Source organism: Nocardioides lentus, assembly GCF_039529515.1.
In the GTDB taxonomy this organism is placed as follows: Bacteria; Actinomycetota; Actinomycetes; order Propionibacteriales; family Nocardioidaceae; genus Nocardioides; species Nocardioides lentus.
Window position 1 is genome coordinate 550,856 of the sequence record NZ_BAAAMY010000002.1, and the last position, 56,703, is coordinate 607,558.

A 56,703-nucleotide genomic window follows, 5' to 3' on the forward strand; every position below is an offset into this window, starting at 1 on the left:
CTGTACGCCGGGTCCGCCGCCATCGGGGTCGGCCTCCTGGTCGTCCTCGTCCTGCTGCTGCCGCGCCCCGAGCGCCTCGGCCCGGCGGAGCGGGTCGCGGCCTACACCGAGCGGACGGTCGGGCTGGGCGGACGGCGCGACGTCGCGGCCCCCACCCCACGGGTGCGGTTCGGCGCCGCCACGGGCGCGGCCGAGCGTGTGCTCGTCGACGCGGGCGGGCTGGAGCAGCGCATCGCGGCCCGCCTGGAGACGGCCGGGAGCGCCCTGAAGCCCGCGGAGTGGCTGGTCGTGCACGTCGGCGTGGCCCTGCTGACCACCCTGCTCGGCGCCCTGCTCACCGGCAGCGCCGCCCTGGGCCTGCTGTTCCTGGCGCTGGGAGTCGTCGGCCCCTGGGTCGTGCTCGGCGTCCGGGCCTCGCGCCGCCGCAAGCGGTTCAACGAGGCGCTCCCCGACACCCTGCAGCTCATCTCGGGGTCGCTGTCGGCGGGCCTGTCGCTGGCGCAGTCGGTCGACACCATCGTCCGCGAGGGCGTCGAGCCGATGGTCTCGGAGTTCCGGCGGGCCATCGTGGAGACCCGCCTCGGCGTCGACCTCGAGGACGCGCTCGAGGGCGTGGCGACCCGGCTGCGGAGCAAGGACTTCGGCTGGGTCGTCATGGCCGTCCGGATCCAGCGGGAGGTCGGCGGCAACCTGGCCGAGCTGCTCGACACCGTCGCCGCGACCATGCGCGAGCGGCAGTACCTGCGCCGCCAGGTCAGCTCGCTGTCGGCCGAGGGCCGGCTGTCGTGCTACGTCCTGGGCGCCCTGCCGCCCGCCTTCCTCGGCTACCTCTGCCTGTCCAACTGGGACTACGTCGGCCCGATGTTCACCGAGCCGATGGGCTGGGTGATGCTCGCGGGGGCCGGCCTGCTGCTCGGCGTCGGCATCGTGTGGATGGCGGCGATGGTCCGGATGGAGGTCTGAGCGGTGGCGCTCCTCGTGCTGGGACTGGTCCTGATCGTGCTCGCGCTGCTGCTCGCCGCCGCCGCGCTGGGGCCGACCTCCGGGGTCGACCGCTCCCTGGCGCTGCTCGAGTCGGTCGGCGGGCCACCGCGGGCGCTCGCCGACGACGCCGACCCGCCGTTCTCGGAGCGCGTGGCCGCCCCGCTGCGGGCCCGCACGCTGGCCCTGGGGCGCCGGCTCGTCGGGGCCGGCGGGCCGGCGCGGCTGCGCCACAAGCTCGACCGCGCCGGCAGCCCCGGGGGCTGGGACCCCGACCGCGTGGCCTCCGCCAAGGTGATCGCGGCGGCCGTCGGGCTGCTCGTCGCGCTGGCCGTGGCCGCCGTGCTCGGCCTGCGGCCCGTCGTCCTGCTCCTCGTGGTCGCCGCCGGGGCGGTCGTCGGCTTCCTCGGTCCCGACCTGTGGCTCTACCAGCGCGCCTACGACCGCGAGGAGCGGATCCGCAAGGAGCTGGCCGACGCCGTCGACCTGCTCACCATCTCCGTCGAGTCCGGGCTCGGCTTCGACGCCGCCCTGCAGCAGGTCGCGGCCAACACCGAGGGGCCGCTCGCCGACGAGTTCGCCCGGGCGCTGCACGAGATGCAGATCGGGATGGGGCGCGGCCCGGCGCTGCGCGCCCTCGGCGAGCGCTCGGACCAGGCCGACCTGAAGTCGTTCGTCTCCGCGCTCGTGCAGGCCGACTCGTTCGGCATCCCGATCGGCAAGGTCCTGCGGGTGCAGACGGCCGAGATGCGGGTCAAGCGACGTCAGCACGCCGAGGAGAAGGCCCAGCAGCTGCCCGTGAAGATCACGGTGCCGCTGATCTTCTGTATCCTGCCGTGTCTGTTCGTCGCCGTGCTCGGACCCGCGGCCATCTCGATCGTGCAGGGGGGACTGTGAGTGGCTGGCTCGCCCCCACCGCGGAGGCCCTGAGCACCTCGGCCCGCGTCTTCGTCCTGCTGACCCTCAGCGGTCTCGCCCTCTACGAGCGCGACAGCGTCGCGCTCGTCGCGCTGCTCGCCGTCGGGGCGGTCTGGATCGTCACCCGCTCCCCGCTCGTGCGCCGGCTGCCCACGCCGGGCGGCGCGCTGCTGGAGGCCGGCCTCGTGGGCCTGGTCTGCGGCGCCGCGATGACCGACTCGGTCCTGCCGCTGCCCCTGCTCGCGGTGCTGCCCTTCGTCTGCGGCCTCACCCGCGGCGCCCGCGGGGTGGTCGAGACCCTGGTCCTGCAGACCGCCGTCGCCGTCGCGACCGGGGTCGCGCTGGGCGGGGCCCTGCACTCCGAGGCCGTCGTCGAGCTCGTGACCTGGGTCGTGCTCGGCCTGGGCCTCGGGATGATGGCGGTGTTCGTGCGCTCCGGCGAGGAGGCCGAGACCGACGGCCAGGCGCCGTACCGCGACGCCCGGCACCTGATCCGCCAGCTCCTCGAGCTCTCCGACGACCTGCGCGGCGGCCTGGACCCGGTCTCGATCGGCTACCGGCTGCTGGTGCGCACCCGCGACGTCATCCCGACCACCCGACTGGCACTGCACGTGCCGGCCGGCGACGGCCTGATCGTCCTGGCCGGCAAGCCCGGCAACCCGCGGGCCGCGGCGCAGGCGGCCGACGAGGACGCCGCCGCCCTCGCGGCCGCGGTGTGGGAGGACGGCGTCGCCCGCGTCCAGGGCTACGACTTCGCGTTCCGCGTCGCCACCGACGCCGGCATGGTCGGCGTCATCACCGGCTCGGTCTCCGAGCGCGTCGACCCCGACCCGTTCGAGCTGCACCGCACGCTGCGCGAGCTGCTCGCCCGCCTGCAGCCGCTGGCGCTCCAGCTCGACGCGGCGCTGCTGTTCGCCGAGGTGCGCGACGCCGCGACCCTCGACGAGCGCCGCCGCCTCGGGCGGGAGATGCACGACGGGGTGGCCCAGGACATCGCGTCCATGGGGTACATGGTCGACATGATGCTCGAGGCCCCCTCCTCCCCCGAGCAGCAGGCCGACCTCGAGCTGCTGCGCTCGACGATGACGCGGGTGCTCTCGGAGGTCCGACGCTCCGTGCAGACGCTGCGCGCCGACGTCGACACCAGCCCCAGCCTCGGCGCCGCCATCGGCGACATCAGCCGCAACCTGACCGACGTGTCGGGGGTGCCGATCCGGATCCGCATCGAGGAGGGCACCACCCGGCTGTGGCCCTCGGTCGAGGCCGAGCTGGTGCGGATCACCCAGGAGGCCCTGCAGAACGCCGTCCGCCACGCCCACGCCGAGGTGGTCGAGGTCAGCTGCCGCGTGCAGCCGCCGGGCTTCGACATCACCGTCCGCGACGACGGCCTCGGCATCCGCTCGGTGCGCCCCGACTCCCACGGCCTGCAGATCATGCGGGAGCGGGCCGCGCTGATCGGCGCCGAGCTCGACATCCGCGACGCGCCCGGTGGTGGCACAGTGGTCTCCGTCCGGCACCGCACCCCCCACGAGGACGAGGCCTACGCCGACCCCCACCCCGAGGTCGGCCCGGCGCCGTCGGAGAGCATCGCGACCCGCCACGTCACGGCGGGCTCGCGGCGCGACCAGCCGACGGACTGAGGAGACGACCATGCCCCCCGGCGCCGCCGCGACCCGCGTCCTGCTGGTCGACGACCACGAGCTGATCCGCCACGGCCTCGCGAGCGCGTTCGGCCGCGACCCCCAGATGGAGATCGTGGCCCAGGCCGGCGACGTCGGCCAGGCGCTCGGCGCCTGGGAGGAGCACCGCCCCGACGTCATCGTCACCGACCTCCAGCTGCCCGACGGCACCGGTCTCGACGTCGTGCGCTCCGTGCGCAAGCAGAGCCGCGACGTCGGGCTCGTCGTCCTGACGATGCACTCGGGCGACGACCAGATCTTCGCCGCCATGGAGGCCGGGGCCTCGGGGTTCGTCGGCAAGGACGCCCCCTCCGGCGAGGTCGTCGGCGCCGCCCGTCACGCGGCCTCGTCGCCGCGCAGCTTCGTCTGCGCCGGCCTCGCCCAGGCCATGCTGCGCCGGGTCTCCGGGGAGTCCACCCGTCTGACCACCCGCGAGCACGAGGTCCTGGTGATGCTCGCGGACGGGGCCGGCACCTCGGTGATCGCCCGTCGGCTCCACATGAGCGAGTCGACGGCGAAGTCGCACATCACGAAGATCTACCAGAAGCTCGGCGCCACCAACCGGGCCCAGGCCCTGGTGACCGCGATGCGCATCGGGCTGCTGTCGAGCATCCAGCCCGCCGCCCGCTCCTGACCGCCCGGCGGTCCCCACGACCGGTCGTGGCCGGCCGCCGGACGCTCGCTGTCGCGGCCCGGCCGGAGGTACACGGACCCCATCTGACCTGGTGAAACACCGTGCTGTCCGGCGAATCCTCAAAATTCCGACAAGAAGTTCCTCAAGGTAGTCACAAGGAACTAGACGGTGTCGAGCGAAGTCCCGATGTGGGCGGGGGTGGCCCGATCGCACCATGGAGCCATCGGACGACCGAGTGCTTTCGGGAGCTCGAGAACCCTGCCGACACCCCTCCTGAACAGGACCACCACCATGATCCAGTACCTCCAGCTCCTCCTCGACGCCCGCTTCCCCGAGCGTGACCAGCGTGGCGCCTCCGCCGTCGAGTACGGCCTGCTCGTCGCCGGCATCGCGGCCGTCATCGTCGCCCTCGTGTTCCTGCTCGGCGACACCATCACCGGCGCCTTCCAGAACACCTGCGACACCATCGAGACCGAGACGACCGGCACCGCAGCGACCTGCTGATCCGATCGTCAGACGGCCGTCGGGGGCTCCGAGCCCCCGGCGGCCGTCGCTGCATGTCCCTCGATGCATATCCCTCGCTGCATGTTCCCCGGCGGGCGGGGCTCACTCCCCGCAGTCGAGCCCGCGGGCGAGGCCGATCCGCTGCAGCGAGGTCGGGTGGGTGCCGAACACGGCCTGGCTCCAGGCCGCCGGCTCCGGGTCCGCGAGCGACCGCACGGCCAGCGAGCGCTGCAGCGCCACGAACGCGTCCGGGTCGCGGGTCACGCACAGGGCGTCGACGTCCGCGCGGGTCTCGATCTGCCGGCTGAGGGTCGAGGTCACCGGGGTCGCGAGCAGCATCCCGACGGCGAGCAGCGCCAGCACCCGCGGCACCAGCACCGCCTCGTCGGTCGCGGTGGGCCCCGGGTGCCCGTCGAGGTCCCGCCCCTCGTCCGCCCGGACCGGGCCCGGGGCACGGCGTCGGCGCCCGGGCAGCAGCAGCCCGAGCAGCCCGACGCCCGCCACGGCGCCCGCGGCGCCGAGCGAGGAGCCCACCAGGACGTCGTCGTGGCGGGCGTGCGCGAGCTCGTGGGCGACCACGGACACCACCTGGTCCGGCGGCACGCCCTCCACGAGCGTGTCGTAGACGACGACCCGGCGGGTGCCGCCGAGACCGGAGACGTACGCGTTCAGGGTCGTCGTACGACGCGACGCGTCCGAGACCAGCACGTCGTCGACGTCGATCCCCTCCGCGGCCGCCACGGCGAGGATCTCGGTGCGCAGCTCCCCGGCCGGCAGGGACACGAACGTGTTGCGCAACGGCTCCACGAGCACCGGGTAGGCCCAGGAGCCGGCCATCACCAGCGCGGCCACGAGCCCGCCGGCGACCGCGGGCCAGGACCGCGGCAGGCGTCGTCGGACGCCGAGGAGGACCAGCAGGCCCAGCGCCGTGCCGACCGTCTGGACGCCCAGGGAGACCAGCACGTCGACGCCCCAGGCACCCCAGCCCTGCTCGGTCAGCCCGTAGTCCAGCGCACGCACCCGCGAGACGACCGAGAACGGCAGCGTCGCCAGCCGACCCACGACCAGCACCAGGAGGGTCGCGACCGGCACCTGCACCCACCAGGGTCCCCGCAGCCGGCCCACGAGCGCGCGGCCGGCGCGGGTGAGGCCGAGGAGGAGGGCGACCAGCAGCGACACCCCGAGCGACGCCCGGCTCACGACCCGGGCCACCGAGGCGTAGGCCTCGGAACGCGCCAGCTGCTCGGCGTCGAACACGCTGTCCGGCGCCGCCGCGGGCGGGGTGGCGCCCGGCACCGGGTCCCACGGGACCGTCACGGCCGCCAGCGCGACCAGCACGACGAGGCCCAGCGCCAGGGTCGCCAGCGCGGCCGGTCGGTGCGCCGCCCTCACGCCGCCGCCCCGGCCAGCCCCACGAGACGCTCGCGCCAGCGCCGGGTGAGCTCGGCGAGCCCGATCCCGGCCTCCCGACGCATCGCGCTCGCCAGGTCCTCGCCGGCGTCGACGCGCTCGTAGAGCCGCCGGAGACCGTCGGGCCCGGCGGCGTCACGGAGCTCCAGGCAGGCCAGCCACGCGGCCTCGTACGTCGCGCCGGCGTGGGTGCCGGCGGTGTCGAAGTCCCGGGCCCCGGGCAACCGGGTCGGTGGCCCGTCCCGACGGACCCGTGCGGCCGCCTGCGCGGCGGCGACCGGTTCGGGGACGTCGAGGGCCCCGAGGGCCACGACGTCGGCGAACCCCTCCACGAGCCACACCGGCGCGGGGCTGCCCGGCGCCCGGGTGGCGACGTGGGCGGCCTCGTGGGTCATCACGAGCCGGGCGCCGCGACGTCCCAGGCTGCCGAAGACCTCCGGGTTGACGTAGACGTGGGTGGCGGCCCGTCGTTCCGGGGTGCCGTCCGGGGAGGCACTGAGCGCCGCGGCGCCGGCGACGTCGGCGACCGGCGCACCCAGCACCGCGGCCAGGCCGTCCACGTCGCGCGGCACCTCCACGACGAGCCGCCGGTCCCAGCCGGGCAGCTCGGCGGCGACCGCCGGCACCGCCGCGCGGGCCAGCGCGTCGTACCGGGCGCCGCCGGCCCCCGCGACGACCACCAGGGTCGCCTCCGTCCGGCGCACGGTGACGGGCCCGGTCAGCCAGACGGGGACCCGCACCCGGCCCCGCACCTGCTGGTCCTGGCCCGGGAGCGGCACCGCGGGCGAGCCCGCGTCGCCCCCGAACCCGGTCACCGCCACCCGGTCGCCCTCCCGCAGGAGGTCGACCGGCACCTCCACGCGCAGGTCGGTGCGGTCGAACCCGGCGAAGCGCCAGGTCAGCTCGACGGCCGCGGTCCAGGCCCCCGGCTCGCGGCCGGCTGCGTCGCTCTCGGCGTCGAGGCCCGCCTCGCCGGGCGCCAGCTCGTCGACGTAGCGCAGCGCGAGGCCCTCGACGCGCAGGGCCGCGGCGTTGCGGGCGACGTCGGCGAGCAGCGTGCGGGCGGCGGGGTCGTCAGCGGGCGCGAGGGCCCGGGCGGCCCCGGGGTCACCGGCCCGCAGGGCGACGGCGAGGTCGGCGAGCGTCCTCGACGCGGCACCGGGGGCGGGGCCGGACGCGGCTCGGCCCTCCCCGAGGGAGGACAGGTCGGTGGAGTACGTCCGCTGCGTCAGCCACCAGGCCGCGCCCCCGGCGACCAGCGCCAGCACGACCGCCGCGACGAGCAGCGCCCGGACGCGGGGTCGGGAGACGAAGGAGCCGGCCACCCCAGAAGGATGACCGGCTCCCCCAAGGGACCAGTGGGCGGGCTCAGCCCGGGCGCACCGCGCCCGAGACGGGCATCGAGGTGACCCCCGCGACGGCGACGCCGGTGCCCGGGTTGGCGGCGTGGACGATCTGGCCGCCGCCGATGTAGAGCGCCACGTGGCTGACGGGGCTGTAGTAGAAGACCAGGTCGCCGGGCTGCAGGTCGCTCATGGACACCGGGGTGCCGCCGCCGGCCATCTGGGCGCCCGAGGAGCGGGGCAGCGCCACGCCGGCCTGGGCCCAGGCCATCGAGGTGAGGCCGGAGCAGTCGAAGGCGTCGGGGCCGGAGGCGCCGTACACGTAGGCGTCGCCGACCTGGGCGAGCGCGTAGTCGACGGCCGCCTGCGCGCGACCCGACGCGGGCACCGACGCGGGGACCTCGGCGGGCGACGCCGTGCCCTCCGCCGCGGCGGCCTCGAGCTGGGCGCGCTCCTCGGCCTCGAGGTCGTCGAGGATGTCCTGGGCCTCGGCGGCCTTCTCCTCGACGGTCTCCTTCTCCTCGCGCAGTCGCTCCTCGACCGCGACGAGCTCGTCGGCGCGGTCGGCGGTGGCGGTCTCGCGGAGGCCGAGGGCGGCGAGCGCGGTGGAGTAGTCGTCGAACAGGTCGTCCTGGACCTCGTTCCACGCGGTCATCGTGGACAGGTCGGACAGGAACGCACCCGGGTCGTCGGAGACGGCGAGCTCCCCGACGGTGCCGACCCCGGCGCTGCCGGTGTACTGGCTGACGATCGAGTCCTCGACCTGGGCCTGGGCGCCGTCCACCTGCTCGGCCTGGGTCTCCTGGTCGGTGCGGAGACCGCGCAGCTCGCGGCGGAGGTCCTTCAGGACGATCTTCGCGTCGTGGTGGCGCTCCTGGGCCTGCTCGGCCTCGTGCCAGAGGTCGTCGACCCGCTGGGAGACCTCGTCGATGTCGTCGACACCGGGCTCGTCGGGGTCCGCCGAGGCGGGGCCCACGAGACCGAGTCCGAGGACGGCGGCGGAGAGGGAGACGACGGTGACGGTGCGCAGGCGGGGGCGAAGCACGAGGGGGCGGTTCTCCTTGAGTCGTACGCCTACCGGGTGAGCTGACGGGTTCGGGCACGACCTGCCCTACTCCTGCTCCTCGGCGCGGGGGCGCCGGTCTCGCAGGTGATGCACCCCAGGTGTGTGGTTCCCCGGCTCCGGACCTCGGTCTCCCGCGGCCCGGACTCGACGCGGTGCCCGTGCGGATCCGGTCTGATCCACGCCCTCGGGCACCTGCGCGAAGAAGGCTAACCGCGACCCCCGGCCCCGGCCAACACCGGGGACGGGCGCGTCCACCCAGTGGAAGGTCCTCCCTGCCGCCCTCCCTGCCGCCCTCCCTGCGCGCTGCCTGCGTCGTCCGTGCCGCCGCCCCACGGCGCTGGTCAGGCCGACTCGACCTCCGGGCCGGCGACCGGGCGCACCAGCCGCAGGGGCGGCACGAGCCCGCCCTGCGCGAGCACGTGCATCGCGGCGGTCTGGTCGTCGTCCAGCTCCATCTCCGGCGGGAGGCCCAGCAGGGCGGTGACCACGCAGTCGTGGCAGTGCAGACCGCGCACCAGGCAGGTGCCGCAGTCGATCCGTGTCGTCATGTCCCGGACGCTCGCAGGGGCCACCGACAACGACTCCCGGGCCGGGCGCCCGGCGTGTCGCGGCGTGTCGCGGCGTGTCGCGGCGTGTCGCGCCGTGACGCGCCGTGACGCGGGCCGGCTCAGGCGAGCAGCGCCAGCAGCGCCGGGGAGCCGACGGCGCGCGCACCGTGGCGGGCGGCGTGCCGGGCGACCTCCTGGTCGCTGGACACCACGACGACCATCCGTCCGGTGGGCTCGGCCTCGACCAGCTCGGCGACGACGTCGTCGGCGATGACCCCGGGCGGGCTGAACAGGACCCGGACGCCCCGCGGGGTCGGGGGCGCGGTCGGCGGGCGGGCGACGGAGGCCGCGGCGTCGAAGACCACCGTGGTCTCGGCCCCGGTGCGGGCCACGAGGGGTCCGAGGGCGCGCGTCAGCCGCGTGCGCTGGTCCTCCAGCGACACCTCGGGCCAGGCCGTCTTCGACACGTTGTAGCCGTCGACGAGCAGCCGCGCCCGCGGCACGGCGAGGTACTGCTCGAGCGCGGCCGGCCCGTCCCGGCCGGTGACGGCCGACGCGTCGACCGCCCGCTCCGCGATCCGCTGCTCCAGCCGGTCGCCCGGGGCGCCCTCGGCGCTGGGCAGCAGCAGCTCGCGCCGCAGGCCCGCGGCGGCCTCGGCGACGCTGTCGAGCAGCACCCGCACCCGCAGGCCGGCCTCGTCGCGGTCCTCGCGGCCCGTGCGCCGCAGGGCGGCGTTGGCCGCCTCGAGCTCGGACACCCGGGTCCGGAGCCGACGTCGCTCGGCGTCGCCCTCGCCGGCGACGTGGCGGGCCTCGCGACGGGCGTCCTCGAGCTCGGCGACGGCACCCTCGAGCTCCCGGCGCGCCTCGCGCTCCCGCGCCCGGGCCTCGCCGAGACGTCGCCGCAGGGTCGTGACCTCCTCGCGCAGCTCGTCGAGCTGACGCCGTCGCTCCCCGCGCACCTGGGCCAGCTGGTCCTCGGCGCGCGAGGCGCGGTCCTCGGCCTGCGCGACGAGGCGGGTCTCCCGGACGGCCGCCTGCTCGCCGGCGCGCGCGTCCAGCCTGGTGGCCGCGTCGGCCACCGTGCGCTCCCACCCCTCGGGCCGGGCGAGCCAGGCGCGCGCCGCCGCGTCGAGCGGGTCCTCCGCGGTGCCGCCGGGGGCGCCGGTGCCGCCGGTCTCGCCCGCGTCCAGCCGGTCCGCCACCAGCTCGCCGACCCGCGCCCGGGTGGCGGCGTCGTCGGCCAGGACGGCGACGATCTGTCCCCCGCCGACCCGGGCACGGCGGGCCGGCGCGAAGTCGGCGATCCGACGCAGCCGCGCGGGCACCGTCTCGAGGCGTGGCAGCACGTCGGCGGCCAGCGCGGCCACCCGGTCGCGGACCGCCGGCGGCAGCTCGGGGGCCTCGGACATGGATCGAGTCTAGGAGCCGCGGGCGCGCCGCACGCCCGTTGTCGGCGGCGACGCCTAGCGTCCGCGGCGATGGACACCCGCACCCTCTCCGGACCCGCCGCCGCGACGCGGTGGGAGGACCAGCGCAGCTTCGACGAGCTCGGCCGGGCGCTGCGCGACGAGACGTTCTGCGTGGTCGACCTCGAGACCACCGGCGGATCCGCCACCGGGGGGTCGATGATCACCGAGATCGGCGCGGTGAAGGTCCGCGGCGGCGAGGTGCTCGGCGAGTTCCAGACGCTGGTCGACCCGGGCTCGGCGATCCCGCCGTTCATCGCGGTGCTCACCGGGATCACCGACGCGATGGTCCGGGACGCGCCCTCGATCGAGGCGGCGCTCCCGGCGTTCCTCGACTTCGCCCGGGGCTGCGTGCTGGTCGCGCACAACGCGCCGTTCGACGTCGGGTTCCTGCGCCACTTCACCGAGCAGCAGCAGCGCCCCTGGCCGCGCTTCGAGGTGCTGGACACCGCGCTCGTGGCCCGTCGCGTCGTGACGAAGGACGAGGCCCCCAACTGCAAGCTCGCCACGCTGGCGCGGGTGTTCCGCTCCGGCACGACGCCCGACCACCGCGCCCTGTCCGACGCTCGCGCGACCGTCGACGTCCTCCACGGGCTGATCGCCCGGCTCGGCGCGCAGGGCGTGCACACCCTCGAGGAGCTGCGGACCTTCAGCTCGCGGGTCAGCCCGGCGCAGCGCAAGAAGCGACACCTGGCCGAGCGGCTGCCCCACGCACCCGGGGTCTACCTCTTCCACGACGAGCGCGACCGGGTGCTCTACATCGGCACCTCCCGCGACCTCCGCACCCGTGTCCGCTCCTACTTCACGGCCTCCGAGACCCGGTCGCGGATGGGCGAGATGGTCGGCCTGGCCGCCGGCGTGCGCGGGATCGCCTGCGCGACGCCGCTCGAGGCGCAGGTGCGCGAGCTGCGCCTGATCGCCCAGCACAAGCCGCGCTACAACCGCCGCTCCCGGTTCCCGGAGAAGGTGCACTTCCTCAAGCTCACCCGGGAGCCGTGGCCGCGGCTGTCGCTGGTGCGGGCGGTGGCCGACGACGACGCCGACTACCTCGGCCCGTTCGGGTCGAGGAAGGTCGCCGAGCGGTGCCTGGCCGCCCTCCACGAGACGTTCCCGATCCGCCAGTGCGGCGGCCGGCTGGCCCGGCGCCCCTCCGGCACGGCGTGCGTGCTCGCCGAGATGGGGCGGTGCCTCTCGCCCTGCGACGGCTCCGTGGACCTCGAGACCTACGGCGCCGTGGTCCAGCGGCTGCGGGAGTCGCTGCGCCACCACCCGGAGGACGTCGTCGCGACCATCAACGCCCGGATGGACGCGCTGGCCGCCGACGAGCGGTTCGAGGAGGCCGGTGTCGCGCGCGACCGCCTCGCCGCCTTCGTGCGGGCCGCGGCCCGCACCCAGCGGCTCGGGACCCTCGCCCGCTGCGCCGAGGTCGTGGCGGCCCGCAGGGAGGACGACGGCCGATGGGCCGTCCACGTGGTCCGCCACGGCCGGCTCGCCGCCGCCGGGGTCATCCCGCCGGGCCACGACGCCCACCAGTGGGTGGCGACGCTGCGGGCGAGCGCGGAGACGGTGACCCCGGGACCGGGCCCGGTGCCGGCCGCCACCGCCGAGGAGAGCGAGAAGGTGCTGCGGTGGCTCGAGTCCGACGGGGTCCGCCTGGTCAGCGTCGAGGGCGAGTGGACCTGTCCGACCGCCGGAGCCGGTCGTCACCTCGCGCTCTACGACGCCGCGTCACGCTCCCGGGTCGACCTGGTCCCCTTCGACCAGCGCCGCGACCTGCGACCGGTCCGTGGCCCCGAGCGCACGTGACGCGGCCCGGGGGCCCGGCGCCGCTACGGTGAGCGCATGATCACCGCCATCGTGTTCGTCAGCGCGGACGTCGCCCGGATCCCCGAGGTGGCCGAGGAGATCGCGGCCCTCGACGGCGTGAGCGAGGTCTACTCGGTGACGGGTCAGATCGACCTCATCGCGCTGATCCGGGTCAGCGAGCACGAGCAGGTCGCCGCCGTCGTGGCCGACCGTCTCAACAAGGTCGACGGCGTGCGGTCCACCGAGACCCACATCGCCTTCCGCACCCACTCGCGCCACGACCTCGAGGCGGCGTTCTCGCTCGGTCTCGACTGAGGTCGCGACGAGGCCTCGCCCGTTCGGGCCCACCTCGTGGCCCGAACGGACCAGATGTCCCGGTTCTCCTGCCACGACGCCCGCGCCTCCCTACGGTGACGGCACCCCGGCGCCGGTGCCGGGGGTGACGCGGGGGTAGGGCATGCGGGGCAGGACTCGACGGACGGCGGCGCTCGCGACCGCGCTGACCCTGGTGGTCGCGGCGCTGGGCCTGCTGGGGACCACGGGCCCGGCCGCCGGGTCCGCCGCGTCACCGGCGGCACCGACCGGGCTCACGGCCGACGGCGGCGTCCCCCGCCTCGCCTGGGACCGCGTCCCGGGCGCGAGCGGCTACGAGGTCGAGGTCTCGACGAGCCCCAGCTTCTCCCCCCGGACCTGGTCGCGGTCCACCACGGTGAACGCCCAGGTGGTCCCCGAGGTCGCCCTGCCCGCGGGCGAGCTGTCGTGGCGGGTCCGCGCCAAGCAGGGCAGCACCCTCGGCGACTGGGCGACGGGCACCGTCACCGTCGGCGAGCCGGACGTCCCGTCGCTGCTCGGACCCGAGGACGGGGCACGGATCTCCCAGCCGGACGCACCGCCGCTCCTGCGGTGGTCGCCGGTGGCCGGGGCCGACGGCTACGTGCTCGAGGTCGGTGACGACCCCGAGTTCACCGACCCGACCCGATCGACCGTGCTGCGACCCCGCGGGACCTCGTGGGTCCTCGCCTCGGCCCAGCTGCCCGGCAAGCCCGCCTACTGGCGGGTCCGGGCGGAGCGGGGGGCCGGCGTGCTCGGCGGCTGGTCGCGGGTCGGCTCGTACGACGTCGACGGGCTGCCTCCGGCCGTGCTGGACTCCCCCGCCGACGACGCGGCCGTGCCGGTGGAGGACGTCGTCCTGGACTGGGCGCCGGTCGCCGGCGCCACGCGTTACGACGTGCGGCTGAGCGCCGACCAGAACTTCAACTCCGGCGTGACCTCCGCGCGGACGGTCGCGACCCGCTGGTCGCCCGCGACCACGGTCGTCAACGAGCAGTACTTCTGGCAGGTCCGCCCGATCGACGCGCTCGGCACCGAGACGCCGTGGAGCGACGTCCCCACCTGGAAGTTCCGTCGACACTGGCCGCGCCAGCCGCGCCCCGTGCACCCGGCGGACGGCCAGGAGGTCGGGGACCCGCTCTTCCTGCAGTGGGAGCCGGTACGCCTGGCGAGCTCGTACCGCGTGCTGATCAGCACGCGCGACGACTTCCCCGACGTGCGAGGCCTCACCGTCTCCTGCGCGACCGCTGCCACGACCCTCGTCGTGGACCCGGTGCGGTGCGCGCTGCCCACCCTCGGCGGCGAGCGGTTCTTCTGGAAGGTCCAGGCCGTCGACGCGCCGCAGACGGCGACGCTCGTCACGGACGTCATCAGCGCGCCGGTCCGGTCGTTCGTCTACCGCCCCGAGCGGGCCACGCCGACCGCGCCCGCCGACGGCGCGAGCGTCGAGGTCCCGACGATGCGCTGGGCCCCGGCGCCCCGGCCGCAGGACACGACCGGGCCCCACGGCGCCCAGGAGTACGAGGTCACCTGGACCTCGACCGTGGACGGCACGACCCGGTCGGCCACCACGACCGGCACGTCCTACACCCCGACCACGCGCCTGGTCCCCGGGGTCCGGTACCGCTGGGACGTCCGGACGGTGTCGGCCGCGGGCCGGACCGGCACCGGGACCGCGCCGGAGCGGCAGTGGACCTTCACGGTCGCCGAGCCGGCCGTGTCCCCCGCCGGCCCGCTCCCCGAGCCGCTGGAGCCGGTCGTGGCGCCCTCGGACCGGTTCTCGACGCTGCGCTGGTCGCCGGTGGAGGGGGCCGACCACTACCGCCTGCGGCTGCGGGACGCCGGGGAGCAGACCTACCGCGTCATGGACACCCGCTACGGCTACCCGGCCGGCGAGCAGACCGGCCTCGACGAGCTCGTCACCGGCACCCGCTTCTGGTCGGTCGAGGCGTGGAGCAGGTCCGCGCTGATCGCGGTGGGACCGGAGTCCCGGTTCACCGTCACCCCGTCGGCGGCCGTGCGCGGCCACCGCGCCGGCCTCACCGGTGTCGCCACCGGCGATCCCGCCACCACCTGCGACATGGGCCTGCCGGACACCTGCCAGGACCTCGACGGGACCCCCGTGGTCCGCTGGGACCCGGTGCCCGGGGCCTCGGCCTACCGGGTCCAGGTCACCCTGGACCGCGAGCGCACCAGCCTGCTGCCCAGCCCTCTGCACGCCGAGTTCTGGACGACCACCCCGATGTGGGCCCACGACCGGCTGCTGCCCGACCAGCAGGCCGGCTCGGCGTACTTCGTGTCGGTGCGGCCGTGCAAGGCGCTCGACCTGCGCACGTGCGCCGCGACGAGCCACGCCGACCACGCCTTCAACAAGCGCAGCAACGCCGTCGAGCTCGTCGCCCCGGCCGACGGGGCGGCGGTCTCTGACGACGTCACCCTCGACTGGCGCGACTACCTCGAGACCAACCAGGACCCCGCCCGGGCGACCGACGTGACCGGGGTCCACGCCGACGTCGAGGCGCGGGGCTACGAGGTCGAGGTCTCGACCGACGCCACCTTCACCGACCCCCGGGCCCGCGTGGTCGCCGCCACCGTCGACCAGACGACCTTCACCGCGCCGGGCACCACGCTGCCCGAGGGCGACTCCTTCTGGCGGGTGCGGGCCGTCGACGGCAGCGGCAACGGGCTGGTCTGGAGCACCGGCCGTCGGATCGTCAAGCGCTCCCCCGCCCCCGAGCCGCTCACCCCCGCCCCCGACGACAGCGTCGACGGCGGCCAGTCCCTCCGCTGGGGGTCGCTGCCGTTCGCCGCGGACTACCGGGTGCAGGTCCTCCGGACCGGCACGTCGGCGCCCGTGGCGCAGGGGGTGGTCGCGCAGACGGCCTTCACCCCCGCCACCCCCCTGGCCGCCGGCGACGGCTACACCTGGCGCGTCCAGCGCGTCGACGCCTCCGGACGCGACGGGGAGTGGAGCGCGGCCGTGCCCTTCTCCGTCCGCGCGGCGGCCCCGCGCCTGCAGGCCCCTGCGGCCGAGGAGGACGTGGCCCCGTCCGGGTCGCTCTTCACCTGGGGCGACGAGCCCGGCGCGGCCCGGTACCGCTTCGAGCGACGGGTCGCCGGCGCCGCGGCCGCGAGCGAGACCGCCTCGACGAAGGCGACGGGCTGGGCGCCGGTCACCGCGATCGCCGCCGGCCGCCACGAGTGGCGCGTCGTGGCGGTCGACGCGGCGGGCAAGGACCTGGGCGCGTCCGCGTGGCGCGGCTTCGCCGTGCGCCCGGCGCCCACCGCCGCGGCACCCGCGATCACGGGGACCTGGCGGGTGGGCACCAGCCTGCGGGCGTCGGAGCCCGCCTGGGACATGCCGGTCGACCCGGACGCCGGGACCGTCCAGTGGCTCCGCAACGGCCAGCCCGTCCCCGGGGCCACCGGCCTGCAGTACGACACGACGACCGCCGACCTCGGCACCCTGCTCGCCGTGCGGTTCACCGCGGGCCGGGACGGCTGGGCCGACGGGTCGGTGACCACGGCGGGCACGCGGGTCACGGCGGGGGTCGCCCCGACGCTCCAGGCCGAGCCGGTCGTCCGTGGCGCACCCCGCGCCGGGTCGGAGCTCGGTGTCGACCCGCCCGACTGGGACATGGCCGACGTGACGACCACCTACCAGTGGCTGCGCGACGGCGCCGCGCTCCGCGGCGCCACCGGCCCGACGTACGTGGTCGGGACCGGGGACATCGGGCGCGCCGTCTCCGTCCGCGTGACCGGCAGGCGGACCGGGTACGACGACGGCGTCGCGACCAGCTCACCGGTGACCATCGCCGCCGGCGAGGCGCCCACCGCGCTGACTCCCCCGGGCATCACCGGACCCGGCAGCACCCTCCGGGTCGGCGACCGGGCGACCGCGACGGCCGGCGAGTGGTCGCTGGAGGGTCTCCGCGCGGCGTACCAGTGGCTGCGGGACGGCACGGCGATCGCCGGTGCCACCGGCTCCGCCTACACCGTGACCGCCGCGGACGCGGGACGCCTGCTGGGGGTGCGGGTCACCATGACGCGCACCGGGTACGACCCCGGCTCCGCCGTGAGCCCCACCCGGCAGGTGGCGAAGCTGGCGTCCACCACGGCGGCGAGCCTGTCGCGGACGTCCGCCCGGCCGCGCCAGGCCGTGCAGGTGGCCGTCACGGTGACGACCACGACCCGGGGCGTCACGCCGGGCGGCACGGTCGGCCTGATGCTGAACGGCCGGCAGGTCGCCTCCAGCAGGCTCAAGGCGGCCCGGACCACGCTCCGCTACGTCCCGCGGGCCGTCGGGACGCTGCGCCTCACCGTCCGGTACGTCGGGCAGGACCCGGTGGCCGCGTCGACCTCGCGGCCCCTGGTCCTCCGCGTCCGGCGCTGAGGCGGGGTCGACCACGGCCCGCAGGCGGTGGGCGTCAGCCCGCGCTGGCCGCGACCCAGCGGTCGAGCGTGGCCGCGGCGTCGCCGGAGTCCAGGCTCCGGCGCGCGCGCTCGACGCCCGCGGCGAGGCGCTCGGTGACGCTGCCCTCCTCCGCGGCGTGGACGGCGAGGGCGGCCCCCGCGTTGAGCACGACCGCGTCGCGCACCGGGCCCCGCTCACCCGCCAGCAGCGCCCGGACGACGCCCGCGTTGTGGGCGACGTCGCCGCCCCGCAGGTCGTCGGTCGTCGCGCGCCCGATCCCGACCTCGAGAGGGTCCACGGTGTGGGCCTCGACCCGGCCCCCGCTGACGGTCCACAGCGACGACGTCGTGGTGGTCGTGAGCTCGTCGAGGCCGTCGTCGCCGGTGAAGACCCACGCGTCGACCCCCCGCTCCGCGAACACGCCGGCCATGAGCGGCGACATCGCCCGGTGCGCGCAGCCGATGGCCTGGGCCTCCGGACGCGCCGGGTTCGCCAGCGGGCCGAGCAGGTTGAAGGTGGTGCCGATGCCGAGCTCGCGGCGGGCGGCCGCGGCGTGGCGCAGCGCGGGATGGAAGGTCGCCGCGAAGCAGAAGGTGATCCCCGCCGTGCGCGCGACCTCGGCGACCCGCTCGGGGGTGAGGTCGAGCCGGATGCCGAGGTGCTCGAGCACGTCGGCGCTGCCGGTCATCGACGACGCGGAGCGGTTGCCGTGCTTGACCACCGGCACCCCGGCGCCGGCGGCGACGATCGCCGCCATCGAGGAGATGTTGACGGAGTTCGAGCGGTCCGCACCGGTCCCGACGATGTCGAGCACACGCCCCGGCACCTCGATCGGACGCGCGTGGGCGTACATCCCCTCGACGATGCCCGTGAGCTCCTCGACGGTCTCGCCCTTGGCGCGCAGCGCCACCGCGAACCCCGCGATCTGGACCGGGGTCGCGAGGCCCGCGAGGATCTCCCCCATCGCCCACGAGCTGCGCTCGCGGTCGAGGTCCGTCCCGGCGACCAGCGCGCCGAGCACGTCGGGCCAGGACGTCACCCGGTCCTCAGGCACCGGCGGGCGCGACGCGGGTGCGCAGCAGCGCGATCACGGACTCGGCCAGCTGGACCGGGTCCAGCGGGTGGGGGCACACGGCCTCCGCGCGCGACCATGTCGCGAGCCAGGCGTCCTGGGGCCGTCCGGTCAGCACCATCACCGGGGGGCACTGGAAGATCTCGTCCTTCAGCTGCTTGGCGATGCCCATGCCGCCGGCCGGCACCGCCTCGCCGTCGAGGATCGCCAGGTCGACGCCGCCGGCGTCCATGTGGGAGATCACGACGGGCTCGGTGGCGACCTCGACGTACTCGACCTCCGGCAGGTCGGGGTGCGGCCGCCGGCCCAGGGCCAGGATCACCTGGGCCCGGGTGTTGCGGTCGTCGGAGTAGACCAGCACGCGCAGCGGTGCGGCCGGGGCCTGGGACGTCTCGGACACGCGCCGATGCTAGCCGCAGTGGGGGGTCCGGCACCGCGCCGGGCGCTCCGACCGGCGGCGCCCGGGGTCTCGGATCCGAGCCGTGCGGGGCGCCCGCGCGGGTCGCCGACAGCGGGCGGAGGGGCCGTTCGGACAACCGCCCACCCGGAGGTCATAATGCTCGGGTGGCGACAGCAGCAGCAGCGATCCCGGCCTCCCGGCTCCACGGGCACCACGACCGTCCGTCGATGGTCAGCGTGGGCACCATCATCTGGCTCGCCAGCGAGCTGATGTTCTTCGCGGCGTTGTTCGCGTCGTACTTCACGATCCGGGCGGTCAGCCCGGACCTCTGGGCGCAGGAGACGGCGGAGCTCAACGTGCCGTTCGCGTCGGTCAACACCACGATCCTGGTGCTGTCCTCGCTCACCTGCCAGCTCGGCGTGTTCGCCGCGGAGCGCGGCCAGCCCGGGCGCACCGGCAGGTGGTTCCAGTTCCGCCAGTGGGGCCTGCGCGAGTGGTTCATCCTCACGTACCTGATGGGGGCCGTGTTCATCGCCGGCCAGGCCGTCGAGTACGCCGAGCTGATCCACCTGGGCGTCACGATCCCGGACTCCGCCTACGGCACGATGTTCTACCTGACCACCGGCTTCCACGGGATCCACGTGACCGGCGGCCTGGTGGCCTTCCTGTTCGTCCTGGGCCGCACCTACCTGGCCCGGCGCTTCACCCACGAGCAGGCGGTCTCCGCGATCGTCGTCTCGTACTACTGGCACTTCGTGGACGTGGTGTGGATCGCACTGTTCGCCACCATCTACCTGATCCAGTGACGGCTTCCACCAGGACGCACCTGGGTACTGGACACCTGAGACGACGAGTTTGCGAGGACACAGCGTGCGCTTCCTGAACCGCTCCGCCGGCCGGCTGACCCGAGGACGTCGGGGTCCCCTGGCCGGTCTGGTGGTGCTCCTGCTCGGCCTGTTGATGACCGGCGGGCTCTACGCGGCGTTCGCGCCGGCCCAGGCGGACTCCGAGGCCGTGGCCGACGACGAGCTGGTGGCCGAGGGCCGCGAGCTCTTCCTCGTGGGCTGCGCCTTCTGCCACGGCCAGAACGGCGAGGGCATCGAGACCTCCGACGGCCAGCAGCTCGGCCCGACCCTGATCGGCGTCGGCGCGGCCGCCGTCGACTTCCAGGTCGGCACCGGCCGCATGCCGCTCGCCGCCCCGGGCCAGCAGGGCCCCGCCAAGAAGCAGGCCTACTCCGACGAGGAGCGTCTCGCGCTCGCGGCGTACGTGCAGTCGCTGGGCCCCGGCCCCGCGATCCCCACCGAGGACGACTGGAGCCTCGAGGGCCTCACCGACGAGCAGCGCGAGGAGGCCGTCGTCCGTGGCGGCCAGATCTTCCTCACCAACTGCACCGCCTGCCACAACTTCGCCGGCTCCGGCGGCGCGATGCCCGAGGGCGGCTACGCCCCCAACGTCCGGGAGACGAGCGAGGTCCACGTCTACGAGGCGCTGCTGACCGGTCCCGGCCAGATGCCCTCGTTCTCGGAGGGCAACCTCTCGCAGACCGAGAAGCGCGACGTGATCGCGTACCTGAACTCGATCGACGAGGCCCCTGAGTACGGCGGCTTCGGGCTCGGCTCCTTCGGCCCCGTCGTCGACGGTGCCGTCACCTGGATCGTGGGCATCGGCTTCCTCGTGGGCTTCTGCGTCTGGATCGCCGCCCACACCACCCGCACCGACCGCAAGAAGAAGGGTGAGGTGACGACGTGAGCCTCGAGCAGCACCGCCCTGACCGGACCCCGGCCCCCATCGAGGACCCGGGCCTGCCCGAGCACACCTGGCGCCCGACCGACGTCGACGAGGCCAAGGCCCGTCGCGCCGAGCGGCAGGTGGCCGGCCTGTTCGTCTTCTCGATGCTCTGCACCGTGCTGTTCGTGGTCGCCTACTTCACCATCAGCATCGGTGACGACTGGGAGACCTTCGGTGGCCTCGGCGCCTCCACGCTGGCCCTGGGCCTGACCTTCGGCGGTGCCCTGCTGGGCATCGGCGTCGGCATCATCCAGTGGGCCCGCAAGCTGATGGCCGACAACGAGATCGTCGAGATGCGCCACCCGGCGGCCTCGAGCGCCGAGGACCGCGAGGCGACCCTCGACGCGCTGGACCAGGGTCTGCAGGAGTCCGGCATCGCCCGGCGTCCCCTGATCCGCAACACCCTCATCGGCGCGGTCGGGCTGCTCGGCATCCCGGCCGTGGTCGGGCTGCGGGACCTCGGTCCGCTGCCCGGCGACAAGCTGTTCTCCACCATCTGGGAGGAGGGCATGCTCCTGGCGCGCGACGTCGTGGGCACGCCGATCCGTCCCTCCGACATGGAGATCGGCGACCTGATCAACGGCCAGCCGATCGCGCTCTTCGAGACCGACGAGGAGGGCGAGCCGATCTACGAGGGCGAGGACCTCCTCGTCAACAAGGCGAAGGCCTCGATCGTCATCGTCCGGATGGACCCCGAGGACAACAACCCGGCGCCCGGGGCAGAGAACTGGGCCGTCGACGGAATCCTGTGCTTCTCCAAGATCTGCACCCACGTCGGGTGCCCGATCAACCTGTACGCGCGGAAGACGCACCACCTGCTGTGCCCCTGCCACCAGTCGACGTTCGACCTCTCGGACGGCGCCAAGGTGGTCTTCGGGCCCGCGGCACGACCCCTTCCGCAACTACCCCTGGGCGTCAACGAGGACGGGTACCTCGTGGCGCGATCCGACTTCCGCGAGCCTGTCGGACCTAGTTTCTGGGAGCGTGGCTGATGAGCAGCGACACCTCTGCCTCCGGCGCGACCGCCGCCGCCTCGTCGGTGGCGTCGACGAACGGCAGCAAGGCCTCGGTCGGCAAGAAGCCCAACCCCGCCGGCAAGGCCGCCAACTGGGCCGACGAGCGCCTCGGCCTCGCCGGTGCCGCGAAGAAGAACCTGCGCAAGGTCTTCCCCGACCACTGGTCGTTCATGCTGGGCGAGATCGCCCTGTGGAGCTTCGTGGTCCTCCTGCTGACCGGTGTGTTCCTGACGCTCTGGTACCGCCCGAGCATGGCCGAGGTGACCTACACGGGCTCCTACGACCAGATGCGCGGTCTCCACGTGTCCGAGGCCTTCGCCTCGACGCTGGACCTGTCGTTCGACGTCCGCGGCGGTCTGCTCATGCGGCAGATGCACCACTGGGCGGCGATGCTGTTCATCGCGGCGATGCTCGTGCACATGATGCGCGTCTACTTCACCGGCGCGTACCGCAAGCCCCGTGAGCTGAACTGGGTCATCGGCGTCCTGCTGCTGGTCCTCGGCACGCTCGAGGGCTTCACCGGCTACTCGCTGCCCGACGACATGCTGTCCGGCACGGGCATCCGAGCCGCCGACGGATTCGTGAAGTCGATCCCCGTGATCGGCACGTACGCCTCCTTCTTCCTGTTCGACGGCGAGTTCCCGGGCGCGGCGATCATCCCGCGGCTCTACACGATCCACGTGCTGCTCATCCCCGGCCTCCTGCTGGGGTTGATCGCGGCCCACATGCTGCTGCTCGTGTACCACAAGCACACGCAGTGGCCTGGCCCCGGCCGCACCGAGCAGAACGTCGTCGGCTACCCGATGCTGCCCGTGTACGCCGCCAAGGCCGGCGGGTTCTTCTTCATCGTCTTCGGCGTCACGGCGCTGCTCGGCGGTCTGTTCACCCTGAACCCGATCTGGGCCTACGGTCCCTACGACCCGTCCAAGGTGACCGCCGGCTCCCAGCCGGACTGGTACATGGGCTGGCCCGACGGTGCGCTGCGGATCTTCCCCGGCCCGCCGCTCGAGTACTCGTTCTTCGGCGTCACCCTGTCGCTGAACGTGTTCATCCCGATCATCCTGCTGCCGACGCTGGCCATCCTGATCCTCCTGGTGCTCCCCTTCGTGGAGGCCTGGATCACGAAGGACAAGCGGGAGCACCACCTGCTGGAGCGTCCGCGCGACGCCCCGGGCAGGACGGCGACCATGGTCGCGCTGATGACGTTCTACGGCCTGATGTGGGCGGCCGGCGGCAACGACATCCTGGCGATCATCTTCGACCTCAGCATCAACCAGATCACGTACTTCCTCCGGGTCGCCGTGATCGTGGGGCCGATCATCGCCTTCATCGTCACCCGGCGCTGGTGCATCTCGCTGCAGCGCAAGGACCGCGAGGACCTGCTGCACGGCTACGAGACGGGCGTCATCATGCGCTCGGCCTCGGGCGGCTTCTCCGAGCGTCACGAGCCGCTGCCGGTGGAGAAGGCGTACGCCATCGCGGCGCGCGACCCCGACCAGCCGGCCGCGCTGGAGCGGGCCACCGACGAGAACGGTGTCCCCTCCCCCACCACCCGCTCCGCGCGTCTGCGCCACAAGGTGTCGGCGTACCTGCACGGCGGTGGCGTCGCCACCCCGACGCGACAGGAGCTGGAGGAGGCGCACGCCCACGCGGCGCACGAGCAGGAGCTCGAGGCGGCGTACGACGGCCAGCGCGTGCTCGACGGCCGTGGGGCCTCCAGCTCCACGGGCTCCGGGGACGACGCCTCGCGCTGACCCCCTCGCACCGCCGACGACGCCCGTCGCTCCCCCTGGGAGCGGCGGGCGTCGTCGTCGTCGGCCAGAGACGTGCGTCGGGACCGCCCGACCGGACGGCCCCGCCACAGGTCACCGGTGTGGTGGACCGGTGCCCGCGCCCGGCGGCAGCACCGGTCGCCCGGGGCCGTCGCTCAGAGCGCGGAGCCCTCGGCGTACTGGTCGTAGGACTCGTTCCAGTCGCCCCAGCCGTTGTCGACGGTCATCGCACGGTCGGTGCCGGTCACCTCGACGACGTCGCCGCGCTTGGAGTTCTCGTAGACCCAGGCGGCGTCCTCCGTGCTCATCCCCACGCACCCGTGGCTGACGTTGTCGGAGCCCTGCGAGCCCACGGACCACGGAGCGGCGTGGAGGAACTCCCCGGAGTTGGTGACGCGCAGCGCGTACTCGACGTCCGAGATGTTGTAGTACTCCGGGTCCCCGGGCTGGATGCCCGTCGTCGCGGCGTCCATGGTCTTGGTGCGGTGCTTCTCCATGATCACCTTGGTCCCGGACCGCGTCTCGAAGCCGCCCTTGCCGGCGCTGATCGGCATGGTCCGAGCCAGCTCCCCGTCGATGAAGGTCCTCATCCGGTGTGCGGCGACGTCGACGCGGTGGATCACCGACGAGCCCACGGTGAAGCCGATCCGTCGGCTCTCCTGGCCGTAGATCCCCTCCCCGGCGGCGACCGAGTTGATGTCGGCGTCGACGGTGACCTCCGTGCCCGGCTTCCAGTACTCCTCCGGACGCCACCGCACCTCGGTGTCGCTGAACCAGTGCCAGGACCCGGCCTGCTGCGGCGTGGAGGTGACCCGGAGGTGCTTCTCGATGGAGGCGCGGTCGGTCACGGGCACGTCGAAGGCCACCGACACGGGCATGCCGACGCCGACGGTCTCGCCGTCCAGGGGCGCGATCGAGGCGAAGGTCTGCTGGTCCAGCGTCAGGTCCTGCGTCGTGAAGCGCGACGTGGTGCGCTGCTCCGCGCCGTCCGCGCCGTCCGCCGTCATCGTGAGGGTGTACGCCGTGCCGGGCTCGAGCGAGCCGGTCGCGATCCAGGCGTTGTCGTCCATGCGGCCCGCGACGGCTCCCTGGGGGGACGTGAGGGTCACCTCCCGCAGCTCGCCGCCGCCCTCGATCCCGACGGACGGGCGGGTGTCGACCGGGACGTCCCGGGCGCCACGCTCGGGGGTGGTGCGCAGCCGCGGGGCCGTGGAGGCGGGTGCGGCGCCGCCCTCCTGCGAGGACGGACCGCCGGCGCCGTCGCCCCCGGGGAGCACCTCGGACGCGGAGCACCCCGCGACGGCGGCGAGACCCAGCACGGCGGCCGACGCCAGCGAGGCGACCCGGACCGGACGACGTACACGCACAGCAGACCTCCACACACGACGAACGGCGGGTGTCCAGGTCGGACACCCGCCGTTCCAGGTTAACCCGGGATCCTCGTCGGACCCGGCAACCGTCGCCCGCGGATCAGTGCGCGTGCACCCCGCGGTAGTACTCGAAGACGAACCCCGACAGCGCGATGACGCCGAAGGCCGAGCCGATGATGAACAGCCACCAGCCGAACACGACGCCCAGCACCATCACCGCGAGGGTCGAGGCGCACCACAGCGGCCACCAGGAGTACGGCGGGAAGAAGCCGAGCTCGCCGGCGCCCTCGGCGATCTCGCCGTCCTTGCGGTCCTCCGGACGGGGGTCCATGCGCCGGTCGGACGCGAACAGGTAGATCGCGACCATCAGCACCAGCAGCGCCGACATCACCAGGGCGGACGTGCCCGTCCAGTCACCGGTCACGAACCAGTACACGGCGCTGACGGGAGCGAAGAACGCGAAGCTGCTCCCGAAGATCCAGCCTTCGGCCTTCATCGGTCGTCGTCCTTCCGCGAGCGCGACTTGGTCGGGGGGCCCTCGTCGAAGCCGTCCGAGCGACGGGCGGTCTCGTCGGCCTCACCGGTGTGGGCGGTCTGCGTCTGGTCGCCGCCGTCGGTGGCGATCCGGCGGCGCAGCATCTCCGCGCGACCCTCCATGTCCGGGGCGTCCACCGGGGACTTGCCGGTGATGGACTCGTTGTCGGCCAGCTCGAGCGCCGCCACTTCGGGGTGGTGGAGGTCGAACGCGGGCGACTCCGAGCGGATCCGGGGCAGCTGGTGGAAGTTGTGGCGCGGGGGCGGGCAGCTCGTCGCCCACTCCAGCGACCGGCCCCAGCCCCACGGGTCGTCGACCTCGATCTTCGGGCTGCGACGCGACACGTACACGTTCCACAGGAACGGCAGGGTCGAGGCGGCGAGCACGAAGGAGCCGATGGTCGAGACCTGGTTCAGCGTCGTGAAGCCGTCGTCGGGCAGGTAGTCCGCGTAGCGGCGGGGCATGCCCTCGACGCCGAGCCAGTGCTGCACGAGGAAGGTCGTGTGGAAGCCGACGAACAGCAGCCAGAAGTGCAGCTTGCCGAGGCGCTCGTCGAGCATCCGGCCGGTGAACTTGGGCCACCAGAAGTAGAACCCGGCGAACATCGCGAACACCACGGTGCCGAAGACGACGTAGTGGAAGTGCGCCACGACGAAGTAGGAGTCGGAGACCGCGAAGTCCAGCGGCGGGGAGGCCAGCAGGACGCCGGTCAGGCCGCCGAACAGGAAGGTCACGAGGAAGCCGATCGACCACAGCATCGGGGTGTCCATCGAGATGGACCCGCCCCACATCGTGCCGATCCAGTTGAAGAACTTGACTCCCGTCGGCACGGCGATCAGGAACGTCATGCCGGAGAAGAACGGCAGGTCCACGGCCCCGGTCACGAACATGTGGTGCGCCCACACGGCGACGGAGAGGATCGCGATCGCGAGCGTGGCGCCGACCAGGCCGACGTAGCCGAAGATCGGCTTGCGGCTGAAGACCGGGAAGATCTCCGTCACGATGCCGAAGAACGGCAGCGCGATGATGTAGACCTCCGGGTGGCCGAAGAACCAGAACAGGTGCTGCCACAGGATCGGTCCGCCGTGGGCGGCGTCGAACACGTGGGCGCCGAGCAGGCGGTCCGCCTCGAGCGAGAGCAGCGCGCCGGCGAGGATCGGGAACGCGATCAGGACCAGCAGGCTGGTGACCAGCGTGTTCCAGACGAACAGCGGCATCCGGAACATCGTCATGCCGGGAGCGCGCATGCAGATGATCGTCGTGATGAAGTTGACGGCACCGAGGATCGTGCCCAGGCCCGCGAGCCACAGGCCCATGATCCACAGGTCACCCCCGGCGCCCGGGGACCGGACGGCGTCCGACAGCGGCGTGTAGGCGAACCACCCGAAGGCGGCGGCACCGTTGGGGGTGAGGAAGCCGGAGGCCGTGATCAGGCCGCCGAACAGGAACAGCCAGTAGCTGAACATGTTCAGCCGCGGGAACGCGACGTCCGGGGCACCGATCTGCAGCGGCATGATCACGTTGGCGAACCCGAAGAACAGCGGGGTCGCGAACAGCAGCAGCATGATCGTGCCGTGCATCGTGAAGAGCTGGTTGTACAGGTCGTCCGAGACGACCTGCTTGCCCGGGAACGCCAGCTCGGAGCGGATCAGCATCGCCATCAGGCCGGCGATGAGGAACCAGCTGAACGACGTGACCAGGTACATCTTGCCGATCAGCTTGTGGTCCGTCGTCGTGATCATCCGGACGACGAGCTGACCCAGCCGCTGGTTGCGGTCCTCGGGCTCGGGGACGGTGCTGGTGGGCGGTGTCGCTGTCGCGGTCACGGGGTGCCCTCCTCCTCGGGCTCCTCGAGCCCGGCCTGGGTGTCGGCGTCGGCGCCACCGGTGACCGGCTCCGCGCTCTCGTTGCCCGCCTCGGCGAGGTCGTCGAGGTAGGCCTCGTACTCCTCGGGGGACACGACGTCGACGTTGAACAACATGCGGGAGTGGGAGACACCGCAGAACTCGGTGCACTTGCCCTTGAACGTGCCCTCCATGTTGGGCGTCACCTGGAAGCTGTTGGTGCGCCCGGGGATCACGTCCATCTTCATCAGGAAGCCCGGCACCCAGAAGCCGTGGATGACGTCCGGGGACTGCAGGTTGAACTGGATGCGCTCGCCCTCGGGGAGCACCAGCGTCGGGATGTCGCTCGCGGTGCCCGAGTAGTAGACGTAGCTGTCGGGGTCCGCGTCGTCACCCGTGTACGGGTAGTTGAACGTCCACGACCACTGCTGGCCGACGATCTCGAGCGTCCGGTCCGGCTCCTCCTCGTCGAGGACCTCGTTCTGGACCGTCAGGGTCCAGTAGAAGAACACGATCACCATCATGATCGGCGCGACCGTGTAGAAGATCTCGAGCGGCAGGTTGTAGCGCGTCTGGACCGGCACCTCGTCGTTGCTGCGACGCCGGTAACGGATCACGACCCAGGCGATGAGGCCCCAGGTCACGATGCCGACCGCGATGGCCGCGACCCAGGCGTAGCGCCACAGGTCGTAGATGGCCGGCGCCTGCTCGGTGGCCGGCTCCGGCATGGCGAGCGAGCGGAACTGCCGCTCGGTCTCGGCTGAGCACGCGCTCAGGAAGACGAGCGTCACCGCCAGTACGGCGGCCATGCCCACCCGTCGCGCCCTCGCCCTGACGGGCTGGCGCCTGGGGATCTGAAGACCCACTCCACGGCCTCTCTGTGCGGTACTCACGACGCACTGAGGGTACCCGTTGGGAGCCGTCGTGACGCGCCTGGGTCGGCGAGTAGGTTCGCGCCGTGGCGTACCTCGACACGGCCTCCTCCGAACCGCTCCACCCGGCGGCGCGGGAGACCCTCGCGGCCGCCCTGGACCGTGGCTGGGCGGATCCGCGCCGTCTCCACGGCGAGGGGCGCTCGGCCCGCCTGCTGCTCGACAACGCCCGGGCCGTCGTCGCGGAGGCGCTGGGGGTCCGCGACGACGAGGTGACGTTCGTCTCCTCGGGCACGGAGGCCACCCACCGCGGGCTCCTGGGCCTCCACGCGGGGCGCCGCCGACCGGGCCACCCGCCGCCGGGGCCGGTGGTCGCGACCGCCGTCGAGCACTCCGCGGTCCTGCACGCGGCCCGCTGGGCCGGCGCCGGGCCGGTCGAGGTCGGTGTCGACCGGTCCGGGCGCGTGGACGCGGACGCGGCTCTCGCCGCCCTGCCCGGCGCCTCGGTGCTCGCGGTGCAGAGCGCCAACCACGAGGTCGGCACCCGCCAGCCCGTCACCGAGCTGGCCGCCCACGCGGCCCGCCTCGGCGTGCCCGTCTTCGTCGACGCCTGCGCGTCCGTCGGCCGCGAGCCGCTGCCCGCCGGCTGGGACGCCGCCGCGGCCTCCGCCCACAAGTGGGGCGGGCCCGCGGGCGTCGGCCTGCTCCTCGTCCGACGGGGCGCGCGGTGGCGCTCGGCGTTCCCGGTCGACGACCGCGACGACGAGCGCGCCTCCGGCCACGAGAACGTCCCGGCCGCGCTGGCGGCCGCGGCCGCCCTGCAGGCCGTCGTGGCCGAGCGCGACGCCACCGACCGTCGGCAGCGGGCGCTCGTGGACCGGCTGCGCTCCGGTGTCGCGCGGCTGCCCGACGTGGAGGTCGTGGGCGACCCGGTCGACCGGCTCCCCCACCTGGCGACGTTCTCGTGCCTCTACGTCGACGGCGAGGCGCTGGTCACCGAGCTCGACCGCCGCGGCCTCGCCGTCGCCAGCGGGTCGGCCTGCACCGCCTCGACCCTGACCCCGAGCCGGGTGCTCGAGGCGATGGGCGTGCTCACGCACGGCAACCTGCGGGTGTCGATGGGCCGCGACACGACGGAGGCGGACGTCGACGCCCTGCTCGCGGCCCTGCACGAGGTGGTGCCGCGGCTGCGGGCCGAGGTGGGGCTGTGACGGCCGACGTCGACCTCGAGCTCGACTGCCGGGGCCTGCGCTGCCCGATGCCGGTGATCGAGCTGGCCCGCCGGATCGGTGACGTGGCCCTCGGCGGTGTCCTCGCCGTCGCCGTCACCGACGTCGCGGCCCGCACCGACGTGCCGGCGTGGTGCCGGATGCGCGGGCAGACCTACCTCGGCGAGCAGCCGGCCGAGGACGGCACGCCCCGGCTGCTGGTGCGCCGGGAGTCCTGAGTCGCCGCGGCGTCTTGGTCGCGGCGACTCAGGCCCTCAGCGGTGACAGGTGGGGCTCGACGTCGGCGGCGAACTCCTCGCCGTACGCCGCACGACCGCGCTCGAGGAACGCCCCCCGGGTCAGGGTGTACTCCTGGGTGCCGATGCGCTCGACCACGTGGACGGCGAGCAGGCAGCCGAGCTGGGCGGACCGCTCCAGCCCCAGGTCCCAGCTGCGCGCCGCGAGGAAGCCGGCGCGGAAGGCGTCGCCGACGCCGGTGGGGTCGGGCGTCGCGGTGGCGGGCACCGCGTCGACGACGACCTCGGCCTCGCCGGTGCGGAGGATCTTGACGCCGCTCTCGCCGAGGGTCACCACCCAGGTGCCGACGCGCGCGAGCACGTCGTCGACGCTCCAGCCGGTCTTCGTGGTGATCAGGGACGCCTCGTACTCGTTGCAGAACAGCAGGTCGGCGCCGTCGACGAGGTCGCGGATGAGCTCGCCGTCACCGAACGCGAGCTGCTGGGAGGGGTCGGAGGCGAACGGGTAGCCGCGCTGGCGGCACTCCTCGACGTGGCGACGCATGCCCTCGGGGTCGTTGGGACCGACGAGCACGAGGTCGGCACCGCCGACGCGGGCCGCGATCGGGCCGAGCTCGATCTCGCGGGCCTCGCTCATGGCGCCGGCGTAGAACGAGGCGAACTGGGCGTGGTCGGCGTCGGTGGTGCACACGAAGCGGGCGGTGTGGCGCGTCTCGGACACGTGCACCGAGTCGCAGTCGACACGGTGCCGCTCGAGCCAGGAGCGGTACTCGGCGAAGTCCTCGCCCACCGCCCCCACGAGCACCGGGACCAGGCCCAGGCTGCCGAGCCCGAAGGCGATGTTGGCGGCGCAGCCCCCGCGACGGACCTCGAGGTCCTCGACGAGGAAGGAGACCGAGAGCTTGTCGAGCTGGTCGACGACCAGGGAGTCGGCGAACCGACCCGGGAACGACATCAGGTGGTCGGTGGCGATCGAACCGGTGATCAGCAGGGGCACGGGCGACGAGACTACGAGCAAACGGTCTGGGAGTACCCATCGGTAGCCCCTAGCGTCAGGAGGATGGACCCCCGCACCGCGTACGACGAGGCGGCCTCGCCGCAGCAGATGGCCCACGACTCGCGCCGGACCGGCCGCCGCCTGCGGCTGCTCGAGCAGGCCGCCCGGTCGGTGTCGCGTCCCGCGCCCGACCTCAGCTGGGAGGGCCGTCCCCGCGAGGTCGTCAAGCCCGAGATCACCGTCGACGCGGCGGCGGCACGCCTAGCGGCGTCGTACCTCGACTGAGACCGGGACACCCCGGGACGCACGTCGGCCAGGCACCCGCGGGTGCCTGGCCGACGAACGTGTGGAGCGCGGTGCGGGTCCCTCAGTGGAAGGAGTCCCCGCAGGCGCACGAGCCGGTGGCGTTGGGGTTGTCGATCGTGAAGCCCTGCTTCTCGATCGAGTCGACGAAGTCGATGCTGGCGCCGCCGAGGTAGGGCACGCTCATCCGGTCGACGACGACGGTCACGCCGTCGTAGTCGATGGTGACGTCGCCGTCGAGCGTCCGCTCGTCGAAGAACAGCTGGTAGCGCAGGCCGGAGCAGCCGCCGGGCTGCACCGAGATCCGGAGCGCGAGGTCGTCGCGCCCCTCCTGCTCCAGCAGGCTCTTCACCTTCTGCGCCGCCACGGGGGTCAGGTTGACCTGGTCCGAGCGCTGCTCGGTGGCCTGCTCGGTGGTCTCGACCTGCTCGGTCATGTCGTCTCCCTGGGCTTGGTGGTGGTGCACGCCGCGGGCACCGCGGTCGCGCTCATCCGAGATCAATGGTGTCACACCGGGCGTTGTTCCTCACGCGGCCGCGGTGGTCTGCTCGTCACACCGACCAGCTGCGCGCCACGCGGGCGGCAAGGTCGGCCAGCGCGCCCGCCGGGTCGTCGGTCGCGCGACGGGCGCCGACCACGTCCTCGACCGAGTACGCCGACTCGAAGCCCTGCGCCCGCAGCTCCCGGCGACCGAGGACGACCCGGCCCGCGAGCACCACGCAGGGCGCGAGCACGTCGGCGGCCACCCGGGCGACGGCGGCGGGCACCCTCCCCGACCGCCCGGAGAAGTCCAGCGAGGCCTCGCCGGTCAGCACCACCTCGCAGCCCCGCGCCCGCCGGGCGAGACCGACCTCGCCGGCGAGGAGGTCGAGGCCGTCGTCGAGCTCGGCGCCGAGCAGCCGCAGGGCGTGCCCGGACCCGCCGCCGGCGCCGCTGCGCTCCTCCAGCGCCTGCAGCCGGCCGGTGGCAGCCCCCCAGGCGTCGAGGACGGCGTCGACCGAGGGGAGCCGCTCCTCGGGGACGCCGCGGCTCGCGCCGGACGCCTTCGTCGTGCCGAAGAGTCCCGCCAGCACCGCGGTGGTCTCGCAGGCCCCTCGCAGCCGGACGCCGTGCAGACGCTCGCGGGCACCGGAGAGCTCCACGTCCCGGACGCCGGCGAGACCCGCGACGCCCACGTCGAGCGGCCGGTCCGCCGCGGCGCCCAGCGCGCCCAGCATCCCGGCCCCGCCGTCGTGGGTGCCCAGACCGCCGAGACCGACCACGACCTCGCCGCCGGCGCCGACCTCGGCGACCGCCGCCGCCACCAGCTGGCCCAGCCCGGTCGACGAGGCCCGCTCCCCACGTCGGCCGCCGGTGAGCTGCAGCCCGCAGGCCTGCGCGCCCTCGACGTACGCCGTGTCGCCGACCAGGAGCACGGTGGCCGGCACCGGCTCGCCGAAGGGACCCTCGACGGTCCGGGCGAGCAGGTCGCCCCCGCGGGCGGCGCGGACCGCGTCGAGGAAGCCGGGCCCGCCGTCGGACAACGGCACGAGGTCGAGCTCGTCGCCGGGCGCGTGCCGCGCCCACCCCGCGGCGATCGCGCGCGCGGCCTCGGAGGCCGACAGGGCTCCGCCGAAGGAGTCGGGGGCCACCAGCACGCGCACCCCGCCATCCTGCCCCTCCGCGCCGCCCGTCGCGCCCCGGCTCGCCTACGGTGGGCCGGTGAGCGACGCCGGCGCCTGGATCCGCCCGATGCGGGCCGCCGACGTCGCCGCCGCCGAGCGGCTCACGGCCACGGCCTACGCCGGCGCCGACCGGGTGCTCGGCCCGCCCGGCGCCCGCGCCGACGACGGGGACCCCGGGCGTCCCGCGGCCCCGGTCGCGCACCCCGGGCGGCGCGACCCCGTGCGGGCCGAGCAGTGGCGCCGACGCACCGCCCACCTCCTCGCCACCGACCCGGGCGGCTGCTGGGTCGCCGAGGACGACGGGGACCTGCGGGGCGTCGCCGTCTCCTTCACGCGCGAGCTGATGTGGGTCCTCGCCTCGTACGCCGTGGCTCCGGGCGCGCAGGGACGCGGCCTCGGTCGGGTCCTGCTGGAGGCCGCGCTCGGCCACGGACGGGGATGCCTGCGGGGGATGCTGTGCTCCTCCCCCGACCCGGCCGCGGTGCGGCGCTACCGCCTCGCGGGCTTCGCGCTGCACCCCCACATGCTGCTCACCGGCGCCGTCGACCGCACGGCGCTGCCGGTCCTCGGCCGGCTGCGCGACGGCGGGACGGCCGACCGCGACCTGCTCGACTCCGTGGACCGCCGGGCCCGGGGCGCCGCGCACGGCCCCGACCACGAGGTCCTGCGGGCCACCACGGCCCGGCTCGTCGTCGCCGACCGCCCCACCGGCCAGGGCTACGCCTACCTCGGGACGGAGGGGTCGCCGGTGCTGCTGGCCGCCACCACCCGCCGCGTCGCGGAGGACCTCGCCTGGGAGGCGCTCGCCTCGGCCCCCGTCGGCGCGGAGGTGCGTCTGGAGCGCGTCAGCGCCGCCAACCAGTGGGCCCTCGACGTCGGGCTGGCGGCCGGCCTCGCGGTGCACCAGCGGGGCTACCTCGCCCTGCGGCACTGCCGCCCGCCCACGACGTACCTCCCTCACGCCTCGCTGCTCTGAGGCCGCCCCGGAGCGGCCCGCGGCACGCGACCTACGATGGGCCCATGACCACGGTCGACCTGCCCCTGCTCCCCCTCGGCCGCGGACGCGACCTCGGCTCGGAGCGCGGTGTCGACTGCCCCGGCGACCTGCCGCCGGCCTCCGACCCGGACCTCGTCGCCCGCGCGCGGGCCGCCCGCGACGCGCTCGGCGACCGGGCCTTCGTGCTCGGCCACCACTACCAGCGCGACGAGGTCATCCAGTTCGCGGATGTCACCGGCGACTCCTTCAAGCTGGCCCGCGAGGCCGCGGCCCGACCGGACGCCGAGTACATCGTGTTCTGCGGCGTGCACTTCATGGCCGAGTCGGCCGACATCCTGACCGGCGACCACCAGCAGGTCGTCCTGCCGGACCTGGCGGCGGGCTGCTCCATGGCGGACATGGCGCGGCTGCGCCAGGTCGAGGACGCGTGGGACGCGCTGGGCGCCGCCGGCGTCGCCGAGTCGGTCGTGCCGGTCACGTACATGAACTCCTCCGCCGACATCAAGGCGTTCTGCGGCCGCCACGACGGTGTCGTGTGCACCTCGAGCAACGCGAAGCGGGCCCTCGACTGGGCCTTCGCGTCCAAGGACGGCACGGCGGCGCCGGACGCGATGCCGACGAAGGTGCTCTTCCTGCCCGACCAGCACCTCGGGCGCAACACCGCGGTGCTGGAGATGGGCTTCTCCCTCGACGACTGCGTGGTCTGGGACCCGCACCGCCCCGGCGGCGGCCTGACCGAGCAGGAGCTGCGGGACGCCCGCGTGATCCTCTGGAAGGGCCACTGCTCGGTGCACGGTCGCTTCAGCGCGGAGGTCGGCCGCGAGCTGCGGCGCACCCTGCCGGGCGTCCAGCTCCTCGTGCACCCCGAGTGCCGTCACGAGGTCGTCCTCGAGGCCGACCTCGTCGGCTCGACGGAGTTCATCATCAACACGGTGCGCGCCGCCCCGCCGGGATCGATCTGGGCGATCGGCACGGAGCTCAACCTCGTGCGGCGCCTGGCCGCCGAGCACCCCGAGCAGCAGATCACCTTCCTCGACAAGACGGTCTGCTACTGCTCCACGATGAACCGCATCGACCTGCCCCACCTGGTGTGGGCCCTGGAGTCGCTGGTCGCGGGCACCGTCGTCAACCGCATCAGCGTCGACGCCGACACCGAGCACTGGGCCCGGGTCGCGCTCGAGCGCATGCTCGCCCTGCCGGGCGTCTGAGCGCACGCCCGGCCCGGGGCACCGACGTCGGCCGGGCTCCCGGGTCCGGCGCCGGACGGTCTCAGAGGCCGGGCGCGCCCCAGATGGCGAGCCAGCGGGAGGTGTCCTTCTCCATGGGCAGCTCGCCCGCGAGGTGGTCGCGCACCGACAGCTCCAGCAGCGTGTCGCGCGCCTGCTCGCCCGTCGGGGCGAACGGGTAGAAGGTGCCTTGTTTGTAGAGGTAGACCACCCCGAGCCGGCGCCCGGAGGCGTCGGCGAACCCGAGGTGCGAGCACAGCAGACCGTCCGCGAAGCCGGCGTCGCCGAGGATCGTGTTGACCGCGTGGAGGTCGGTCGCCAGCCCCGAGGTGTCCGAGGGGTCGCGCCGCACCACCAGCCAGGTGAAGCCGAAGGAGTCGAGCGACCTCTCGACCTTGGGGGCCTGAGGGTCGGCGTCGAGCAGCGCGACGACCTCGTCCTGCGTCCGGCTGAACGCCGCGCCCGCGGCGCCGCGGTAGCAGACCGCGCCCACCCCGGTCGGCTCGAGGCCGGCCGCGGTCTGCAGCGTGATCGCCGCGTTGGGGAGGTGGAACAGGTCGTCGAGCCGGTTGGGGCGCGGCGTGCGCCGACCCAGGATCGCGTCGAGGAAGCCCATCGGGTCCGCCCGCCTCAGCCCACGGGCCGGTCGAGCTCGGCCTGGATGCGCGCGAGCTGCTCCAGCCGCTGCTCGAGCGAGGGATGGGTCGAGGTCAGCTGCGACCACGAGATCCCGCTGACCGCGGGGGCGATGAAGAAGGCGTTCATCGCGGCGTTGGCGCGCAGGTCCTTCTGCGGGATCCGCGCCATGTCGCCGGAGATCTTCTGCAGCGCCGAGGCGAGGGCGGCCGGCTTCATCGTCAGGTACACCCCCGAGCGGTCCGCGCACATCTCGCGGTAGCGCGAGAGCAGCCGGGTCAGGAAGAAGCTGATCGCGTAGACGACGACGCTCACCACGAGCGCGAGCAGGAACGCCGCCATCGCGCCCTGGTTGTTGCGCGAGCGGCCGAGGGCGAACCCGCCGTACTGCGCTCCGTTGGTGAGCATCCCGGCGATGATCCCCGCCGACGACGCGGCGGTCATGACGGCGACGTCGCGGTGCGCGACGTGGGAGAGCTCGTGCGCCAGGACGGCCTCGAGCTCCTCCGCGTCGAGCGTGCGCAGGATGCCGGTGGTCACGCAGACGACGGCGTGGTCCGGGGAGCGACCGGTGGCGAACGCGTTGGGCATCGACATGTCCGCGATGCCGACGCGGGGCTTCGGCATGTCGGCGAGGGCGCAGAGCCGGTCGATCATGCCGTGCAGCTCGGGCGCCTCCTCCGGGGAGACCTCCCGGGCCCGCATGGCCCGCATCGCGACCTTGTCGGAGGACCACCACTGCCAGAAGGCCAGGCCCAGGCCGACGAGGCCGACCACGACCACCAGGCCACCACCGCCGACGCGTCCCGCGATCGCCATGAGCGCGACCATGAGCACGACGAACAGCAGGCCCAGCAGGAACATCACCACCGTCATGCGGGTGGTGAGTCCGGAGTCCTTGACGAAGCGGGATCGGGCCATGGGGCCAGTCTCCACCTTGCCGCCAAGACCTCTCAGGCGGCTCTCAGCCGGGGATGAGCCCGTCGTCGGCGAGCATCTCGCGCACCTCCGCGATGTCGGCGTCCGCGGGCGGCAGGATCAGGTCGGAGGCGTCGAGCGCGTCCGGCGCGTGCGGGGAGGCGTGCGACCGCACGGCGTCCAGCAGGGCCTCCAGCGCGGGCGTGAACGTGGCGACGTCGTCCGCCTCGACGGCGGCCTCGACGGCCTCGTCGAGCTCGTTCAGCCGGTCGAGGTGCTCGTCGGCGACGTCGAACTGACCCTCGCCCAGGATGCGGATGATCACGCCTGGCCCCCCTCGGGCTGCTTGCGGGCCGTGGTCTCGGCGTCGAGCACGTCGCCCGACGTCGGGCCGGACTCGAGCTGCTGCGGAGCGCTGCCGCCCTTGAGGCGGGCCAGCTCGGCCTCGACGTCCGCGTCCGAGCTCATCGACTCCAGCTCGCGGGCGATGTCGTCGCCGGCCCCGGGGTTGGACGCGTCGTCGAGCGCGCCGGAGGCGATGAGCTCGTCGATCGCGCCCGCACGGGCCTGCATGTTGGCGGTCTTGTCCTCCGCGCGCTGGATCGCGAGGCCGACGTCGCCCATCTCCTCGCCGATGCCGCTCATGGCCTCGCCGATGCGGGTCTGGGCCTCGGCGGCCGTGTAGGTGGCCTTGATCGTCTCCTTGCGGGTGCGGAAGGACTCGACCTTCGCCTGCAGCCGCTGCTGCGCGAGGGTCAGCTTCTCCTCCTCGCCCTGCAGCTGGGCGTGCTGGGCGCGCAGGTCGTTGATCTGGCCGGTGAGGCCCGACTTGCGGGTGAGGGCCTCGCGGGCCAGGTCCTCCCGCTCCATGGTGATGGCCTTCTGGGCCTGCTCCTGGAGCTTGTCGGACTGCTGCTCCAGCTGCTTGACCTGCAGCTCCACGCGCTTGCGGCTCGTCGCCACGTCGGCGACGCCGCGGCGCACCTTGCTCAGCAGCTCGAGCTGGCGCTGGTAGCTGTAGTCGAGGGTCTCGCGCGGGTCCTCGGCACGGTCCATGGCCGCGTTGGCCTTCGACCGGAAGATCATGCTGAATCGCTTCATCAGAGCCATGGGGTGCGGTGCTCCTGTCGGGTCTGCCCTCGCAGGTCGTGCCGGGTCGCCCCGGGGACTCCGGCCCCCGACGACCCCTCCTGCCTCGTGGGCCACCAGCCTAGGTGCAGGGGCAACCGCCCCGCGACCGGCGGTAGGCTGGCGGGGCGCCGCGCGAGCGGCCCGTCCCGCCCCGACACCGCACCCGTGAGGCACACCCGTTGTTCCGAAAGAAGTCCACCGACGCCGACGTCGCCGTCGAGGACCGCCACGCGAAGGCCGGCGGCAAGGGCCGCCCGACGCCCACCCGCAAGGAGGCCGAGGCCGCCCGCAAGGCGCGTGCCCGGACCCCGCGGACGCGCAAGGAGCAGGCGGCCGCGCAGCGGGCCGCGCGCAGCACGCGCAGCCAGGAGATCCGGCGTGGGATGAAGACCGGCGACGAGCGCTACCTCCCCCCGCGCGACAAGGGGCCCGTGCGTCGCTTCGTCCGCGACTACGTGGACACCCGGTTCTCGTTCATCGAGCTGATGCTGCCGCTGCTGGTGGTGACGCTGATCCTCGGCTACTCCGGCAGCCCGCAGCTGGCCGCCGCCGGCAACGCGATCCTGCTCGGCACGCTCGCCGTGGTCGTCGTCGACCTGCTCTGGCTGCGGTTCCGCCTGCGGCGCGAGCTGGCCCGGCGCTTCCCCGAGGCGCCCCTCAAGGGCACGACGTACTACGCGGTCTCCCGCGCGCTGCAGATGAAGTTCATGCGCCTGCCGAAGGCGCAGGTCAAGCTGGGCCAGACGCTGCCCGAGCAGTACCGCTGAGCCAGCCCGGCCCGAGCCGGCCCCCCGGGGCGGACCCGACCGCACCCACCCCGGAGGCGACCACCCCGTGACGCAGCGACCCACCGCCGACGTGTCGGTCCGCGTGGCCTGGGGCGACGACGCCCCCGCCATCGCCCGCGTGCAGGCCCGCGCGTGGCCCGACATGTGGGGCGACACCCTCCCCGCGGAGGCGCTCACCCTCGACGTCGACGCCGCGGCGCAGGCCTGGCGCACCTCGATGGCGACGCCCCCGGACGCCCGGGTGCGGGTCCTCGTCGCGCTCGAGCGCAACCGCACCGCGGGCTACGCCGTGACCGCGCCGGCCTCCGACCCCGACCTGGACCCGGTGGCCTCCGCGGAGCTGCTCGACCTCGTGATCGACCCCGCGGAGCGCGGCCTCGGCCACGGCTCGCGGCTCGTCCAGGCGGTGGTCGACACCGTGGTCGCCGACCGCTTCACGCACCTGGTGACGTGGGCGGGCACGGACGACACCGCGCTGCGGGACTTCCTCGACCGCGCGGGCTGGGCGGCCGACGGCGCCCGGCGCCAGCTGGACCTCGACGGGTCCGGCGCCCACCTGCTCACGCAGGTGCGGCTCCACACCACCGTGGGCTGACGCCCACCGGGGTCACGCGACCGGGGTCGGGCCCGGGATCAGGCCCGGGGCTCGGTCTCGATCGGGCGGAACCGCGGCTCGGTCTCGATCGGGCCCGCGGAGGTGCGCGGCTCCGTCTCGATGGGGCCGAGGCGGGGCTCGGTCTCGATCGGGCCCGCCGCGGCGGGGAGCGCGGTGGCGAGCAGGAGGACGGGGGTCGCCGCGAGGGCGAGGCCGAGAGGCGTGCGCATGGTGATCTCCGAGATCGGGGGGATGTGCGTGACCACCCAACCACCTGTGGGCCCCGGGCGCCAAGACCGACGCCCGCCCCGTCACCTCCGAGGCGCCGCGTGGCGTGGGCTCAGGAGGGCCACAGGACGTGCTCGAGGCCGATCGTCAGCCCGGGACGGTCCGCGATCGCGCGCACGCCGGCGAGCACGCCGGGCGTGAACGAGGCGCGGTCGAAGGAGTCGTGCCGGATCGTCAGCGTCTCCCCCTCGCCGCCCAGGAGCACCTCCTGGTGGGCGACCAGGCCCCGGAGCCGGACGGCGTGCACGGGCACGCCGTCGACGTCGGCCCCGCGGGCCCCGGGCAGGGACGTGCGGGTCGCGTCGGGCGCCGGGCCCAGACCGGCCTCGGCCCGGGCGGCCGCCACGAGCTCCGCCGTACGACGCGCCGTGCCGGAGGGAGCGTCCGCCTTGTCGGGGTGGTGCAGCTCCACGACCTCGACGGACTCGTAGAACGCGGCCGCCTCGGCCGCGAAGCGCATCATCAGCACCGCCCCGACGGAGAAGTTGGGGGCGATGAGCACGCCGACGCCGGGCGCGTCGTCCAGCCGGCCGCGCAGGGTGGCGATCCGCTCGGCGTCGAAGCCGGTGGTGCCGACCACGGCGTGGATCCCCCGGGCGACGCAGTGCTCGAGGTTGGCCATGACCACGTCGGGGCTGGTGAAGTCGACGACCACCTCGACGCCCGACTCCTCCAGGGCGCCCAGGGGGTCGCCGGCGTCGACCTCGGCGACCAGCTCGGTGTCGTCGGCGTCCCTCACCGCCCGGCAGACCTCGCGTCCGACCTTGCCCCGCGCGCCGAGCACGCCCACCCGCACCGTCATGGGCGCCAACCTAGGACACCCGGGCCTCCGGGCCGCGGGTCGGTGGGCGGGCCGCGGCGGATGCTGGCAGGCTACGGCCATGGTGCGGCAGACGGTTCCCCCTCGGATCCGCTGGGCGGTGGGCGCGATGGACATCTCCTCCAGCGACCAGCTGCTCGAGATCGGCTGCGGTCCGGGCGCGGCCGCCGAGGTGATCTGCCCCCGGCTGGCGTCGGGCAAGCTGTTCTGCATCGACCGCTCGGAGTCGGGTGTGGACCGCACCCGCCGGCGCAACCAGGTGTTCGTCGACGCCGGTCGGCTGACCGTGCGTCAGATCGACCTGGCCACCCTGCGGGTCCCGGTGCGCCGGCTCGACAAGGCCTTCGCCTTCAACGTGAACCTGTTCTGGGTCCGCGACTGCGCCGACGAGGTCGCCCTCATCCACGACCGTCTCGTCTCCGGCGGCAAGCTGTTCCTGTTCTACGAGGCACGGATGCGCGAGCAGCTGCCCAAGGTCGTCGGCGGGGCCAGCAACGCGCTCGCCGCCGCGGGCTTCGAGGTCTCCCGCCTCGACTCCACCGAGCCGCCCGTCATCGGGATCGTCGGCACGAAGCCCTGAGCGCCGCCGCCGGACCGGGGTCCGGCGACGGCGCAGGGCTCAGGGCCCGACGAGCGCGAGCACCTCGGGACCGGTGAGCACCTCGGCGGCCAGCTCGGCCACCTGCTCGGGCGTGACGGCGGCGATCGCCGCCAGCACCTCGTCGACGCCCAGGATCGGCTCGCCGGAGAGCTCCGCGCGACCGAGGCGGTACATGCGCGAGCCGGGGTCCTCCAGGCCGAGGACGGTGGCCCCGCGCAGCTGGCCCTGGCCGCGGCGCACCTCGACGGCCTCGAGCCCGTCGCGGGCGGCGGCGGCCAGCTCGGCCCTTACGACGTCGACGAGGGCGTCGACCCGCTCGGGGAGGCAGGAGGCCCCCACGGCCAGCACGCCGGCCTCGCGGTGGGCCGACGAGTAGGCGTAGACCGAGTACGCCAGGCCCCGCCGCTCACGCACCTCCTGGAACAGCCGGGACGACGTGCCGCCGCCCAGGGCCGTGGTCAGGACGCCGAGCGCGAAGCGCCGCGGGTCGCCGCGCTGGAGCCCGGCGTGGCCGAGCAGGACGCTGACCTGCTCGAAGGGCCGGGTCAGGCGGACCGTGCCCGGCTCGAGGGCGAGCGGCCGCTCACGGCGCCGCGGGGCGCGCGGCTCCTCGGCGACGTCGAGGAAGCCACGGCGGCCGAAGGCGCGCTGCACCTGCTCGACGACGTCGTCGTGGTCGAGGCGCCCGGCCGCCGAGACCACGATGGACGACGGGCGGTAGTGACGGGCGTGGAAGTCGGCGACGTCGTCGCGCGAGAGCGCCGCGATCGACTCGGCCGTGCCGGCGACGGACTGACCGAGCGGGTGGCCCGCCCAGGCACGCTCCGCGAACGCCTCGGCGACCACGTCGTCCGGGTCGTCGGCGTGCATGGCGATCTCGTCGAGGATCACCTCCCGCTCGGCGTCCACGTCGGCGGCGGTGATGAGCGAGTCGGTGACCATGTCGCCGAGGACGTCGACCGCGAGCGGCAGGTCGGTGTCGAGAACGCGCGCGTGGAAGCAGGTGTGCTCACGGTCGGTGAAGGCGTTGACCTCTCCCCCGACCTCGTCGAGCGCGACGGACAGGTCCATCGCGCTGCGCGTCGAGGTGCCCTTGAACAGGACGTGCTCGAGGAAGTGGCTGCAGCCGTGCAGGGCGGGCGACTCGTCGCGCGAGCCGACGCCCACCCACACGCCGAGGGAGGCCGAGCGCACGTCGGGCATCGACTCCGTGACGATCCGCAGGCCGGAGGCCAGCGTCGTACGACGGACGTGCGGGGGCAGCGAGACGTCGACGAGGTGCGGGAAGGCCGACGGCCGGCCGGCAGCGTCGTGCTGCCGGCCGGCCGTGGCGCCCGGCCCCTCGTGGGGATCAGGCAGGGTCACGCGGGGATCAGGCCTCCACGGTCGCGTCGTCCGACGCGGCCTCGGCGGGCGCCTCGGAGGACTCGTCCTCGACGACCGGGACCAGCGACAGCTTGCCGCGGTCGTCGATCTCCCCGATCTGGACCTGGATCTTCTGGCCCACGGAGACGACGTCCTCGACCGCGTCGACGCGCTTGCCGCCGGCGAGGGCGCGCAGCTTGCTGATGTGCAGCAGCCCGTCCTTGCCCGGCATGAGCGAGATGAAGGCGCCGAAGTTGGTCGTCTTCACCACGGTGCCGAGGTAGCGCTCGCCGACCTCGGGCATCGTCGGGTTGGCGATCGCGTTGACCGCGGAGCGCGCGGCCTCGGCCGCGGAGCCGTCGGTGGCACCGATGTAGATGGTGCCGTCGTCCTCGATCGTCAGCTTGGCCCCGGTGTCGTCCTGGATCTGGTTGATCACCTTGCCCTTGGGGCCGATGACCTCGCCGATCTTGTCGACCGGGATCCGGACGGTGATGATGCGCGGGGCGTGGACCGACATCTCCTCGGGCGCGTCGATGGCCTCGGCCATGACGTCGAGGATCGTCAGGCGCGCGTCGCGGGCCTGGGTCAGCGCCGCACCGAGCACGTCGGCGGGGATGCCGTCGAGCTTGGTGTCGAGCTGGAGGGCGGTGACGAACTCGCGGGTGCCGGCGACCTTGAAGTCCATGTCGCCGAACGCGTCCTCGGCGCCGAGGATGTCGGTCAGCGCGACGTACTGCGTCGCGCCGTCGACCTCGCCGGAGATGAGGCCCATCGCGATGCCGGCGACGGGCGCCTTCAGGGGCACGCCGGCCTGGAGCAGCGAGAGGGTCGAGGCGCAGACCGAGCCCATCGAGGTGGAGCCGTTGGAGCCCATGGCCTCGGAGAGCTGGCGGATCGCGTAGGGGAACTCCTCGCGGTCCGGCAGCACCGGCAGCAGCGCGCGGCGCGCGAGCGCGCCGTGGCCGACCTCACGGCGCTTGGGCGAGCCCACGCGGCCGGTCTCGCCGGTGGAGAACGGCGGGAAGACGTACTTGTGCATGTAGCGGCGCGACGTCTCCGGGGAGAGCGTGTCGAGCTTCTGCTCCATGGTCAGCATGTCGAGGGTGGTGACGCCCAGGATCTGGGTCTCGCCGCGCTCGAACAGCGCCGAGCCGTGGACGCGCGGGATCACGGCGACCTCGGCGTGCAGCGGACGGATGTCGGCGAGGCCGCGGCCGTCCATGCGGACCTTGTCGCGCAGGACGCGCTGGCGGACCAGCTCCTTGCCGAGGCTGCGGAACGCGGCCCCGACCTCCTTCTCGCGGCCCTCGAACTGCCCGCCGACCTTCTCGAGCAGGGCGGTCTTGATCTCGTCGAGACGGTCCTCGCGCTCGGCCTTGTCGCCGATCGTGTAGGCCTGGGCGGCGTCGTCGCGCACGGCGGCGGAGACGGCCTCGTAGACGTCGTCCTCGTAGTCCAGGAAGACGGGGAAGTCGGCGACCGGCTTGGCGGCCTCCTTGGCCAGCTCGGCCTGGGCGTCGCACAGCTGCTTGATGAAGGGCTTGGCGGCGTCGAGACCGCCGGCGACGACCTCCTCGGTCGGGGCCTGGGCGCCGGAGCGCACCTTGCCGTAGGTCGACTCGGTGGCCTCGGCCTCGACCATCATGATCGCGACGTCGCCGGTGTCGGTGACCCGGCCGGCGACGACCATGTCGAAGACGGCGTCCTCGAGCTGGCTGTGGCTGGGGAACGCGACCCACTGGCCGTCGATGAGGGCGACGCGCACACCGCCGACGGGACCGGAGAACGGCAGGCCCGAGAGCTGGGTGGACAGCGACGCGGCGTTGATCGCCAGCACGTCGTAGGGCTGGTCGGGGTCCAGCGCCATCACGGTGATGACGACCTGGACCTCGTTGCGCAGGCCCTTCTTGAACGTCGGGCGCAGCGGGCGGTCGATCAGCCGGCAGGTGAGGATCGCGTCCTCGCCCGGGCGACCCTCGCTGCGGAAGAACGAGCCGGGGATCCGGCCCGCGGCGTACATCCGCTCCTCGACGTCGATCGTGAGGGGGAAGAAGTCGAAGTGGTCCTTGGGGTGCTTCCCGGCGGTCGTCGCCGAGAGGAGCATGGTGTCGTCGTCGAGGTAGGCGGTCACCGAGCCGGCGGCCTGACGGGCCAGCAGCCCGGTCTCGAACTTGACGGTGCGGGTGCCGAAGGAGCCGTTGTCGATGACGGTCTCGACGGCGGTGATGACAGGTTCGCTCACGCGTGGACCTCTCTGGTCGTGAAACGGCCGCGCCGCCTGTCCGCGTGGGCGCCCCCCGGTGGGGGCGTGACGCCGGTCTTCGATCGAGACCCGCAGGGACCCACCTCGACGGCGAGGCCTGAAGGTCACTACCGAGGACCGGGCGGATGAGGGCGCGGACCGCTTCTGGTGTGGTTGCAAGCACCTCGACGCTACCAGCGCCCCGCCCCCGTCCCCAATCAGACGCCCCGGGCCCGGGGGGCGCCGGGACGCACGGACGGGCCGTCGGGGATCGCCCGACGGCCCGTCGTGGTGGGAGCAGAGAGGCCCCCCGGTGCGCGCCCGAGTCGCACGCTCAGCGCGGGGTGCTCAGACGCGGACCCCGTCGAGCACGGCCAGCACCTCGGCGGGGGTGCTCGCCACCCGCAGGCGGGCGACCTGGTCCTCGTCGGTGAAGACGCGGGCCAGCTTGGAGATCAGCGCGAGGTGGTCCTTGCCGGCGCCGGCGATGCCGACGACGAACTCGGCCGGCTTGCCGGCCCAGTCGACCGGGGCGTCGTAGCGCACGAAGGAGATCGACGTACGACGGACCGCGTCCTTGGACTCGTTGGTGCCGTGCGGCAGGGCCAGGCCGTTGCCCATGTGGGTGGAGACCGAGCGCTCCCGCTCGTGCATCGCGGCGACGTAGGACTCGTCCACCGCGCCCGAGGCGACCAGCAGGCGACCCGCCTCCTCGATCGCCTGGTCGCGGTCGCGGGCGGTGCCCTCGAGCACGATCGACGACTCGTCCAGCACGCCGGAGGCCGAGGTCTCCTCGTCCTGGACCGCGCCACCGCCGACGCCCGCACCGTTGGCGCGGTCCACCATCGCGACGATCTCGTCGTAGCGCGGGCTGTTCATGAAGTTCTCCACCGACACGTGCACCGCCGAGCCGGCCTTCTGCCGCGCCCGGGCCGTCAGGTCCTGGTGGGTCACCACGACGTCCTGGTCGTCACCGAGGTTGGAGATGGCCTTGTTGACCACCGACACGTCGCCGTGACCGGCGTCCGCGATCTTGCGGCGCAGCACCGAGGCCCCCATGGCGGAGGACCCCATCCCGGCGTCGCAGGCGAAGACGATGGAGCGGATCGGGCCGTCGTGCGCGGTGCGGGCGCCGGTCAGCGCGGACGACACCGAGGACCTCTTGCCCTTGTTGGCCTCCATGTCGGCCGTGGCGGCGGCGAGGTCGCCGTCGTCCGTGGCCTTGTCGAATCGCAGGAGCACCGCGGCGATCGCGAAGGAGACACCCGCGGCGGCGACCACCGAGAGCGTCACCCCGACCAGCGAGCCGGGAGGGGAGGACAGCCAGACCGCGATGATCGAGCCGGGCGAGGCGGGCGAGCGCAGGCCGGAGCCGAACGCGAGGTTGGTCGCGATGCCGGCCATGCCGCCGCCGATGACGGCGAGGATCAGCTTGGGCTTCATCAGCACGTAGGGGAAGTAGATCTCGTGGATGCCGCCGATGAACTGGATGAGGATCGCGCCGGGCGCCGACGCCTTGGCCACGCCGCGGCCGAAGAACATGAAGGCGAGCAGCAGGCCCAGGCCCGGACCGGGGTTGGCCTCGAGCAGGAACAGGATCGACTGGCCGTTCTCGCTCGCCTGCTGGGCGCCGAGCGGGGTCAGGATGCCCTGGTTGATCGCGTTGTTGAGGAAGAGGATCTTCGCGGGCTCGATGAAGATCGACGCCAGGGGCAGCAGGCTGTTCTCGACGAGGAAGTTGACCACGCGCTCGGCGCCGCTGCTGAAGGCGGTGACGAACGGGCCGGCGACGACGAAGCCGACGACCGCCAGGGCACCGCCCCAGATGCCGGCGGAGAAGTTGTTGACGAGCATCTCGAAGCCGGGGCGGATCTTGCCGTCCCAGAGGGCGTCGATCTTGCGCATCGACCAGCCGCCCAGCGGGCCCATGATCATGGCCCCGAGGAACATCGGCACGCTGGCGCCGGCGATGGCGCCGAACGTCGCGATCGCGCCGACGACGCCGCCGCGGATGTTGTCGCGGTACATCATGCGACCGCCGGTGTAGCCGATCAGCAGCGGCAGCAGGTAGGTGAGCATCGGGCCGACGATCCCCGGTGCGTCGTTGAGCAGGTTGCCGTCGGCGTCCGTCCAGCCGCCGATGACGGAGACGAAGCCGTAGAGGTTCTCGTCGGTCGGGAAGCCCAGGGCGTCGCCGATCAGGGCGATCCAGCCGGTCTGGATGAAGAGGGCCGTGATCAGGCCCCACGCGATGAAGGCCCCGATGTTGGGCAGGACCATGTTGGACAGGAACGTCCCGAACCTCTGGACGTGGACCCGGGCGCCGGCCCGGTCTGCGCGCTCGACGGGCGCGGATGTTCTGGTGGCCATTGTTCCTCCGATGCGGGCGCTGCGTGAGCGCGGTCACATGATGCTGACGGCAGTCAACCTCACGAACGGGCACGTTGCCAAGCGTTCGGGCAGTATTTCCTGCCCGATCTTGTGGTTTTGTCGCGGCGGGCTCGATAGTGTGCTGTCGCGCCTGCGGCGCGCGTCACACCGACTCCACCCACCACTGCCCACCCACCGGGAGGACCACTGATGAAGGCACTGCGCTTCTACGCGCCCGAGGACGTCCGGCTCGAGGACGTGCCCGAGCCGGAGTGCGGACCGGACGAGGTGAAGCTGCGCGTGCGCAACTGCTCCACCTGCGGCACGGACGTGAAGATCCTCCGCAACGGTCACCAGAACCTCACTCCCCCGCGCACGATCGGTCACGAGATCGCCGGCGAGGTCGTCGAGGTCGGCGCCGAGGTCAACGCGACGTACGGCTCCTCCTGGGAGGTCGGCGACCGGGCGCAGGTCATCGCCGCCGTGCCCTGCGGCGAGTGCCACGAGTGCCGCAAGGGGTGGATGGCCGTCTGCGCCAACCAGACCTCCGTCGGCTACCAGTACGACGGCGGGTTCGCCGAGTACATGATCGTGCCCCGCCAGGTGCTCAAGGTCGACGGGCTCAACCGGATCCCCGAGAACGTGGGCTACGACGAGGCCTCGGCCGCCGAGCCGTTCGCCTGCGCCATCAACGCCCAGGAGCTGCTCGGCATCGAGGAGGGCGACACGGTCGTCGTCTTCGGCGCCGGTCCGATCGGCTGCATGCACATCCGCATCGCGCGCGGCGTGCACCGGGCGGGCCCGGTCTACCTGGTCGACGTCAACGCGGAGCGCCTCGCGATGTCCGCGGCGGCCGTCTCGCCCGACGAGACCATCGACGGCTCGCAGGTCGACGTCGTCGAGCGGGTCATGGAGCTGACCGGCGGCCGGGGCGCGGACGTCGTCATCACCGCCACCGCCGCCAACGTCACCCAGGAGCAGGCCATCGCGATGGCCGCCCGCAACGGTCGGATCTCCTTCTTCGGCGGGCTGCCGAAGACGAACCCGACGATCACCTGCGACTCGAACGTCGTGCACTACCGCCAGCTGCACATCCACGGCGCCAACGGCTCCGCGCCGGAGCACAACAAGCGGGCGCTGGAGTACATCTCCACCGGTCAGGTGCCGGTCAAGGACCTGATCACCCGCCACATCCCGCTGGACGACGTGCTCTCGGCGTTCGACATCGTCGCGGCCGGCGAGGCCATCAAGGTCACCGTCGAGCCGTAGCGAGGACGAGCGGCGGCCCGGAGCCGTGGCACGACGAGACCCCACCCGCCTCCGCGGGTGGGGTCTCGTCGTGTCCGGGGCCGGGCGGGCCGGCGGGGCTCAGTCCTGGGCGGCGAGGACCTCGAGCACCTCGGCGGCGCTGGCGGCGCGCCGGAGCCGCTCGACCTCGGCGGAGTCGGTGAAGACGCGCGCGAGGGAGCCGATCAGGGCGAGGTGCTCGGAGCCCTTCCCGGCCAGGCCGACGACGAAGCGCACGGGCTCGCCGTTCCAGTCCAGCGGGTCGTCGTGGCGGACCAGGGCGATCGCGGTGCGGACCACCGCGCCGGCCGCGTCGGCGCCGCCGTGCGGGAGCGCGAGCTCGTTGCCCATGAACGTCGACACCGAGCCCTCGCGGGCGTGCATCCCCGCGACGTAGGCCTCGTCGACGGCGCCGGCGGCGACGAGCAGCGCACCGACCTCGTCGATCGCCGAGTCCCGGTCGGTGGCACGGCCCGACAGCACGATCGACGACTCGTCGAGCAGTGCGGGCGCCGGGGCGTCCGGCTCGGCGGGGGTCGTGGACCGCTGGTCGCGGCGTCGGAAGGGGTTGGCCACGTCGGGTCCTCCGGGTCGGGTGCTCTGGGGCGGTGGGGCGGCGCCGCGGTCGGCGGCGACGGTCCAGGCTAGCGGCCCGCGCGGGCGGTCCCGGCGGCGCGGGTGGGACGACGACGCCCCTCCCGCCGGGGGCGGGAGGGGCGTCGTCGTACGTCGGGGGTGCGGCTCAGCGGCGCAGCCCGAGGCGCTCGACGATCGAGCGGTAGCGCGCGATCTCGACCTTCTGCAGGTAGTTGAGCAGCCGGCGGCGCTGGCCGACGAGCAGCAGCAGACCACGACGGCTGTGGTGGTCGTGCTTGTGCTCCTTGAGGTGCTCGGTGAGGTGCGAGATGCGGTGCGTGAGCAGCGCGATCTGGACCTCCGGCGAGCCGGAGTCACCCTCGGTGATCGCGTACTCGGCGATGATCTTCTTCTTGGTCTCCGCGTCGGTTCCGATAGCCATCGGGACGGCTCCTCTCGTGGTCGCTGCGCGGCGCTCCGGGGCTGGTCCACCCGAGCTCTACGATCCGCGGCCGGTTCACGGCTCCAGGACAACTCGGGAACGCTATCAGCGGGCGGCGTCCGGGCCCGAATCCGCAGGGCCCCGGGGATCCTCCGGGTCGTCCTCGGGGTCCTCGGGGTCGTGCTCCCCCACCTCGCGGCGGCCCGCCAGGTAGACCGCCCGCACGCCGACGGCACGGTCCAGCTCGCCCTTGACCTGGGTGAAGAACTGGTCGCGGTAGGTCTCGTCGGTGACCGCGTAGACCGTGAACGACAGCCCGGCGAACGACGCCAGGAACACCGAGACCTGCGCGAGCTCGACCGACAGGGTGCCGAGGCCCGGCAGCGAGGTCGTCCGCTCCTCGGCGATCCAGCTCGCCTGCACCGTCTCCGTCATGGCGATGCTGCCGAGCAGCACCAGGAAGCCGAACACCGCGGTCGCCACGAGGAGCACCTGCGCGGCCTGCACGATGACCAGGACGAGCACGAGGTTGGCGCGCTCGAAGCGGCGGACCTCCGCGAGGCCACCGGTCGGCTGCTCGGCCACGACCGCGGCGGCGTGCGCCTCCAGCGGCGTGCGGCGGCAGCTCGCGACGAGCCGGGCGTCGTCGGCCTGGACGTCGGCCGCGTCGAGCTCCTCGGGCAGCCGGACCACGAGGAACAGCACGGCGAAGGACGAGAACAGCAGCACGACCAGCCACAGCTTGGCGCCGTCGAGGGTCGCGGAGACCTGCCAGACCTCGGCGTTGATGAACAGGAAGGTGATGGCCAGCAGGAGCAGCGGGAGGGCCCGGGTGACCAGCGGGACGAGCAGCCTCAGCCCGGACAGGGTGCGGCGCAGCGCGAAGCGCGCGATCGGGGCGGCCCGCAGCGCGGTGCCGGCGTACGCCGCGACGCCGGCGCCGACCAGGAGGGTGAGCGTCGCCGGGGCGACGGCGACGTCGCCCACGAAGGCCGCCAGGACCACGCCGGCGGCCAGGGACACCACGACGGCCACCGCCAGCATGACCAGCGTGCGGCGCGACCGCAGGGCCGCGCGGGCCGCGGCCCGCTGCTCGGGCACGAAGTAGGGCAGCCCCTGGGCGACGAACCACCGCTCGGTGGCCCGCAGCGCCTCGGTCAGACCCTCCGGGCGCGCACGCCGGGAGCGGACGACCGGGCTCACGTCCCCAGGGCCCGGCGGGTGGCGGCGACGTCCGAGGCCATGGCCTCGAGCAGCTCGTCGATGCCGTCGAAGCGGGTCATCCCCCGCACGTGGGCGGTGAACGACACCTCGACCTCCCGCCCGTACAGCTCGAGGTCGTCGCGGTCGAGGACGTAGGCCTCGACGCGGCGCTCCCGCTCGCCGGCGAAGGTCGGGTTGGAGCCGACCGAGATCGCCGCGGGGTGCGGGACCCCGGCGTCGGGTCCGTCGTCGAGGACGCGCAGGCGCCCCGCGTAGACCCCGTCGGGCGGCGCGGCGCCGGTGCCGATCGGGACGTTGGCGGTCGGGTAGCCCAGCTCGCGGCCGCGCCGGTCGCCGCTGACCACGGTGCCGCGGACGGCGAAGGGACGGCCGAGGGCCTCGGCCGCGCCGGCCACGTCGCCCGCGGCCACGCACTGGCGCACGTAGGTCGAGGACCACACCTGCGGCCCCCCGTCGAGCTCGACCCCCTCGACGTCGAAGCCGTGGTCGGCCCCGGCCTCGCGCAGGAAGGCGACGTCGCCGGCGGCCCGGTTGCCGAAGCGGAAGTTGGCCCCGACGACGACGGCGCGCGCGTGGAGGCTCTCGACCAGGATGCGCTCGACGAACCGCTGCGGGCTCCACGACGCCAGCTCGCGGTCGAACGGCAGGACCAGCGCGTCGTCGACCCCGGCGTCGGCCAGCAGCTCGAGACGGTCCGGGATCGCGCTCAGGGTGGGCGGGGCGTGGTCGGGTCGCAGGACGGCGATCGGGTGGGGGTCGAAGGTCACGACGGTGACCCGCTCGACGCCGCACCGCGACGCCACCTCGCGCGCCCGCCGTACGACGACGCGGTGACCCAGGTGGACGCCGTCGAAGTTGCCGATCGTCACCACCGAGGGCGCCAGGTCGCCGGGCACCTCCTCGAGGGCCCGCCACACGCGCATGGTCACGCTCCCAGCCTTCCACAACCCCGGTCGCCCGCCGTACGGGAGGGCACCGCAGGCGGGCGGCGCCCCCGGGGCGGGGCGGGCGTCAGCCGCCGAGCACCTCCAGGACGGCGGCGCGACCGGCGGCGGGGTCGGAGGCGGCGAGAGCGGCCTCGGCGGCCTCCTCGCAGTCCTGGCTGCTGACCGACGCGAGGCGCGCGCCCACGGCCCGCACGGCCGCCGGCGCCATCGAGAGCGAGGTGATCCCCATCCCGATCAACGCGCAGGCGAGCAGCGGGTCGGCGGCGGCCTCGCCGCAGACCCCGACGGGCTTGCCGGCCTGGATCCCGGCCTCGGCGGTGATCGCGATCAGCTGCAGCACCGCGGGCTGCCAGGGGTCCGTGAGGTGGGCGAGGTCGGTGGCCATCCGGTCGGCGGCCATGGCGTACTGCGTGAGGTCGTTGGTGCCGATCGAGAGGAAGTCGACGACCTCGAGCATCCGGTGCGCCAGCAGGGCCGCGCTGGGGACCTCGACCATCACGCCCGCCCTGAGCCCGCGTCCGTGGACCGCGGAGGCGAAGTCGCGGGCCTCGGCGACGGTCGCGACCATCGGGGCCATCACCCAGGTCTCGGTGCCGGTGCGCTCGGCCGCGGCGGCCACCGCGTCGAGCTGCCGCTCCATGAGGCCGGGGTTGCCCAGCGCGAGGCGCAGGCCGCGCACGCCGAGGGCGGGGTTCTCCTCGCCCGGCAGCGTCGCGTAGGCGACCGGCTTGTCCGAGCCCGCGTCGAGCGTGCGGACCACGACGTAGCGGTCCCCCGCGCCCCCGTCGCCGGGCTCCGTACGGCCGAAGGCCTCGAGGACCCCGGAGTAGATGTCGGTCTGCTCGTCGACCGTCGGCTCCTCGGAGCGGTTGAGGAAGCACAGCTCGGTCCGGAACAGGCCGACGCCCTCGACCGGGCCGCCGGCGGCCGCGCGGGCCGACTCGCCGTCGGCGACGTTGGCGAGCAGCTTGACCGCCAGGCCGTCGTTGAGACGTCCCGGGCCCTCCCAGGTCGCGAGCGCCTCCCGGGCCTCCGCGTCGTCGGCCACGCGCCGGCGGGCCTCCTCCGGGTCCGGGTCCACGGTCACGGCGCCGGTCGTGCCGTCGACGAGGAGCATCGTGCCGCCGGCCACGGCCATCGCGCCCACCGCGCCGACCACGCAGGGGATGCCGAGCTGACGGGCGATGATCGCGGTGTGGCTGGTCGGGCCGCCACGCTCGGTCACGAGGGCGACGACCGTCGTCGGGTCGAGGCCCGCGGTGTCGGCGGGAGCGAGGTCCTCGGCCAGCAGCACCGAGGGCTCGGAGGGGTTGGGGGCGCCGGGCTCGGGCTCCCCCACGAGTCGCGCCACGATCCGCTTCTCGATGTCACGCAGGTCGGTCACCCGCTCGGCCATCAGCCCGCCGGCCTGGTTGAACAGGCTCGCGAACTGCTCGACCGCCGCGTGCAGGGCGTCGAGCAGCGCCTCGCCGGCGCGCAGGTTCTTGCGCACGGCGTTGCGCAGCCCCCGGTCGGAGGCGAGCCCGGCGGTCGCGGTCATGACCTCGGCCGCGTGCCCCGAGGTCCGTCCGGCGCGCTCGGTGAAGCCGGTGGCGACGGCCGCGGCGGCGGCCTCGTAGTCGGCGAGCGCCGACTCCGGGTAGCTCTCGGGGTCACGGTCCGCGGTCGCCGTGGCGTACGCCTCGACCGCGGCGGGCGCCACCTCGGTGCGCGCGAGGACCGCGGGTCCGAGGGCGAGGCCGGGGACCACGGGGGTGCCGGTCAGCGCGGCGGGCCCGCCGTCGGGGGACGAGGTCGCGGAAGTGGTCTCGGTGATCACGATCACAACTTACGGGGTCCACACCCTTGACAGTCAACACATTCGGGCATAAAACAACACAAGCACAGATCACCAGGAGGCCCAGGGATGTACCCCGAGGAGCGCCGTGAGGCGATGAGCCGGCTCGTCGCCGAGCGCCGTCGACTCTCGGTCATCGAGCTCGCCGAGGAGTTCGACGTCACCACCGAGACCGTACGCCGTGACCTGTCGCACCTCGAGCGGTCCGGGCAGGTGCGTCGTACCCACGGCGGCGCCGTGCCCGCCGACGCGCTGACCGCCCCCGAGTCCGGGATGGCCGAGCGCGACCAGACCAACCCCCACCTCAAGGACCTGATCGCCAAGGCCGCGGTGTCCCTGCTGCCCTGCGACGGCTCCAGCGTCGTCGTCGACGCCGGCAGCACCACGGTGCGCCTCGCGGCCGCGATGCCCCCCGAGCGCCGGCTCACCGTCTTCACCCACGCGGTGCCCGTCGCCTCCCGGCTCATGACGCTGCCCCACCTCGACCTGCACCTGCTGCCCGGTCGGGTGCGACCGACGACCCAGGCCGCGGTCGGCGGCCAGACCGTCGCCGCCGTGGCCGCGCTGCGCGTCGACGTCGCGTTCCTCGGCACCAACGCCGTCAGCGCCGAGCACGGCTTCTCCACCCCCGACGCCGACGAGGCCGCCACCAAGAGCGCCCTGGTCGAGGTCGGGCGGCGCGTGGTGGTGCTGGCCGACTCCAGCAAGCTCGACAGCCGCTCCACGCTGCGCTTCGCCGCGACCACGCAGGTCGACGTGCTGGTCACGGACCCGGCCGCCGACCCGGCCGAGCTGCGCCGCCTCGAGCGCGCCGGCATCGAGGTGGTGGTCGCGTGATCGTCACCCTCACCCCCAACCCGAGCACGGACCGGACCGTGACCCTGACGGGCGCGCTCGAGCGCGGCGCCGTCCAGCGCGCCGCCTCCGTCATCAGCCAGGCCGGTGGCAAGGGCGTCAACATCTCGCGCGCCTGCCTCGAGGCCGGCGTGCCGACCACGGCCGTCCTGCCCTGCGCCGAGAGCGACGCCTTCGCGCTCGACCTCGCGGCGGCCGGGATCCCCGCGTCCCTCGTCCCCGTCGACGGCGACGTGCGCGTCAACCTCACGATCAGCGAGCCCGACGGCACCACGACCAAGCTCAACAGCCCCGGGACCCCCGCGACCGCCGCGCTGCTCGGCGAGCTCGGCTCCCGGCTCGGCGACCTCGCCGCCCGCGCCGACTGGGTGGTCCTCGCGGGCTCCCTGCCGCCGGACGCGCCCGCCGGCTGGTACGCCGACCTCGTCGGCGACCTGCGCCGCGTCACGCGCGTCGCGGTCGACACCAGCGACGCCCCCCTCGCCGCCCTCGTCGACCGCCTCGGCGAGGCCGCGCCGCACCTCATGAAGCCCAACGGCCACGAGCTCGCCTCCCTCACCGGCGGACGCCTCGACGGCGACGCGCTCGAGGCCGACCCGGACGCCGCCGCGGCGGCCGCGGTCGAGCTGCTCGACCGCGGGGTGGAGGCGCTGCTGGTGACCCTGGGCGGCCACGGGGCCGTCCTGGTCACCACCGACGACGACGGCGCTCCCGTCGCCTGGCACGCCACCCCGCCGCCCACCGAGGTCGTCAGCACCGTCGGAGCCGGCGACTCCAGCCTGTTCGGCTACCTGCTCGGCCACGAGCGCGGGCTGGGCGGACCCGACCGCCTCGCCCTCGCGGTCGCCTACGGCAGCGCCGCCGCCGGCCTCCCCGGCACGACCATCCCCCACCCGGGCGAGGTCCACCCCGAGCTCGTGGCGGTCCGGCGGCTGCGGGTGCCCCGCGGCGCCGCCCGCTGACGCCGCCGACCACCCCGACCCCCCGCCGTACCGCTCGACCCACCGCAGCACCCCACACCTCACACCGCACACCTCACACCCGGAGCGTGACCCCATGGACGTGATCACCAGCGATCTCGTCGTCCTCGACGCCGACCTCGGCACCGACAAGCACGACGTCATCCGCCGTCTCGCCGAGACCGTGGCGGCCGCCGGCCGCACCGACGGCACCGGCGGCGCCGAGCAGCTCACCGCCGACGCCCACGCCCGCGAGGCCACCTCGCCCACCGGGCTCAAGGGCGGCATCGCGATCCCGCACTGCCGCACCGCCGCCGTCAGCGAGCCGACGCTCGCGTTCGCGCGGCTGACGCCGCCGGTCGACTTCGGCGCCAAGGACGGCGGGGCGGACCTGTGCTTCCTGATCGCGGCCCCCGAGGGCGGCGGCAACGCGCACCTGCAGCTGCTGACCAAGCTCGCCCGCGCGCTGGTCAAGCCCGAGTTCACCACCGCGCTCCGCGAGGCCGGCAGCCGCGAGGAGGTCGTCGCCCTCGTGCTGGAGGTCGTGCAGCCCGCCGACCAGCCCGCGGCCGCGAAGGTCGCCGAGCCCGTCGGCGCCGCCACCACCGCGGGCGGGGCCCCGACCACCGGCGCGGGGGCGCCCGCCGCCACCCGTCGTCTGGTCGCGGTCACCGCGTGCCCGACCGGCATCGCCCACACCTACATGGCCGCCGAGGCCCTCGAGGCCGCCGCGAAGCGCGCCGGGGTGCAGATCGAGGTCGAGACCCAGGGCTCCGCCGGATCGACCCCGCTCTCCCCGGCCACGATCGAGGCCGCCGACGCCGTCATCTTCGCGGTCGACGTGGGGGTGCGCGACAAGGGCCGCTTCGCGGGCAAGCCCGTGGTGTCCTCCGGCGTCAAGGGCCCCATCGACGACGGCGACGGCATGATCGCGAAGGCCCTCGCCGCCGCCGACGACCCGCGCGCCTCGCGCGTCGAGGGCGGCGGGGCCGGCGAGTCCGAGGACCGCGGCTCGGAGTCCTTCGGCGGCTCCGTGCGCCGGGTGCTGATGACCGGCGTGTCCTACATGATCCCGTTCGTCGCCGCCGGCGGCCTGCTGATCGCCCTCGGCTTCCTCTTCGCCGGCTACGAGGTCGCGCTCGCCTACGCCGACGGCCGCGCGAGCAGCGTGGCCCAGGACATCGTCCTCAACTCCAGCTTCGTGAACCTGCCGGACCTGGCGGACTACCCCCTGGCCAACGGCGCCGAGTTCACCCGCGGCGCGCTGCTCGTCTACGTCGGGGCGCTGCTGTTCGTCCTCGGCGGTGCGGCCTTCGGCTTCCTCGTCCCCGCGCTGGCCGGCTACATCGCCTACGCGATCGCCGACCGCCCGGGCATCGCCCCCGGCTTCGTCATGGGCGCCGTCGCCGGTCTCACCGGCACCGGCTTCATCGGCGGCATCATCGGCGGCGTGCTCGCCGGCCTCGTCGCGGCGTGGATCGCGCGCTGGAAGGTGCCGGTCTGGGCGCGGGGCCTGATGCCCGTCCTCGTGATCCCGCTGCTCGCCACGCTGATCACCGGCCTGATCGTCATCGTCGTCCTCGGCCGCCCGCTCACCGCCCTGACCGGCGCGCTGAACGACGGCCTCAACAGCCTCGGCGCCAACCCCGGCCTCGCCATCCTGCTCGGCGTCGTCCTCGGCCTGATGATGGCCTTCGACATGGGCGGCCCGCTCAACAAGACGGCCTACGCCTTCGCGACCGCCGGCCTGGGCGCCGCGGCCACCGCCACCGACGCCCCGGAGCTCCGGGTCATGGCGGCCGTCATGCTCGCCGGCATGGTGCCCCCGCTGGCCCTGGCCCTGGCCACCGTCGTCCGCCCGCGGCTCTTCACGGTCCAGGAGCGCGAGAACGGCAAGGCCGCCTGGGCCATGGGCGCCAGCTTCATCACCGAGGGCGCCATCCCGTTCGCCGCCGCCGACCCGCTGCGCGTCATCCCCGCGATCATGCTGGGCTCCGCGGTCACCGGCGGTCTCTCGCAGGCGCTCGACGTCACCCTGCGGGCCCCGCACGGCGGCATCTTCGTGCTGTTCGCCGTCGGCAACGTCACCGGCTTCGTCATCGCCCTGCTCGCCGGGACCCTGGTCGCCGCCGCCGCGGTCGTCGGGCTGAAGTCCATGGCGAAGAAGCCCGTCGTCGCGCCCGTCGCCTGACCGCTAGATTCCCGTCACACCATCGAGAGGGAGGCTCCATGCCCACCAAGTCCGTCGTCGTCGGCTCGTCCGTCGGCCTGCACGCCCGCCCCGCCGCGATCATCTCCGAGGCCGCCGGCGAGCTGGACTCCGACGTCCAGATCGGCCTCCCCGGCGACGAGCCGGTGGACGCCGGCTCCTCGCTGCTCATCATGACCCTCGG

General features: G+C 74.2%; 53 protein-coding genes and 1 riboswitch (2 of these 54 only partly in view). Of the genes, 25 read left to right on the top strand and 28 right to left on the bottom strand.

The genetic code is table 11. The features are described 5' to 3' along the window. The 5 genes from ABD158_RS06185 to ABD158_RS06205 all read left to right on the top strand — a co-directional run. A protein-coding gene (locus ABD158_RS06185) for a type II secretion system F family protein (RefSeq protein ID WP_344005172.1) crosses the window boundary here: on the top strand, window positions 1-963 show its 3' portion. Its footprint begins 27 nt before the window's first position; the window shows 963 of its 990 coding nt (coding positions 28-990); its start codon lies beyond the left edge, outside the window; it ends in the stop codon at window positions 961-963. 3 nt (window positions 964-966) lie between these two features. Then, window positions 967-1,878: a type II secretion system F family protein gene (locus ABD158_RS06190; RefSeq protein WP_344005175.1), complete on the top strand. Its 912-nt coding sequence runs from the start codon at window positions 967-969 to the stop codon at window positions 1,876-1,878. Continuing rightward, window positions 1,875-3,539, top strand: a complete 1,665-nt coding sequence (locus tag ABD158_RS06195) for a sensor histidine kinase (protein ID WP_344005178.1) — start codon at window positions 1,875-1,877, stop codon at window positions 3,537-3,539. Before ABD158_RS06190 ends, ABD158_RS06195 begins: the two co-directional genes overlap by 4 nt. Window positions 3,540-3,549: 10 nt before the next feature. Further along, the gene (locus ABD158_RS06200; protein ID WP_344005181.1) at window positions 3,550-4,212 is read left to right on the top strand and encodes a response regulator transcription factor; all 663 of its coding nucleotides are present in this window, start codon (window positions 3,550-3,552) and stop codon (window positions 4,210-4,212) included. A 291-nt stretch (window positions 4,213-4,503) separates the two neighbouring features. After that, window positions 4,504-4,716 carry a Flp family type IVb pilin gene (locus ABD158_RS06205; RefSeq protein ID WP_344005184.1) on the top strand — a complete coding sequence of 71 codons (213 nt, stop codon included), beginning with the start codon at window positions 4,504-4,506 and terminating at the stop codon, window positions 4,714-4,716. A gap of 102 nt (window positions 4,717-4,818) precedes the next feature. Here ABD158_RS06205 and ABD158_RS06210 read toward each other — a convergent pair whose 3' ends face one another. From ABD158_RS06210 to ABD158_RS06230, 5 genes are all read right to left on the bottom strand, one after another. After that, a complete protein-coding gene (locus ABD158_RS06210) occupies window positions 4,819-6,108 on the bottom strand; it encodes a M48 family metalloprotease (RefSeq protein WP_344005186.1) in 1,290 nt (429 codons plus the stop codon). Then, window positions 6,105-7,451 (bottom strand): hypothetical protein, encoded by a 1,347-nt coding sequence (locus ABD158_RS06215; protein ID WP_344005189.1) that lies wholly within the window; start codon window positions 7,449-7,451, stop codon window positions 6,105-6,107. The genes ABD158_RS06210 and ABD158_RS06215 overlap by 4 nt, the downstream gene beginning before the upstream one ends. 43 nt (window positions 7,452-7,494) lie before the next feature. Then, window positions 7,495-8,514 (bottom strand): C40 family peptidase, encoded by a 1,020-nt coding sequence (locus ABD158_RS06220; protein ID WP_344005191.1) that lies wholly within the window; start codon window positions 8,512-8,514, stop codon window positions 7,495-7,497. Between the two features lie 30 nt (window positions 8,515-8,544). Next, window positions 8,545-8,656: riboswitch (cyclic di-AMP (ydaO/yuaA leader) on the bottom strand. A gap of 220 nt (window positions 8,657-8,876) precedes the next feature. Then, entirely contained in the window at window positions 8,877-9,083 is a 207-nt protein-coding gene (locus ABD158_RS06225) for a hypothetical protein (RefSeq protein WP_344005194.1), read from the bottom strand. A 119-nt stretch (window positions 9,084-9,202) separates the two neighbouring features. After that, window positions 9,203-10,495, bottom strand: a complete 1,293-nt coding sequence (locus ABD158_RS06230) for an NYN domain-containing protein (protein WP_344005197.1) — start codon at window positions 10,493-10,495, stop codon at window positions 9,203-9,205. Between the two features lie 69 nt (window positions 10,496-10,564). On the opposite strand from ABD158_RS06230, the gene ABD158_RS06235 reads away from it, so the two are divergent. The 3 genes from ABD158_RS06235 to ABD158_RS06245 all read left to right on the top strand — a co-directional run bounded on the left by ABD158_RS06235 (window position 10,565) and on the right by ABD158_RS06245 (window position 17,081). Next, window positions 10,565-12,358 carry a DEDD exonuclease domain-containing protein gene (locus ABD158_RS06235; protein WP_344005200.1) on the top strand — a complete coding sequence of 598 codons (1,794 nt, stop codon included), beginning with the start codon at window positions 10,565-10,567 and terminating at the stop codon, window positions 12,356-12,358. 36 nt (window positions 12,359-12,394) lie between these two features. Beyond that, window positions 12,395-12,673, top strand: a complete 279-nt coding sequence (locus tag ABD158_RS06240; protein WP_344005203.1) for an Lrp/AsnC family transcriptional regulator — start codon at window positions 12,395-12,397, stop codon at window positions 12,671-12,673. A 142-nt stretch (window positions 12,674-12,815) separates the two neighbouring features. Next, window positions 12,816-17,081, top strand: a complete 4,266-nt coding sequence (locus ABD158_RS06245) for a hypothetical protein (RefSeq protein WP_344005206.1) — start codon at window positions 12,816-12,818, stop codon at window positions 17,079-17,081. A 34-nt stretch (window positions 17,082-17,115) separates the two neighbouring features. Here ABD158_RS06245 and trpD read toward each other — a convergent pair whose 3' ends face one another. Together trpD and ABD158_RS06255 are read right to left on the bottom strand one after the other, a co-directional pair. Next, window positions 17,116-18,141, bottom strand: a complete 1,026-nt coding sequence (gene trpD / locus ABD158_RS06250; RefSeq protein ID WP_344005209.1) for an anthranilate phosphoribosyltransferase — start codon at window positions 18,139-18,141, stop codon at window positions 17,116-17,118. Window positions 18,142-18,148: 7 nt separating this feature from the next. Continuing rightward, window positions 18,149-18,574, bottom strand: a complete 426-nt coding sequence (locus ABD158_RS06255; RefSeq protein WP_344005212.1) for an Rv3143 family two-component system response regulator — start codon at window positions 18,572-18,574, stop codon at window positions 18,149-18,151. A 164-nt stretch (window positions 18,575-18,738) separates the two neighbouring features. Between ABD158_RS06255 and ctaE the strand changes: the two genes are divergently transcribed. From ctaE to qcrB, 4 genes are all read left to right on the top strand, one after another. Then, window positions 18,739-19,380, top strand: a complete 642-nt coding sequence (ctaE, locus tag ABD158_RS06260; RefSeq protein WP_486348018.1) for an aa3-type cytochrome oxidase subunit III — start codon at window positions 18,739-18,741, stop codon at window positions 19,378-19,380. Window positions 19,381-19,444: 64 nt separating this feature from the next. Then, window positions 19,445-20,326, top strand: coding sequence for a cytochrome bc1 complex diheme cytochrome c subunit (gene qcrC / locus ABD158_RS06265; protein ID WP_425573153.1), 882 nt, complete (start codon window positions 19,445-19,447; stop codon window positions 20,324-20,326). Further along, window positions 20,323-21,357, top strand: coding sequence for a cytochrome bc1 complex Rieske iron-sulfur subunit (qcrA, locus tag ABD158_RS06270; protein WP_344005215.1), 1,035 nt, complete (start codon window positions 20,323-20,325; stop codon window positions 21,355-21,357). Before qcrC ends, qcrA begins: the two co-directional genes overlap by 4 nt. Beyond that, on the top strand, window positions 21,357-23,135 hold the full coding sequence (gene qcrB, locus ABD158_RS06275) for a cytochrome bc1 complex cytochrome b subunit (protein WP_344005217.1): 1,779 nt from the start codon (window positions 21,357-21,359) through the stop codon (window positions 23,133-23,135). The genes qcrA and qcrB overlap by 1 nt, the downstream gene beginning before the upstream one ends. Before the next feature lie 173 nt (window positions 23,136-23,308). On the opposite strand, the gene ABD158_RS06280 is transcribed toward qcrB, so the two are convergent. From ABD158_RS06280 to ctaC, 4 genes are all read right to left on the bottom strand, one after another. Next, window positions 23,309-24,520: a L,D-transpeptidase gene (locus ABD158_RS06280; RefSeq protein ID WP_344005219.1), complete on the bottom strand. Its 1,212-nt coding sequence runs from the start codon at window positions 24,518-24,520 to the stop codon at window positions 23,309-23,311. A 103-nt stretch (window positions 24,521-24,623) separates the two neighbouring features. Next, window positions 24,624-25,019 carry a cytochrome c oxidase subunit 4 gene (locus ABD158_RS06285; RefSeq protein ID WP_344005222.1) on the bottom strand — a complete coding sequence of 132 codons (396 nt, stop codon included), beginning with the start codon at window positions 25,017-25,019 and terminating at the stop codon, window positions 24,624-24,626. Next, window positions 25,016-26,884, bottom strand: a complete 1,869-nt coding sequence (ctaD, locus tag ABD158_RS06290; protein WP_486348019.1) for an aa3-type cytochrome oxidase subunit I — start codon at window positions 26,882-26,884, stop codon at window positions 25,016-25,018. Before ctaD ends, ABD158_RS06285 begins: the two co-directional genes overlap by 4 nt. Continuing rightward, window positions 26,881-27,711: an aa3-type cytochrome oxidase subunit II gene (gene ctaC / locus ABD158_RS06295; RefSeq protein ID WP_344005225.1), complete on the bottom strand. Its 831-nt coding sequence runs from the start codon at window positions 27,709-27,711 to the stop codon at window positions 26,881-26,883. The genes ctaD and ctaC overlap by 4 nt, the downstream gene beginning before the upstream one ends. A 149-nt stretch (window positions 27,712-27,860) precedes the next feature. Here ctaC and ABD158_RS06300 point away from each other — a divergent pair, with 149 nt between their 5' ends. Then, window positions 27,861-28,985, top strand: coding sequence for a cysteine desulfurase family protein (locus ABD158_RS06300; protein WP_344005227.1), 1,125 nt, complete (start codon window positions 27,861-27,863; stop codon window positions 28,983-28,985). After that, window positions 28,982-29,221, top strand: a complete 240-nt coding sequence (locus ABD158_RS06305) for a sulfurtransferase TusA family protein (RefSeq protein ID WP_344005230.1) — start codon at window positions 28,982-28,984, stop codon at window positions 29,219-29,221. Before ABD158_RS06300 ends, ABD158_RS06305 begins: the two co-directional genes overlap by 4 nt. A gap of 28 nt (window positions 29,222-29,249) precedes the next feature. Here ABD158_RS06305 and ABD158_RS06310 read toward each other — a convergent pair whose 3' ends face one another. After that, complete coding sequence (locus ABD158_RS06310; protein WP_344005232.1) at window positions 29,250-30,236, bottom strand: carbohydrate kinase family protein; 987 nt, start codon at window positions 30,234-30,236, stop codon at window positions 29,250-29,252. A 63-nt stretch (window positions 30,237-30,299) separates the two neighbouring features. Between ABD158_RS06310 and ABD158_RS06315 the strand changes: the two genes are divergently transcribed. Continuing rightward, complete coding sequence (locus tag ABD158_RS06315; RefSeq protein ID WP_344005234.1) at window positions 30,300-30,521, top strand: hypothetical protein; 222 nt, start codon at window positions 30,300-30,302, stop codon at window positions 30,519-30,521. Window positions 30,522-30,603: 82 nt separating this feature from the next. Here ABD158_RS06315 and erpA read toward each other — a convergent pair whose 3' ends face one another. Together erpA and ABD158_RS06325 are read right to left on the bottom strand one after the other, a co-directional pair. Further along, window positions 30,604-30,975, bottom strand: a complete 372-nt coding sequence (gene erpA, locus ABD158_RS06320) for an iron-sulfur cluster insertion protein ErpA (protein WP_344005237.1) — start codon at window positions 30,973-30,975, stop codon at window positions 30,604-30,606. 115 nt (window positions 30,976-31,090) lie between these two features. Then, window positions 31,091-32,182, bottom strand: coding sequence for a glycerate kinase (locus ABD158_RS06325; protein WP_344005240.1), 1,092 nt, complete (start codon window positions 32,180-32,182; stop codon window positions 31,091-31,093). A gap of 58 nt (window positions 32,183-32,240) precedes the next feature. On the opposite strand from ABD158_RS06325, the gene ABD158_RS06330 reads away from it, so the two are divergent. Together ABD158_RS06330 and nadA are read left to right on the top strand one after the other, a co-directional pair. Next, window positions 32,241-33,179 carry a GNAT family N-acetyltransferase gene (locus tag ABD158_RS06330; protein WP_344005242.1) on the top strand — a complete coding sequence of 313 codons (939 nt, stop codon included), beginning with the start codon at window positions 32,241-32,243 and terminating at the stop codon, window positions 33,177-33,179. 44 nt (window positions 33,180-33,223) lie between these two features. Further along, on the top strand, window positions 33,224-34,408 hold the full coding sequence (nadA, locus tag ABD158_RS06335; RefSeq protein WP_344005245.1) for a quinolinate synthase NadA: 1,185 nt from the start codon (window positions 33,224-33,226) through the stop codon (window positions 34,406-34,408). Window positions 34,409-34,469: 61 nt separating this feature from the next. Here the strand turns inward: nadA and pspAB are convergent, their stop codons facing one another. Genes pspAB through ABD158_RS06355 form a run of 4 tightly spaced genes read right to left on the bottom strand, consistent with a single transcriptional unit; the run spans window position 34,470 to window position 37,090 of the window. Then, complete coding sequence (pspAB, locus tag ABD158_RS06340) at window positions 34,470-35,042, bottom strand: PspA-associated protein PspAB (protein WP_344005247.1); 573 nt, start codon at window positions 35,040-35,042, stop codon at window positions 34,470-34,472. 14 nt (window positions 35,043-35,056) lie between these two features. Next, complete coding sequence (gene htpX / locus ABD158_RS06345) at window positions 35,057-35,983, bottom strand: zinc metalloprotease HtpX (protein WP_344005249.1); 927 nt, start codon at window positions 35,981-35,983, stop codon at window positions 35,057-35,059. Window positions 35,984-36,026: 43 nt separating this feature from the next. Further along, a complete protein-coding gene (pspAA, locus tag ABD158_RS06350) occupies window positions 36,027-36,305 on the bottom strand; it encodes a PspA-associated protein PspAA (protein ID WP_344005251.1) in 279 nt (92 codons plus the stop codon). After that, complete coding sequence (locus ABD158_RS06355) at window positions 36,302-37,090, bottom strand: PspA/IM30 family protein (RefSeq protein ID WP_344005253.1); 789 nt, start codon at window positions 37,088-37,090, stop codon at window positions 36,302-36,304. Before ABD158_RS06355 ends, pspAA begins: the two co-directional genes overlap by 4 nt. A 200-nt stretch (window positions 37,091-37,290) precedes the next feature. On the opposite strand from ABD158_RS06355, the gene ABD158_RS06360 reads away from it, so the two are divergent. Further along, entirely contained in the window at window positions 37,291-37,878 is a 588-nt protein-coding gene (locus tag ABD158_RS06360; RefSeq protein WP_344005255.1) for a DUF3043 domain-containing protein, read from the top strand. Between the two features lie 67 nt (window positions 37,879-37,945). After that, a complete protein-coding gene (locus tag ABD158_RS06365; RefSeq protein ID WP_344005257.1) occupies window positions 37,946-38,494 on the top strand; it encodes a GNAT family N-acetyltransferase in 549 nt (182 codons plus the stop codon). 38 nt (window positions 38,495-38,532) lie between these two features. Here the strand turns inward: ABD158_RS06365 and ABD158_RS06370 are convergent, their stop codons facing one another. Beyond that, window positions 38,533-38,724, bottom strand: coding sequence for a hypothetical protein (locus tag ABD158_RS06370; protein WP_344005259.1), 192 nt, complete (start codon window positions 38,722-38,724; stop codon window positions 38,533-38,535). A gap of 110 nt (window positions 38,725-38,834) precedes the next feature. Then, window positions 38,835-39,584: a 4-hydroxy-tetrahydrodipicolinate reductase gene (gene dapB / locus ABD158_RS06375; RefSeq protein WP_344005261.1), complete on the bottom strand. Its 750-nt coding sequence runs from the start codon at window positions 39,582-39,584 to the stop codon at window positions 38,835-38,837. Between the two features lie 79 nt (window positions 39,585-39,663). On the opposite strand from dapB, the gene ABD158_RS06380 reads away from it, so the two are divergent. Beyond that, window positions 39,664-40,182, top strand: coding sequence for a class I SAM-dependent methyltransferase (locus ABD158_RS06380; RefSeq protein ID WP_344005263.1), 519 nt, complete (start codon window positions 39,664-39,666; stop codon window positions 40,180-40,182). A 39-nt stretch (window positions 40,183-40,221) separates the two neighbouring features. On the opposite strand, the gene ABD158_RS06385 is transcribed toward ABD158_RS06380, so the two are convergent. The 3 genes from ABD158_RS06385 to ABD158_RS06395 all read right to left on the bottom strand — a co-directional run bounded on the left by ABD158_RS06385 (window position 40,222) and on the right by ABD158_RS06395 (window position 46,183). Then, the gene (locus ABD158_RS06385; protein ID WP_344005265.1) at window positions 40,222-41,568 is read right to left on the bottom strand and encodes a M16 family metallopeptidase; all 1,347 of its coding nucleotides are present in this window, start codon (window positions 41,566-41,568) and stop codon (window positions 40,222-40,224) included. Between the two features lie 7 nt (window positions 41,569-41,575). Continuing rightward, window positions 41,576-43,813: a polyribonucleotide nucleotidyltransferase gene (locus ABD158_RS06390; RefSeq protein WP_344005267.1), complete on the bottom strand. Its 2,238-nt coding sequence runs from the start codon at window positions 43,811-43,813 to the stop codon at window positions 41,576-41,578. A 348-nt stretch (window positions 43,814-44,161) separates the two neighbouring features. After that, complete coding sequence (locus ABD158_RS06395; RefSeq protein WP_344005269.1) at window positions 44,162-46,183, bottom strand: PTS mannitol transporter subunit IICBA; 2,022 nt, start codon at window positions 46,181-46,183, stop codon at window positions 44,162-44,164. A 210-nt stretch (window positions 46,184-46,393) separates the two neighbouring features. On the opposite strand from ABD158_RS06395, the gene ABD158_RS06400 reads away from it, so the two are divergent. Next, entirely contained in the window at window positions 46,394-47,452 is a 1,059-nt protein-coding gene (locus tag ABD158_RS06400) for a zinc-dependent dehydrogenase (protein WP_344005271.1), read from the top strand. A gap of 99 nt (window positions 47,453-47,551) precedes the next feature. On the opposite strand, the gene ABD158_RS06405 is transcribed toward ABD158_RS06400, so the two are convergent. The 5 genes from ABD158_RS06405 to ptsP form a co-directional block, all read right to left on the bottom strand. Further along, the gene (locus ABD158_RS06405) at window positions 47,552-48,046 is read right to left on the bottom strand and encodes a PTS mannitol transporter subunit IIA (RefSeq protein ID WP_344005273.1); all 495 of its coding nucleotides are present in this window, start codon (window positions 48,044-48,046) and stop codon (window positions 47,552-47,554) included. Between the two features lie 166 nt (window positions 48,047-48,212). Continuing rightward, entirely contained in the window at window positions 48,213-48,488 is a 276-nt protein-coding gene (gene rpsO / locus ABD158_RS06410; protein WP_344005275.1) for a 30S ribosomal protein S15, read from the bottom strand. Window positions 48,489-48,593: 105 nt separating this feature from the next. Further along, on the bottom strand, window positions 48,594-49,691 hold the full coding sequence (locus ABD158_RS06415; protein ID WP_344005277.1) for a hypothetical protein: 1,098 nt from the start codon (window positions 49,689-49,691) through the stop codon (window positions 48,594-48,596). Then, window positions 49,688-50,635, bottom strand: coding sequence for a bifunctional riboflavin kinase/FAD synthetase (locus tag ABD158_RS06420; protein ID WP_344005326.1), 948 nt, complete (start codon window positions 50,633-50,635; stop codon window positions 49,688-49,690). Before ABD158_RS06420 ends, ABD158_RS06415 begins: the two co-directional genes overlap by 4 nt. An 88-nt stretch (window positions 50,636-50,723) precedes the next feature. Then, window positions 50,724-52,478, bottom strand: a complete 1,755-nt coding sequence (gene ptsP / locus ABD158_RS06425) for a phosphoenolpyruvate--protein phosphotransferase (protein ID WP_344005279.1) — start codon at window positions 52,476-52,478, stop codon at window positions 50,724-50,726. Between the two features lie 87 nt (window positions 52,479-52,565). On the opposite strand from ptsP, the gene ABD158_RS06430 reads away from it, so the two are divergent. The 4 genes from ABD158_RS06430 to ABD158_RS06445 form a co-directional block, all read left to right on the top strand. Continuing rightward, on the top strand, window positions 52,566-53,333 hold the full coding sequence (locus tag ABD158_RS06430; protein WP_344005281.1) for a DeoR/GlpR family DNA-binding transcription regulator: 768 nt from the start codon (window positions 52,566-52,568) through the stop codon (window positions 53,331-53,333). Then, entirely contained in the window at window positions 53,330-54,313 is a 984-nt protein-coding gene (locus ABD158_RS06435; protein WP_344005283.1) for a 1-phosphofructokinase family hexose kinase, read from the top strand. Before ABD158_RS06430 ends, ABD158_RS06435 begins: the two co-directional genes overlap by 4 nt. 94 nt (window positions 54,314-54,407) lie before the next feature. Continuing rightward, the gene (locus ABD158_RS06440; RefSeq protein ID WP_344005285.1) at window positions 54,408-56,501 is read left to right on the top strand and encodes a PTS fructose transporter subunit IIABC; all 2,094 of its coding nucleotides are present in this window, start codon (window positions 54,408-54,410) and stop codon (window positions 56,499-56,501) included. Between the two features lie 38 nt (window positions 56,502-56,539). After that, window positions 56,540-56,703, top strand: the 5' portion of a protein-coding gene (locus ABD158_RS06445; protein WP_344005287.1) for an HPr family phosphocarrier protein. It continues 97 nt past the right edge of the window; the window shows 164 of its 261 coding nt (coding positions 1-164); its start codon is at window positions 56,540-56,542; the stop codon falls past the right edge of the window.

What these genes read in the sequence shown, in the direction of transcription:
- ABD158_RS06230 (WP_344005197.1), bottom strand. Translation starts at nt 10,495, where the DNA reads ATGTCCGAGGCCCCCGAGCTGCCGCCGGCGGTCCGCGACCGGGTGGCC.
- rpsO (WP_344005275.1), bottom strand. Translation starts at nt 48,488, where the DNA reads ATGGCTATCGGAACCGACGCGGAGACCAAGAAGAAGATCATCGCCGAG.
- ABD158_RS06200 (WP_344005181.1), top strand. Translation starts at nt 3,550, where the DNA reads ATGCCCCCCGGCGCCGCCGCGACCCGCGTCCTGCTGGTCGACGACCAC.
- ABD158_RS06430 (WP_344005281.1), top strand. Translation starts at nt 52,566, where the DNA reads ATGTACCCCGAGGAGCGCCGTGAGGCGATGAGCCGGCTCGTCGCCGAG.
- pspAB (WP_344005247.1), bottom strand. Translation starts at nt 35,042, where the DNA reads ATGGGCTTCCTCGACGCGATCCTGGGTCGGCGCACGCCGCGCCCCAAC.
- ABD158_RS06420 (WP_344005326.1), bottom strand. Translation starts at nt 50,635, where the DNA reads ATGCGCGTGTGGCGGGCCCTCGAGGAGGTGCCCGGCGACCTGGCGCCC.
- htpX (WP_344005249.1), bottom strand. Translation starts at nt 35,983, where the DNA reads ATGGCCCGATCCCGCTTCGTCAAGGACTCCGGACTCACCACCCGCATG.
- nadA (WP_344005245.1), top strand. Translation starts at nt 33,224, where the DNA reads ATGACCACGGTCGACCTGCCCCTGCTCCCCCTCGGCCGCGGACGCGAC.
- ABD158_RS06240 (WP_344005203.1), top strand. Translation starts at nt 12,395, where the DNA reads ATGATCACCGCCATCGTGTTCGTCAGCGCGGACGTCGCCCGGATCCCC.
- erpA (WP_344005237.1), bottom strand. Translation starts at nt 30,975, where the DNA reads ATGACCGAGCAGGTCGAGACCACCGAGCAGGCCACCGAGCAGCGCTCG.
- qcrB (WP_344005217.1), top strand. Translation starts at nt 21,357, where the DNA reads ATGAGCAGCGACACCTCTGCCTCCGGCGCGACCGCCGCCGCCTCGTCG.
- ABD158_RS06205 (WP_344005184.1), top strand. Translation starts at nt 4,504, where the DNA reads ATGATCCAGTACCTCCAGCTCCTCCTCGACGCCCGCTTCCCCGAGCGT.
- dapB (WP_344005261.1), bottom strand. Translation starts at nt 39,584, where the DNA reads ATGACGGTGCGGGTGGGCGTGCTCGGCGCGCGGGGCAAGGTCGGACGC.
- ABD158_RS06315 (WP_344005234.1), top strand. Translation starts at nt 30,300, where the DNA reads ATGGACCCCCGCACCGCGTACGACGAGGCGGCCTCGCCGCAGCAGATG.
- ABD158_RS06225 (WP_344005194.1), bottom strand. Translation starts at nt 9,083, where the DNA reads ATGACGACACGGATCGACTGCGGCACCTGCCTGGTGCGCGGTCTGCAC.
- ABD158_RS06285 (WP_344005222.1), bottom strand. Translation starts at nt 25,019, where the DNA reads ATGAAGGCCGAAGGCTGGATCTTCGGGAGCAGCTTCGCGTTCTTCGCT.
- ABD158_RS06380 (WP_344005263.1), top strand. Translation starts at nt 39,664, where the DNA reads ATGGTGCGGCAGACGGTTCCCCCTCGGATCCGCTGGGCGGTGGGCGCG.
- ABD158_RS06245 (WP_344005206.1), top strand. Translation starts at nt 12,816, where the DNA reads ATGCGGGGCAGGACTCGACGGACGGCGGCGCTCGCGACCGCGCTGACC.
- ctaC (WP_344005225.1), bottom strand. Translation starts at nt 27,711, where the DNA reads ATGGCCGCCGTACTGGCGGTGACGCTCGTCTTCCTGAGCGCGTGCTCA.
- ABD158_RS06395 (WP_344005269.1), bottom strand. Translation starts at nt 46,183, where the DNA reads ATGGCCACCAGAACATCCGCGCCCGTCGAGCGCGCAGACCGGGCCGGC.
- ABD158_RS06355 (WP_344005253.1), bottom strand. Translation starts at nt 37,090, where the DNA reads ATGGCTCTGATGAAGCGATTCAGCATGATCTTCCGGTCGAAGGCCAAC.
- ABD158_RS06400 (WP_344005271.1), top strand. Translation starts at nt 46,394, where the DNA reads ATGAAGGCACTGCGCTTCTACGCGCCCGAGGACGTCCGGCTCGAGGAC.
- ABD158_RS06370 (WP_344005259.1), bottom strand. Translation starts at nt 38,724, where the DNA reads ATGCGCACGCCTCTCGGCCTCGCCCTCGCGGCGACCCCCGTCCTCCTG.
- ABD158_RS06440 (WP_344005285.1), top strand. Translation starts at nt 54,408, where the DNA reads ATGGACGTGATCACCAGCGATCTCGTCGTCCTCGACGCCGACCTCGGC.
- ABD158_RS06235 (WP_344005200.1), top strand. Translation starts at nt 10,565, where the DNA reads ATGGACACCCGCACCCTCTCCGGACCCGCCGCCGCGACGCGGTGGGAG.